46 protein-coding genes, 2 tRNA genes and 2 pseudogenes (1 of these 50 running past the window's edge) are annotated in these 57,671 nt (G+C 60.3%); 32 read left to right on the plus strand and 18 right to left on the minus strand.

The genetic code is table 11. The features are described 5' to 3' along the window. Window positions 1-190 precede the first annotated feature (190 nt). Complete coding sequence (locus CGA21_RS18965; RefSeq protein WP_110754018.1) at window positions 191-1,711, minus strand: AhpA/YtjB family protein; 1,521 nt, start codon at window positions 1,709-1,711, stop codon at window positions 191-193. Window positions 1,712-1,846: 135 nt separating this feature from the next. Between CGA21_RS18965 and serB the strand changes: the two genes are divergently transcribed. Continuing rightward, entirely contained in the window at window positions 1,847-3,061 is a 1,215-nt protein-coding gene (gene serB / locus CGA21_RS18970; RefSeq protein ID WP_034148725.1) for a phosphoserine phosphatase SerB, read from the plus strand. 140 nt (window positions 3,062-3,201) lie between these two features. On the opposite strand, the gene asd is transcribed toward serB, so the two are convergent. The 3 genes from asd to CGA21_RS18985 are packed head-to-tail and all read right to left on the minus strand — an operon-like array spanning window position 3,202 to window position 6,477. Then, window positions 3,202-4,062 (minus strand): archaetidylserine decarboxylase, encoded by an 861-nt coding sequence (gene asd / locus CGA21_RS18975; RefSeq protein ID WP_020798559.1) that lies wholly within the window; start codon window positions 4,060-4,062, stop codon window positions 3,202-3,204. Window positions 4,063-4,080: 18 nt separating this feature from the next. Further along, on the minus strand, window positions 4,081-4,896 hold the full coding sequence (locus CGA21_RS18980; protein WP_110754016.1) for a rhodanese-like domain-containing protein: 816 nt from the start codon (window positions 4,894-4,896) through the stop codon (window positions 4,081-4,083). A 42-nt stretch (window positions 4,897-4,938) separates the two neighbouring features. Then, window positions 4,939-6,477 (minus strand): HDOD domain-containing protein, encoded by a 1,539-nt coding sequence (locus CGA21_RS18985; protein WP_110754014.1) that lies wholly within the window; start codon window positions 6,475-6,477, stop codon window positions 4,939-4,941. A 166-nt stretch (window positions 6,478-6,643) separates the two neighbouring features. Here CGA21_RS18985 and motA point away from each other — a divergent pair, with 166 nt between their 5' ends. Next, entirely contained in the window at window positions 6,644-7,495 is an 852-nt protein-coding gene (gene motA / locus CGA21_RS18990) for a flagellar motor stator protein MotA (RefSeq protein ID WP_008063575.1), read from the plus strand. Window positions 7,496-7,498: 3 nt separating this feature from the next. Continuing rightward, window positions 7,499-8,515, plus strand: coding sequence for a flagellar motor protein MotB (motB, locus tag CGA21_RS18995; protein WP_110754011.1), 1,017 nt, complete (start codon window positions 7,499-7,501; stop codon window positions 8,513-8,515). A 129-nt stretch (window positions 8,516-8,644) separates the two neighbouring features. On the opposite strand, the pseudogene CGA21_RS30255 reads toward motB, so the two are convergent. The 4 genes and pseudogenes from CGA21_RS30255 to rsgA all read right to left on the minus strand — a co-directional run. Next, window positions 8,645-8,875, minus strand: a pseudogene (locus tag CGA21_RS30255) (molecular chaperone Tir); the annotation flags it as partial. After that, window positions 8,874-9,050, minus strand: a pseudogene (locus CGA21_RS19000) (caspase family protein); the annotation flags it as partial. The pseudogenes CGA21_RS30255 and CGA21_RS19000, both read right to left, overlap by 2 nt. A gap of 2 nt (window positions 9,051-9,052) precedes the next feature. Beyond that, the gene (locus CGA21_RS19005) at window positions 9,053-9,220 is read right to left on the minus strand and encodes a hypothetical protein (RefSeq protein ID WP_188264795.1); all 168 of its coding nucleotides are present in this window, start codon (window positions 9,218-9,220) and stop codon (window positions 9,053-9,055) included. Window positions 9,221-9,419: 199 nt separating this feature from the next. Continuing rightward, window positions 9,420-10,451 carry a small ribosomal subunit biogenesis GTPase RsgA gene (rsgA, locus tag CGA21_RS19010; protein ID WP_033043516.1) on the minus strand — a complete coding sequence of 344 codons (1,032 nt, stop codon included), beginning with the start codon at window positions 10,449-10,451 and terminating at the stop codon, window positions 9,420-9,422. Between the two features lie 107 nt (window positions 10,452-10,558). Here rsgA and orn point away from each other — a divergent pair, with 107 nt between their 5' ends. Both orn and CGA21_RS19020 read left to right on the plus strand, forming a co-directional pair. Further along, window positions 10,559-11,101 carry an oligoribonuclease gene (gene orn / locus CGA21_RS19015; RefSeq protein WP_110754007.1) on the plus strand — a complete coding sequence of 181 codons (543 nt, stop codon included), beginning with the start codon at window positions 10,559-10,561 and terminating at the stop codon, window positions 11,099-11,101. A 104-nt stretch (window positions 11,102-11,205) separates the two neighbouring features. Beyond that, window positions 11,206-11,817: a trimeric intracellular cation channel family protein gene (locus CGA21_RS19020; RefSeq protein WP_008064122.1), complete on the plus strand. Its 612-nt coding sequence runs from the start codon at window positions 11,206-11,208 to the stop codon at window positions 11,815-11,817. Between the two features lie 88 nt (window positions 11,818-11,905). Here the strand turns inward: CGA21_RS19020 and queG are convergent, their stop codons facing one another. Beyond that, window positions 11,906-12,970, minus strand: a complete 1,065-nt coding sequence (queG, locus tag CGA21_RS19025; RefSeq protein WP_188264796.1) for a tRNA epoxyqueuosine(34) reductase QueG — start codon at window positions 12,968-12,970, stop codon at window positions 11,906-11,908. A 63-nt stretch (window positions 12,971-13,033) separates the two neighbouring features. On the opposite strand from queG, the gene CGA21_RS19030 reads away from it, so the two are divergent. The 12 genes from CGA21_RS19030 to CGA21_RS19085 all read left to right on the plus strand — a co-directional run bounded on the left by CGA21_RS19030 (window position 13,034) and on the right by CGA21_RS19085 (window position 28,041). Beyond that, a complete protein-coding gene (locus CGA21_RS19030) occupies window positions 13,034-14,533 on the plus strand; it encodes an NAD(P)H-hydrate dehydratase (RefSeq protein WP_188264797.1) in 1,500 nt (499 codons plus the stop codon). Continuing rightward, window positions 14,521-14,991: a tRNA (adenosine(37)-N6)-threonylcarbamoyltransferase complex ATPase subunit type 1 TsaE gene (tsaE, locus tag CGA21_RS19035; RefSeq protein ID WP_033040627.1), complete on the plus strand. Its 471-nt coding sequence runs from the start codon at window positions 14,521-14,523 to the stop codon at window positions 14,989-14,991. Before CGA21_RS19030 ends, tsaE begins: the two co-directional genes overlap by 13 nt. 51 nt (window positions 14,992-15,042) lie before the next feature. Next, complete coding sequence (locus CGA21_RS19040) at window positions 15,043-16,428, plus strand: N-acetylmuramoyl-L-alanine amidase (protein WP_411157079.1); 1,386 nt, start codon at window positions 15,043-15,045, stop codon at window positions 16,426-16,428. Continuing rightward, window positions 16,425-18,335: a DNA mismatch repair endonuclease MutL gene (mutL, locus tag CGA21_RS19045; RefSeq protein ID WP_223194187.1), complete on the plus strand. Its 1,911-nt coding sequence runs from the start codon at window positions 16,425-16,427 to the stop codon at window positions 18,333-18,335. Before CGA21_RS19040 ends, mutL begins: the two co-directional genes overlap by 4 nt. Continuing rightward, window positions 18,335-19,306 carry a tRNA (adenosine(37)-N6)-dimethylallyltransferase MiaA gene (gene miaA, locus CGA21_RS19050; RefSeq protein ID WP_188264799.1) on the plus strand — a complete coding sequence of 324 codons (972 nt, stop codon included), beginning with the start codon at window positions 18,335-18,337 and terminating at the stop codon, window positions 19,304-19,306. The genes mutL and miaA overlap by 1 nt, the downstream gene beginning before the upstream one ends. A gap of 93 nt (window positions 19,307-19,399) precedes the next feature. Then, on the plus strand, window positions 19,400-19,660 hold the full coding sequence (gene hfq, locus CGA21_RS19055) for an RNA chaperone Hfq (protein ID WP_007902656.1): 261 nt from the start codon (window positions 19,400-19,402) through the stop codon (window positions 19,658-19,660). 12 nt (window positions 19,661-19,672) lie between these two features. Continuing rightward, entirely contained in the window at window positions 19,673-20,974 is a 1,302-nt protein-coding gene (gene hflX / locus CGA21_RS19060; protein ID WP_110753989.1) for a ribosome rescue GTPase HflX, read from the plus strand. A 96-nt stretch (window positions 20,975-21,070) separates the two neighbouring features. Further along, window positions 21,071-22,243 (plus strand): FtsH protease activity modulator HflK, encoded by a 1,173-nt coding sequence (gene hflK / locus CGA21_RS19065; RefSeq protein WP_020797708.1) that lies wholly within the window; start codon window positions 21,071-21,073, stop codon window positions 22,241-22,243. After that, window positions 22,243-23,112: a protease modulator HflC gene (hflC, locus tag CGA21_RS19070; protein WP_090465431.1), complete on the plus strand. Its 870-nt coding sequence runs from the start codon at window positions 22,243-22,245 to the stop codon at window positions 23,110-23,112. The genes hflK and hflC overlap by 1 nt, the downstream gene beginning before the upstream one ends. A gap of 311 nt (window positions 23,113-23,423) precedes the next feature. Further along, window positions 23,424-24,611 carry an ATP phosphoribosyltransferase regulatory subunit gene (locus tag CGA21_RS19075; protein WP_110753987.1) on the plus strand — a complete coding sequence of 396 codons (1,188 nt, stop codon included), beginning with the start codon at window positions 23,424-23,426 and terminating at the stop codon, window positions 24,609-24,611. 54 nt (window positions 24,612-24,665) lie between these two features. After that, window positions 24,666-25,955, plus strand: a complete 1,290-nt coding sequence (locus CGA21_RS19080; protein WP_110753985.1) for an adenylosuccinate synthase — start codon at window positions 24,666-24,668, stop codon at window positions 25,953-25,955. Window positions 25,956-26,106: 151 nt separating this feature from the next. After that, a complete protein-coding gene (locus CGA21_RS19085) occupies window positions 26,107-28,041 on the plus strand; it encodes a methyl-accepting chemotaxis protein (protein WP_110753983.1) in 1,935 nt (644 codons plus the stop codon). Window positions 28,042-28,135: 94 nt separating this feature from the next. On the opposite strand, the gene CGA21_RS19090 is transcribed toward CGA21_RS19085, so the two are convergent. From CGA21_RS19090 to CGA21_RS19105, 4 genes are all read right to left on the minus strand, one after another. Beyond that, a complete protein-coding gene (locus CGA21_RS19090; RefSeq protein WP_188264800.1) occupies window positions 28,136-29,701 on the minus strand; it encodes an ABC transporter permease in 1,566 nt (521 codons plus the stop codon). Then, window positions 29,701-30,711, minus strand: a complete 1,011-nt coding sequence (locus CGA21_RS19095; RefSeq protein ID WP_020797702.1) for an extracellular solute-binding protein — start codon at window positions 30,709-30,711, stop codon at window positions 29,701-29,703. The genes CGA21_RS19090 and CGA21_RS19095 overlap by 1 nt, the downstream gene beginning before the upstream one ends. A 242-nt stretch (window positions 30,712-30,953) precedes the next feature. Next, window positions 30,954-31,040: transfer RNA gene (locus CGA21_RS19100), tRNA-Leu, on the minus strand. 167 nt (window positions 31,041-31,207) lie between these two features. After that, window positions 31,208-31,294: transfer RNA gene (locus CGA21_RS19105), tRNA-Leu, on the minus strand. 225 nt (window positions 31,295-31,519) lie between these two features. Here CGA21_RS19105 and rnr point away from each other — a divergent pair. The 11 genes from rnr to CGA21_RS19160 all read left to right on the plus strand — a co-directional run bounded on the left by rnr (window position 31,520) and on the right by CGA21_RS19160 (window position 48,435). Next, the gene (rnr, locus tag CGA21_RS19110; RefSeq protein ID WP_110753979.1) at window positions 31,520-34,147 is read left to right on the plus strand and encodes a ribonuclease R; all 2,628 of its coding nucleotides are present in this window, start codon (window positions 31,520-31,522) and stop codon (window positions 34,145-34,147) included. Beyond that, entirely contained in the window at window positions 34,144-34,911 is a 768-nt protein-coding gene (gene rlmB / locus CGA21_RS19115; RefSeq protein ID WP_110753977.1) for a 23S rRNA (guanosine(2251)-2'-O)-methyltransferase RlmB, read from the plus strand. The genes rnr and rlmB overlap by 4 nt, the downstream gene beginning before the upstream one ends. 303 nt (window positions 34,912-35,214) lie before the next feature. Further along, window positions 35,215-35,637 (plus strand): 30S ribosomal protein S6, encoded by a 423-nt coding sequence (gene rpsF / locus CGA21_RS19120; RefSeq protein ID WP_003217491.1) that lies wholly within the window; start codon window positions 35,215-35,217, stop codon window positions 35,635-35,637. A gap of 28 nt (window positions 35,638-35,665) precedes the next feature. After that, window positions 35,666-35,896 carry a 30S ribosomal protein S18 gene (gene rpsR, locus CGA21_RS19125; RefSeq protein ID WP_002551829.1) on the plus strand — a complete coding sequence of 77 codons (231 nt, stop codon included), beginning with the start codon at window positions 35,666-35,668 and terminating at the stop codon, window positions 35,894-35,896. A 36-nt stretch (window positions 35,897-35,932) separates the two neighbouring features. Further along, the gene (locus tag CGA21_RS19130) at window positions 35,933-36,826 is read left to right on the plus strand and encodes a hypothetical protein (protein ID WP_020797699.1); all 894 of its coding nucleotides are present in this window, start codon (window positions 35,933-35,935) and stop codon (window positions 36,824-36,826) included. A gap of 19 nt (window positions 36,827-36,845) precedes the next feature. Continuing rightward, the gene (gene rplI, locus CGA21_RS19135; RefSeq protein ID WP_008058981.1) at window positions 36,846-37,292 is read left to right on the plus strand and encodes a 50S ribosomal protein L9; all 447 of its coding nucleotides are present in this window, start codon (window positions 36,846-36,848) and stop codon (window positions 37,290-37,292) included. Between the two features lie 134 nt (window positions 37,293-37,426). Next, window positions 37,427-38,824 (plus strand): replicative DNA helicase, encoded by a 1,398-nt coding sequence (gene dnaB / locus CGA21_RS19140; protein ID WP_008058980.1) that lies wholly within the window; start codon window positions 37,427-37,429, stop codon window positions 38,822-38,824. 194 nt (window positions 38,825-39,018) lie between these two features. Beyond that, window positions 39,019-41,322, plus strand: a complete 2,304-nt coding sequence (locus CGA21_RS19145; RefSeq protein WP_020797698.1) for a YgiQ family radical SAM protein — start codon at window positions 39,019-39,021, stop codon at window positions 41,320-41,322. A gap of 372 nt (window positions 41,323-41,694) precedes the next feature. After that, window positions 41,695-44,970, plus strand: a complete 3,276-nt coding sequence (locus tag CGA21_RS19150; protein ID WP_188264801.1) for a DUF2126 domain-containing protein — start codon at window positions 41,695-41,697, stop codon at window positions 44,968-44,970. An 88-nt stretch (window positions 44,971-45,058) separates the two neighbouring features. Further along, complete coding sequence (locus tag CGA21_RS19155; protein WP_188264802.1) at window positions 45,059-47,545, plus strand: circularly permuted type 2 ATP-grasp protein; 2,487 nt, start codon at window positions 45,059-45,061, stop codon at window positions 47,543-47,545. Continuing rightward, a complete protein-coding gene (locus CGA21_RS19160) occupies window positions 47,545-48,435 on the plus strand; it encodes a transglutaminase N-terminal domain-containing protein (RefSeq protein WP_188264803.1) in 891 nt (296 codons plus the stop codon). Before CGA21_RS19155 ends, CGA21_RS19160 begins: the two co-directional genes overlap by 1 nt. Before the next feature lie 207 nt (window positions 48,436-48,642). Here the strand turns inward: CGA21_RS19160 and CGA21_RS19165 are convergent, their stop codons facing one another. Together CGA21_RS19165 and CGA21_RS19170 are read right to left on the minus strand one after the other, a co-directional pair. Further along, complete coding sequence (locus tag CGA21_RS19165; protein ID WP_020797694.1) at window positions 48,643-48,834, minus strand: hypothetical protein; 192 nt, start codon at window positions 48,832-48,834, stop codon at window positions 48,643-48,645. A gap of 69 nt (window positions 48,835-48,903) precedes the next feature. Then, entirely contained in the window at window positions 48,904-49,491 is a 588-nt protein-coding gene (locus CGA21_RS19170) for a TIGR00730 family Rossman fold protein (protein ID WP_110753964.1), read from the minus strand. 343 nt (window positions 49,492-49,834) lie between these two features. Between CGA21_RS19170 and azu the strand changes: the two genes are divergently transcribed. After that, window positions 49,835-50,281, plus strand: coding sequence for an azurin (gene azu / locus CGA21_RS19175; protein ID WP_020797692.1), 447 nt, complete (start codon window positions 49,835-49,837; stop codon window positions 50,279-50,281). A gap of 173 nt (window positions 50,282-50,454) precedes the next feature. On the opposite strand, the gene nadE is transcribed toward azu, so the two are convergent. From nadE to CGA21_RS19190, 3 genes are all read right to left on the minus strand, one after another. Continuing rightward, entirely contained in the window at window positions 50,455-51,282 is an 828-nt protein-coding gene (nadE, locus tag CGA21_RS19180; RefSeq protein WP_110753962.1) for an ammonia-dependent NAD(+) synthetase, read from the minus strand. 14 nt (window positions 51,283-51,296) lie between these two features. Further along, window positions 51,297-52,502, minus strand: coding sequence for a nicotinate phosphoribosyltransferase (pncB, locus tag CGA21_RS19185; protein WP_188264804.1), 1,206 nt, complete (start codon window positions 52,500-52,502; stop codon window positions 51,297-51,299). Window positions 52,503-52,578: 76 nt separating this feature from the next. Next, entirely contained in the window at window positions 52,579-53,466 is an 888-nt protein-coding gene (locus CGA21_RS19190) for a LysR family transcriptional regulator (protein WP_020797622.1), read from the minus strand. A 175-nt stretch (window positions 53,467-53,641) separates the two neighbouring features. Between CGA21_RS19190 and CGA21_RS19195 the strand changes: the two genes are divergently transcribed. The 3 genes from CGA21_RS19195 to CGA21_RS19205 all read left to right on the plus strand — a co-directional run. Continuing rightward, window positions 53,642-55,132 (plus strand): aldehyde dehydrogenase family protein, encoded by a 1,491-nt coding sequence (locus CGA21_RS19195; protein ID WP_020797621.1) that lies wholly within the window; start codon window positions 53,642-53,644, stop codon window positions 55,130-55,132. Window positions 55,133-55,297: 165 nt separating this feature from the next. Beyond that, window positions 55,298-56,581, plus strand: a complete 1,284-nt coding sequence (locus tag CGA21_RS19200) for an NAD(P)/FAD-dependent oxidoreductase (protein ID WP_110753958.1) — start codon at window positions 55,298-55,300, stop codon at window positions 56,579-56,581. Between the two features lie 362 nt (window positions 56,582-56,943). Next, window positions 56,944-57,671 carry the 5' portion of a branched-chain amino acid ABC transporter substrate-binding protein gene (locus tag CGA21_RS19205; RefSeq protein WP_020797619.1) on the plus strand. The gene runs 406 nt beyond the window's last position, so only the first 728 of its 1,134 coding nucleotides appear in the window; its start codon is at window positions 56,944-56,946; the stop codon falls past the right edge of the window.

Raw genomic sequence — 57,671 nt, forward strand, 5'->3', positions numbered from 1 at the left:
TCGACTTGATCGACGACCGACAATTTAAAAGTCAGTGTGTAATCTCGTTGACTGCGTTTTGTGCCCGTATCCATTGCACCTTCCTGATAAGAAGCCAGAAGGTGTAAACCTTATTCAGGACGAAGCACAGGCAACAAAAAAGCCCGCAGACGATCACTCGTCTGCGGGCTTCTTTACAGCGGGGCTAAGGCTACGCCCGGCGTTCGTGCATCCGCGCCAGCTGTCGCTCCAGCATCGACGGATAAGGCTCCATCAACCTCTCTACGCAGCAGGCGCCTTCAGGGCTGGCAATCGGGCGAATCCGTGCGCGCTGGCGGATCAGGGCGTCGTCATTGATCTTGCGTTCCACCAGCAGCAGGTTGCGGCTGTGCTGCGACAGGGCCAGGGCATCCTGCGCGGCGTCGGTCAGCAACAGGTCGATCTGGCTCAGGCCAAACAGTTCGTCGCCCAGGGTCAAGCCAAGCTGCAATTGCAAGGTGATGCCGCTGTCGGCGACTTCGATCTGCAGTTGATGGCCAAGCGCCCGCAGCAGCTCGCCGCAGCAGATGGCGTTGGTCAGGTAATCGTCGCCGCTGTCTTCGTTGTGGAACAGCATCAGCGTGCTGCCATCGTTCAGGGTATGCAGTTCACTCTGGTAGAGCGAAGCAGCCTGGTCGAGGCAGTCGCGATAGCGTTTGAGCAGCTCTTCCAAGCGTGTCCGGGGCAGGCGTCGCAGTTGTTCCTGTGAGCCCAACTGTACGGCCAGAACGGCGCTGTGCTGCGGCACGCTGGAGGCCACGGGCTTGCCCACCGGTTTGGCGGTGCTCACTGGCGCATCATCGAGCAGATCGGCGAACGCATCGTCGTCATCATCTTCAACGGTGCTGACGACACGTCGTGGCGCGGCCTTCATCGCGGCCATAGGGCGGCTTTCATCGAAGCTCGGATCGCGCAGGTTACGCACTTCGAAGCCCGGTTCGGCATCGTCGTCCTCGGTATCGTCGAATTCAGGTTCCGGCACGGGCTCCGGTTCAGTCGGCTCCGGTGCGAACTCGGCATGCAGCTGGCGCGCCAGGTCGCCGATCTCGTCATTACGCTCGGTGGCCGGGGTGTATTCGTCGATGTTGCGCAACCACACCCGCAATTGCAGCAGCGGCGTAGAGAGATATCGCCCCATGCGCAGGCTCAATGCCAGGGACAGGGCCAGCAGGATCGCGCTCAAAATCCCCATGCTTTGCAGGCTGATGGTCATCGGCTGCTGGAACTGATCCATGTCCAGGCTGATGCGCAGCTGACCGGCGGTCACGTCCTGGAAAGTGATCTTGCTCTGATAGATGCCTTCGGCCTCGCCCAGCAGGCCATGCTTGGGACGCTGGCCGGCCTCGGCAAGGATGCGGTTATCCATGCTGTAGATGGCGGCGTGGGCCACCAGCTTGTTCTTGGTCAGGTTGTTGAGCAGGACATTGAGGCTGAGGATGTCGTTGGACACCAACAGCTCGGTGGCGGAAGTGGCCGTCTGCATGGTGAGGCTTTCACCCAACGCATCCGCCTGCTCGTGCATGGCCTGCTTGAACTGCAAACCCATCACGCAGGCATAGATCACCAGGGCCAGAGCGACCAGGATCACGTTATGGCTGGCAATGCGCAATGCAATCGGTACACGGCGGTGGCGCAGTGCACGGAAGATCAGCAGAAAGAAGTTATCGGTTTTTACTGGCGTGGGCCGGTTCACTTGAGCTCGGCTCTTTTGTCCGTGAAGTTGACGCGCAGTATAGCGACAGGCCCTAGGCCGTCAAAGCGCTCACGGTGCCCGATGGTCACTGAATGTGGGTAGAATGCGGTTTTTTTCCACTTGCGGGGGTGCGCCTTGCGCGAAATCGTCCTGATAAACATCACGGGAGTCGACCGTCCGGGTCTGACTGCGGCCATTACCGGCGTTCTGGCCCAGGGTGGTGTGAACATTCTCGACATCGGTCAGGCGGTGATCCACGACACCCTGTCGTTCGGCATCCTGGTTGAAATTCCTGATACCGAACAAGGCAAGTCGGTGCTCAAGGACATCCTGTTCAAGGGCTATGAGCTGGATCAACAGGTACGTTTCACGCCGGTGTCCGAAGAGGATTATCAGCAGTGGGTCGGCAACCAGGGCAAAAAACGCCATATCGTGACCCTGCTGACGCGCAAGGTCACCGCCGGGCAATTGCAAGCCGTAAGCTCGATCACCGCCAAGTATGGCTTGAACATCGACCACATCGATCGCCTGTCCGGGCGCATGCCTTTGGATACCCCGGCGGATAAAGGCAAGGGTTGCATCGAATTCTCCGTTCGCGGTGAAGCAGCTGATCCGCAGGCACTGCGGGCCGAATTCCTCAGTGTCGCCCAGGAATTGAACGTCGACATCGCCTTCCAGGAAGACTCGCTGTTCCGTCGTAACCGCCGTCTGGCGGTATTCGACATGGACTCGACCCTGATCGAGGCCGAAGTCATCGATGAGCTGGCCAAGGCGGCCGGTGTGGGCGACAAGGTTTCGGAAATTACCGAGCGGGCGATGGCCGGTGAGCTGGACTTCCGCGCCAGCTTCAAAGAGCGCCTGGCGTTGCTCAAAGGACTGGATGTGGGCGTGCTGGACTCGATCGGCGCCTCGCTGCGCCTGACCGAAGGCGCTGAAACCCTGTTCGCCGAGCTCAAGCGCCTGGGTTACAAGACCGCCATTCTGTCGGGCGGCTTCACCTATTTCGCCAAGCAATTGCAGGCCAAGCTGGGCATCGACTACGTGTTTGCCAACGAGCTGGAAGTGGTCGACGGCAAGGTGACTGGCGTGGCGATCGAGCCGATTGTCGATGCACAACGCAAGGCCGATCTGCTCAAGGAGCTGGCACATAAGGAAGGCTTGCGCCTGGAGCAGACCATTGCGGTCGGCGACGGTGCCAATGACTTGCCGATGCTGGCGATTGCCGGGTTGGGCGTTGCGTTCCGCGCCAAACCGTTGGTCAAGCAGTCGGCCAAGCAGGCGATTTCCACCCTGGGGCTGGATGGCGTGCTGTACCTGCTGGGCTTCCGCGACCGCGACGGCCAGCTGTAACACCGCAAAACCCGGTGTGGAAGCCGGGTTACTGTGGGAGCGGGCTTGCTCGCGAAAGCGGTGTGTCAGTCAGCAAATATGCCGATTGACAGATGGCATTCGCGAGCAAGCCCGCTCCCACATTTGGAGTCTTGTACAGGTCAGGCTTTCGGTAAGCCCATGCCCTGACCCATCCGCACCGGCGAACCCGCTACCAGTTCTTCAGCCCATTTCACCTGATCCGGCCCGAACAGCACGACAGCGGTCGAACCCAGTTTGAAACGACCCAGCTCCGCACCTTTTTCCAGGTGGATCGGCGCGCGTGCGGCTTCGTCGTAGCGGAAGGTTTTCAGCTCGCGTTTCGGTGGCGTAACCAGCCCGGCCCACACGGTTTCGATCGATGCCACGATCATCGCACCCACCAGCACCACGGCCATTGGCCCACGCTCGGTGTCGAAAATGCACGCCACGCGCTCGTTGCGGGCAAACAATTCAGGAACGTTTTCAGCGGTGGTCTGGTTGACCGAGAACAGGCGGCCCGGGATGTAGACCATCTCGCGCAGGGTGCCGGCCAGTGGCATGTGCACACGGTGGTAATCCTTGGGCGACAGATAAATAGTCGCGAAATCACCGCCCATGAACGGCGCAGCATTCGCCGCATCGCCACCCAAGAGTTCCAGCACGCTGAAGCTGTGGCCCTTGGCCTGGAAGACACGGCCGTGCTCAATCGGGCCGAGCTGGCTGACGGCGCCGTCCGCCGGGCTGAGGATCGCGCCCGGTGTCTCGTCCAGTGGGCGCGCGCCGTCTTTCAAGGCACGGGTGAAGAAAGCGTTGAAGTGCTCGTAGGCGGTCAGGTCTTCGACCAGTGCCTCGGACATGTTCACCTGGTAGCGCTTGGCGAACCACGCGGTGAACGCATTCTTGAACCAGCGCACGCGGCATTCGGCGATGCAGCCGGCCAATCGCGAGAGCAGGTTGTGGGGCAGCAGGTATTGGCTGACGATAAACAGACGCTTGTTCATTAACTGTCCTTAAAAACCTTAAATCTCTACGGGCGTGTCGGGATGGTTACCCCATTCGCCCCAGGAGCCGGCGTAGCCCTTGACCCGCGGATAACCGAGAGCCTTGGCCACCAGATAGGTGAAGCCAGACCGATGGTGAGTCTGGCAGTGGGTAATCACTTCTTTATCAGGGGTAATGCCGAGCTGTTCGAGGATCTGTGGCATGTCGGTACGGATGCGCAGGTTACGCGCCTTGTCCATGCCCGCGGTCCATTCGAAATTCACGGCGCCTGGGATGTGTCCGCCCTTGGCCGCCAGGACTTTCTCGCCGGAATATTCCAGCGGCCCGCGCGCATCCCAGATCGCCAGGTCGGCAGCGCCGAGACGGCTTTGCAGGTATTCGCGGGTTGCCGTGGGCTCATCGCGCAGGGTTAGCGCAACCGGGCCGCCAGCGGGTGGCGGGATCTGGATTGACATGGGCATGCCTTCTGCCAGCCAGGCCGTCAGGCCGCCGTCGACATAGTGATACTTGCTGTGGCCAATGACGTCCAGGAGCCAGATAAAGCGACCGGCCCAGCCGCCGCCTTCGTCGTCATAAACGACATAGACGGCATCGGGGTTGTGCCCCAGCTCTCCAAACAACGTTTCGAGTGCTGCCTGCGGTGGCATCAGTCCCGGGGCGGGCGCCTGCCCCAGTTGCGTGCGCTTAGGATCGACAAAGCGCGCGCCGGGAATGTGCCCTTCGGCGTAGCGGGCAGGACTGGTCAAGTCCACCAGGATCAGTTCGCGGGCGTCGAGGCGAGGGAGCAAGTCGCTCGGCTCGATCACCAGCGGCAAGCCAGAGAAGTCAGACATGTGAGGTCTCCAGAGCACAAAAGGGGGGATTGTAGCGCAGCCTTATTTGCCGCGCTGGCTAAAGCTGTGCAGCGCTTTTTCAATGCATTGTGCGGTTTTGCCGAAGGCTTGCAGGGTGATGTCCGAGAATGGCCCGCCACCCTGGTCTGCCACGACGATCATGATTACCCGGCCATTGTTGAGCAGCGATCGCAGCAACAGGTGTTCGCCGCTGAACTGGCTGCGCAGGCTGTTGGGCAGTAACGCGCAAAACTGCGCGTTGTTGAGCGGCGTGAGGCGAACCTGAGCCTGTTGCGCGAGCAAGCGTTGCAGCACGGCGCTTTGATTGACGACAAAGTTCAGGCCAGCGGCTTCGTCAGGCAGCCCGGCCGTCTGGTGCACACGCAGCTGGGTATGGGTACGGTCGGCCATCAGGATCATCACCCTGCGCATGCCGCAGGCAACCAGTGCGTCGCGGGCAGAGGTGGTCAGGTGGATGGCGTTGGTGAAGCGACTTGGCTCGACCAGCAACTCAGCGCATTGTTTGCGCCACTTCGCCAGGTCTTCGGCGGTGGGTGCCGGGGCTGGCTGCAAACTGGCATGCACAGGGCTCGTGCCCCATGGCCAGATCAGCGCGACAGCGGGATGCCAGAGGTCGGGCATGGCGTGATAACGCGCGCTGTTGGCGGCTTGCTGGTGCAGTTGTTGTTGCACCTCGCTCATCGGTATTTGCAAGTAGAGGCTGGTCAGGTACTGCCAGCGCTCACTGTGCGGACTGTCCCAGGCATGGTGCGCCGAGAGCGCCAGCCCGTTGGCTAAAAGTACCGTGTTGGCCGGTTGATTGAGCCATCGGCGCAGGGTCGGGTCGTCATCCAGACGGTTCTGCTGGCGTAGCGGGTGCTCGCTGTCACGGGCAATGCGCAGAACTTTGACCAGCTCCCGTTGCTCAGTCAGCAACAGTCGATACCCCTGTTGAACCCAGATCGGCAGGTGCCACAGGTTCACCAGGGCCAGGCCGATCTCCAGCAGGCGAGCGCCAAACAGTTGCTTTTCGACGGTGCGCGCCGATTCGCCTTTATGAATGACCCGCAGCTCCCAGTCTTCGAGCAAGTGCGGATGCGTCAGCGCCATTGGCCACAGTGGTGACAGAAACAGCAGGCTGCCCCAATGGATGTCCTGCCACAGGCGCGCCAGGCGGCTGGCAAAAAAACCGTTGGCCTGTTGGCAGGCGTGCTGGCTGATCAATTGCAACTGGCGCAGGGCTTTGGGAATCTCGCCCTGGGGCATGGCGGGCAGTCGCGCAAGCAGCTCCTCGGTGCGTTTCAAGCCGAGGCGATTGATGGCAACCTCAAGGTTTTCCGCAGGCTCGGTCATGCCGCCATGGCTGTGTCGGTTGGCCTCGCGAATCACGCTCAGGGCCAGGGCCGGACTGTCCTGCATCAAGTCGGCGATCTTGCGCACAGAGCTGCGACTGTCGCGCAAGGCCCGGCAGACACGGTCGTGACTGTCCTGCGGAACTGGCAGGCGCACACCGTCGAGAAGTTTGACCCAGCCTTCGAGCGTGGTCGGGGTTGGCGTTGGGGCGTTCGTATTTTTAGCCATGTCTGGAGGCGATCATCGTCAACAATACCTGTGCCCGGAGGGGGTCAAATTAGCTTTTCGCCTGAACTGGCTATAGTCTGGCGCAGTTTTGCCGATAAGTAGAAGAAGAGATTTTTTAACTTCCGAATATGACCTTGAACCCGACTCAGTAAGTGCTCTCCTACCTATGGCTAAAATTATCGGCATCATCGTCGTATTCGCGAGCGTGCTCGGCGGATACGTGCTCTCCCATGGCAAGATTGCCGCCCTGATCCAGCCTTTCGAGGTCATGATCATCGGTGGTGCGGCCCTCGGTGCATTCCTGCAGGCCAACCCCGGTTACATGACCATGCACGTGCTCAAGAAATCCCTGAGCATGTTCGGTTCGCGTTTCAGCCATGCCTTCTATCTTGAAGTGCTGGGCCTGATCTACGAGATTCTCAACAAGAGCCGTCGCGAAGGCATGATGGCCATCGAAGCGGACATCGAAGATGCCGCGGCGAGCCCGATCTTCGCCAAGTACCCGACGGTCCTCAAGGATGAGCGCATGACCGCCTTCATCTGTGATTACCTGCGCATCATGTCTTCCGGCAACATGGCGCCCCACGAGCTGGAGGGCCTGTTCGACATGGAGCTCTACAGCCTCAAGGAGGACCTGGAGCACCCTTCCCATGCGGTGAACGGTATTGCCGACGCCATGCCCGGTTTCGGTATCGTCGCGGCGGTCCTGGGTATTGTGGTGACCATGGCCTCGCTGGGTGAGGGCGACCAGAAATCCATCGGCCTGCACGTTGGTGCGGCACTGGTCGGTACCTTCTTCGGTATTCTCGCGGCCTACGGTTTCTTCGGCCCGCTGGCGCATTCCCTGGCCCACGATGCCAAGGAAGAACTGAACGTCTACGAAGCTATCAAGGCCTCGCTGGTGGCTTCCGCTTCCGGCATGCCGCCGTCGCTGGCCGTGGAGTTCGGGCGCAAGGTTCTGTATCCGGCGCACCGTCCAAGCTTCGCCGAGCTGGAACAAGCGGTTCGCGGTCGTTAAGCCATGGAGAACAATCAGCCAATAATCATCAAGCGCGTCAAGCGCATCGCCGGCGGGCATCACGGGGGCGCCTGGAAAATCGCCTTCGCCGACTTTGCCACAGCGATGATGGCGTTCTTCCTGGTGTTGTGGCTGTTGTCCACCGCCACCCCGGAACAGAAGATCGCCATTGCCGGTTACTTCAAGGACCCGATTGGCTTTTCCGAAAGTGGCACGCCCTACATCATCGATCTGGGCGGCACGCCGACCATGGCGCCGGAGAATACCCTCAACCCCGAGGTGAAGACCCAGCCGCAGCCGGACAAGGTGACGGTCGACGTTGAACAGGTCGAAGGCATGGCCGAGATGGTGGAGAAGGAGCGTCTGGAACTGCTGCTGCAAGAGCTGCAGAACAAGGTCGAAGAGAACCCGCAACTGCAGAAATTCAAAGACCAGATCCTGTTCGAGATCACCCCGGACGGTTTGCGTATCCAGATCGTGGACGCCGAGAACCGGCCGATGTTCGACTCAGGCTCAGCCCGCCTGAAACCCTATTTCGAAGACATCCTGCTGGCCATGGCCGATACCATCAAGGCCGTGCCGAACAAGATCAGCATCAGCGGCCATACCGACGCCAAGCCGTACAGCGGCACCGGTGAATTCGGTAACTGGGAGCTTTCGGCCAACCGTGCCAACGCGGCGCGCCGGGCCCTGGTGGCGGGCAGTTATCCCGAGTCGCAGATAGCGCGCGTGGTCGGTTACGCCTCGTCAGCCCTGTTCGATCGCGAGCATCCGTTCAATCCGGTGAACCGTCGAATCGACATTGTTGTGCTGACCAAGAAGGCACAGCGTGCCATCGAAGGTTCGCAAGGTGCCGAGCCTGCTCAGGACGCGCCGCAAGGTTCTGCCGCTCCGGCTGTACCGGTCGATCCGAACGCATTGCCGGCAGACAAGGAGCCGCTGCCGGCCCACGAACTGCGTGAGCGCTTGAACCTGTTCGATGACCCGGCGCCGAAGCCGGGTGAGCCGGCCAAGCAGTGACCTGACACTGGCCGTAGGAGCCGGCTTGCTGGCGATGGTCGTTAACGATAACGCGTGCTGCCTGGATGCACTCGGCGCATTTGAGTCTATCGCCAGCAAGCCGGCTCCTACAGGGGTTGGGTGAGAAAATCAGAAACCGCGAATGATTCTGGACTTCAAGTCAGTGTGGAATCGATCGGCGTTAGTCCTGTTGGCGCTACGCACCGACTCGCTGCCCGTCACCGATTCCAATGACATCGAGCGCTTGACCGTCAACTCGTTGCGGTAAGCATCAATAAAGAACTCGATATCCCTTTCGCTGCTCAGCTTCGGCCATTTGTCCAGGTACAGCGGCAGCTCTGTCGGGCCGGTCTTGAACGAGTTTTTCCCGACTCAAGTAGTCCTCGGCGGAGGTCAGCACGATGTTCTTGAAGTTCGGGTCGCCATTGGCGTCGGTCTTCAGCACCGAGGCCATGGCCATGGCGTCATTGCTGCAGCCCCTCAGGCTCGACACATGGGTGTAGTCGTTGATGCCGATAAACAGTCCTTTGCGCATGGTTACACCGCCGTGTGCTGGCGAATAGCGGTGACGATGCTATCGGTGTTCCACACACATTCGGCCTGTGCCGCGTCACGTACCCGCGTGTCAATGTGCTCGATAGCCAATGGCTTGAGCGAAATGATCATCTTGCCCGAATGACGGATGAACAAATGGTAGGTCTGCATGGGTATCCCTCAGTGTCGCAGGAGTGCGAAGAGGGTTTGAACCTAGGCGATTGTCGGGCGGCCACAAGGGACCGGCGCAAAAAGAGAAATGTCCTACAAGCAAGCGTGCGTAGGCCTTACAGAAAAGTCTGATGTTTAAATGGAGGGGGAAACGCAGACTCCAACCACCCCGCTGAAACAGGGTGGTCGGCACGTCTGTTTAGTAGCCGTTTTCCGGCAGGCTGGCGATGATCGAGCGGTAGCTGTTCATCCGTTGCTGTTGCACGCGGCCGTCTTCCAGTGCCTTGAGCAGGGCGCAACCGGGTTCGCGGTCGTGCTTGCAGTCACGGAAGCGGCAGGTGCCGAGCAGGTCGTTGAACTCGATGAAGCCGGCTTCGACGTCGGCACGGCTGACGTGGCCCAGGCCGAATTCACGGATGCCGGGGGAGTCGATCAACTCGCCGCCACCGGGGAAGTGGAACAGGCGCGCGGTCGTTGTAGTGTGGGTGCCCTGGCCGGACAACTCGGACAACGGGCCGACGCGGGTTTCGACTTCCGGCAGCAGGCTGTTGACCAGCGACGACTTACCGACGCCGGACTGGCCGACGAACACGCTGATGCGCCCGTCCAATTGCTTCTGCAGCTGTTCCATGCCGTCGCCGTGGTGAGCCGACACTTCCAGCACCGGGTAACCCAGGGTGCGGTAGACCGCGAGCAGGGCATTCAGCGCCGGGGCGTTGTGCTCGTCGATCAGGTCGAACTTGTTCAGCAGCAGCAGCGGCTTGATGCCTGCGTGTTCGGCGGCTACGAGGTAGCGGTCGATCAGGTTGGCATGGGGCTCAGGCAGCGGCGCGAACACGATGACGATCATGTCGACGTTCGCTGCAACAGGTTTGAGCTGACCACGGCTGTCCGGGCGGCAGAGTTCGGTATTGCGTGGCAATTGCGCGACGATGACGCCGATGCCCTGGTTGCCGGCACGCCAGACCACCTGGTCGCCGGTCACCAGTGCGGGCAGGTTCGCGCGCAAGTGGCAACGGAACACCTGGCCGGCCAGCGCGCCATCGCGGGCTTCAACTTCGACCTGCACCCCGAAGTGAGCGATCACCAGGCCGTGCTGTTCCGGGCCTAGATCGCCGCCCTCAAGTGCCTCGACAGCCGAGGACTCGCGTTTGGCGGCGCGGGCAGCGCGTTCGCCCTGAATCTTTTCGATGCGCCAGTTTTGACGACGATTGAGTTGGCGTTTGGCCATGGGTGTTCCGTAGTAATAATGCAGCGATTAGGTAAAACGGCCGCGAGTTTAGCACGCCCGGCCACCGGCCTAGGCTAAACTGCGCAGCATTGCCTAGGAGCCGACACATGCAAAACCCGCAGAACCTGATCTGGATCGACCTGGAGATGACCGGTCTGAACCCGGATACCGATGTCATCATCGAAATGGCCACCATCGTCACTGACAGCGACCTGAACACTTTGGCCGAGGGTCCGGTGATCGCGATCCACCACAGTGACGAAGTTCTCGCCGGCATGGACGAGTGGAACACCCGTCAACATGGCGGCTCGGGCCTGACCCAGCGCGTTCGCGACAGCCGCATCAGCATGGCTGAAGCTGAGGCGCAAACCATCGCCTTCCTGGAGAAGTGGGTGCCCAAGGGCAAGTCGCCAATCTGTGGCAACAGCATCTGCCAGGATCGGCGCTTCCTCTATACGCACATGAAATCCCTGGAAAGCTATTTCCACTACCGCAACCTCGACGTTTCGACCCTCAAGGAGCTTGCCGCTCGCTGGGCGCCGGACGTGCGTGATAGCTTCAAAAAGGGTAGCACCCACCTGGCGCTGGACGATATCCGCGAGTCAATCGCTGAGCTGCAGCATTACCGCCAGCATTTCATCAAGGTTTGATCAGGTTGAGGGGTAACGCCACAGGTTTGTGATGTGTGTACCGCCCTCTTTTGGTGCTCGGGCGAAGTGCGTAGACTGCGCGCCTTTTCGCAAGGACTGCCACCATGTTGCTGATGCTTTACCTGATCGCCATCACCGCCGAAGCCATGACCGGTGCGCTGTCTGCCGGTCGCCGCGGCATGGACTGGTTCGGCGTGGTGCTGATCGCGTGCGTCACGGCGCTGGGCGGTGGTTCGGTGCGCGATGTGCTGCTAGGCCACTATCCGCTGACCTGGGTCAAACACCCGGAATACCTGGTGCTGACCACCATTGCAGCGATGATCACGGTGTTCACCGCACGCTGGATGCGCCATCTGCGCTCGTTGTTCCTGGTGCTGGACGCCGTCGGCCTGGTGGCTTTCACGCTGATTGGCTGCATGACCGCCCTGGAAATGGGGCATGGCATGTTGGTTGCCTCGGTCAGCGGTGTGATCACCGGGGTTTTCGGTGGCATCCTGCGGGACATCTTTTGCAACGACATTCCGCTGATCTTTCGGCGAGAGTTGTACGCCAGTGTTTCCTTCGCAGCGGCGTGGTGCTACATGCTCTGCCTGTACCTGAATTTGCCTGGAGAGCAGGCGATCCTGATCACGCTGTTCGGCGGCTTCCTGCTACGCCTGCTGGCGATCCGCTTCCATTGGGAAATGCCCAAGTTCGTCTACAACGACGAAGCGTAACGCTGCGATCCCCTGTAGGAGCTGCCGCAGGCTGCGATCTTTTGACCTTAAAAAATCAAGGTCAAAAGATCGCAGCCTGCGGCAGCTCCTACACAAGACCGTGTTGTTTCAGGGCCCACTCGACGTGTTCGCGGACCAGTTCGGATGGATGTTCGCGTCGCGCCTTCAACGCCTCCAGTACCGGAATCGTTGAAGGCGCATTGCCCAAGCCCACCGCCAGGTTACGCAGCCAGTTTTCGTAACCGGTCCGGCGCAAGGGCGAACCTTCGGTGCTGCTGAGGAATTTATCCTCATCCCACATGAACAGCTCGGCCAGTTCGGCGTTGTCCAGGTTGTGCCGTGGCTTGAAGTCGCTTTCGCCGGACGGACGGGCAAAGCGGTTCCACGGGCAGACGATCTGGCAGTCATCGCAACCGAACACCCGATTACCGATCAGCGGTCGCAGCTCTTCGGGGATGGCGCCCTTGAGTTCGATGGTCAAATAAGAAATACAGCGCCGGGCGTCCAGCACATAGGGGCCGACGAAGGCGTTGGTCGGGCAGATGTCGAGACAGGCGCTGCAGCGGCCGCAGTGTTCGCTGGCATGGGGTGGGTCCACGGGCAACGGCAGGTCGACGAACAGTTCGGCGAGGAAAAAATAACTGCCAGCCTTGCGATTCAAGACCAGGGTGTTTTTGCCGATCCAGCCCAGACCCGCTTTCTCTGCGATGGCTTTTTCCAGGACGGGAGCGCTGTCGACAAACGCGCGATAACCAAACGGGCCAATTTCGGCCTGGATTTTTTCCGCCAGTTGTTGCACGCGTTTGCGGATCAACTTGTGGTAATCGCGGCCCAAGGCGTAACGCGAGACGTAGGCTTTTTCCGGTTGGGCGAGCAATTGCGCCATTCTGGTATCGCCCGACAGGTAGTCCATGCGCAGCGATACCACGCGCAATGTGCCTGGTACCAGTTCTTCGGGGTGCGAGCGTTTGCTGCCGTGGGCGCCCATGTATTCCATTTCGCCGTGGTAGCCGGCTGCAAGCCAGCGTTCCAGGTGCTGCTCATGCTCGGCGAGGTCCAGGCCGCTGATGCCGACTTGTTGAAAGCCCAGCTCACGGCCCCAGTCCTTGATGGATTGGGCGAGGGCAGGCAGATCTGTGGTAATAGCGGGCATGAGGCGAGAGAAACCGGAGCTGAGGTGCGTATAATTCTGCCAGACATCGGAGCCCGTAGACGCATGCCGCACACTAAAGATGATTTACCCGACGCGCTGTACAGCGCCGCGCAGGTCCGGGGGCTCGATGCGAGCCTGATCGCGGCTGGCACACCGGGCTTCGAATTGATGCATCGCGCCGCACGAGCCACCTGGCGATCACTGGTCCGGCAGTGGCCGGCGGCGAATGAATTGACGGTGGTCGCCGGCCACGGCAATAACGCTGGCGACGGTTACCTGGTTGCCGTGCTGGCCAAGCGCGGCGGGTGGACGGTTCGGGTTCTGGCGGCGGGAGATCCCCGGCAGCTACGCGGTGATGCGGCTTCGGCGCATGCCGAAGCGGTGGTCGAAAACGTTGCGATTGAAGCGTGGAGCGCGCAATCGGTCTGTCGAGGCATCGTCCTGGACGCCTTGCTCGGTACCGGTCTGACCGGAGAGGTGCGCGAGCCGTACGCCAGTGTCATCGCCGCGATCAACGCCAGCCGCCTTCCGGTGGTGGCGGTGGATATCCCCTCCGGGCTATGCGCTGATACCGGGCGCATCCTCGGTTGTGCCGTGCGAGCCGATCTGACGGTGACCTTTATCGGCTTGAAGCTGGGGTTATTCACCGGCGACGCGGCAAATGTGGTGGGCGAGCGAGTGTTCAATGACCTGCACGCCGATCCGCGGCTGCTCGAGGGGGCGCCGATTACCGCCCGACGCCTGACAGCCGGCAACCTGCCGCGACTGGCGGCCCGCAGGGGCACTTCCCATAAGGGCCAGTTCGGCCACGTATTGCTGATCGGTGGCGATCGCGGGCTGGGCGGGGCAATCCTGTTGAGCGCGCAAAGTGCATTGCGCAGCGGCGCGGGCATGGTGTCGCTGGCGACCCGTCCCGAGCATGTGCCGGCTGCCCTGGCCCGGATCCCCGAGGCGTTGGCGCTGGGCGCTGCGTCGGCCAATCAGCTGATGGATTTGCTTCAAAAGGTGTCCGTACTGGTGGTCGGCCCTGGACTGGGGCAGGGTGCATGGGGGAGAAGCCTGTTATCGGCCGCCGCCAACGCACCCCTGCCGCAAGTCTGGGACGCCGATGCGCTGAACCTCCTGGCGGAAGGCCGGATGAGCTTGCCCAAGGGCTGCGTGATCACGCCGCATCCGGGAGAAGCCGCTCGGTTGCTGGGACTCAGCACTGCCCAGGTTCAGGCCGATCGCCCCGCGGCGGCCCATGCACTGAGCAAAAAATACTCAGCAGTGGTGGTGCTCAAGGGGGCCGGCAGTCTGATCGCCTGTCCTGACGGGCGCCTTGCCGTGTGTCATCAAGGCCATCCGGCAATGGCTGCCGCCGGTCTGGGCGACGTGCTGGCGGGTCTGGTCGGTGCGCTGCTGGCCCAGGGCATGGACGCGTTCGATGCGACTTGCCTGGCCGTCTGGCTACACGCCAATGCCGGTGAACGCCAAGGTAAATTCGGCCGTGGACTGGCGGCCAGTGATCTGATACCAGCCATTCGTCAGTTGTTGGAGGAGCAAGCACCGTGTCTGAAGTAACCCTGTACCTGGCCGATGAGCAGGCCATGAGCGACTTTGGCGCACGTATCGCCCGTATCACCGAGGGGCATGGCCTGATCTTCCTCGAAGGTAATCTGGGGATGGGGAAAACCACATTGTCCCGGGGTATCATTCGTGGTTTGGGGCATGTCGGGGCGGTCAAAAGCCCGACCTTCACCCTGGTCGAACCCTATGAGATCGGTGACATTCGTGCGTTCCATTTCGACTTGTATCGCCTGGTCGATCCGGAGGAGCTGGAATTTCTCGGCATCCGCGACTATTTCGAGGACGATGCGCTGTGCCTGATCGAATGGCCCGATAAAGGTGCAGGCTTTTTGCCAAAGCCCGACCTGACCATTACCATTAGCCCGCAAGACAGCGGGCGTTCGCTGAAAATTTTACCCAGGGGTTCGCGTGGCGAGGCCTGGTGTGCCGCTTTGGCATTGGAATCCAAATAGATGATGGGGTTAGGTATGCGCTTTCGCGCGTTGGTTGCTGCCGTAGGGGTGATGTTTCTGGCGGTGACCGTCGACGCTGTGGCCGAGACGAAGGTCAACAGTGTTCGCCTGTGGCGGGCTCCGGACAACACGCGGCTGGTGTTCGACCTGTCCGGTCCGGTGCAGCACAGCGTCTTTACGCTGACGGCCCCGGATCGCCTGGTCATCGACATCAATGGCGCGAGCCTCGGTGCGCCGTTGAACGTCAACTCGTCCAACACCCCGATCACCGCGATGCGCTCGGCACAACGTACGCCGACCGACTTGCGGGTGGTCATCGACCTGAAAAAGGCGGTGACGCCAAAAAGCTTCTCCCTGGCGCCCAACGCCCAGTATGGCAATCGCCTGGTGGTCGATCTGTTCGATAACCCGGCCGATGCCGCGCCAGCGCCAGCGCCAGTGCCGACGCCATCGGTGGCCACGGTGCCGGCCGTTCCGGTCACGCCATCCGAACCTTCGATCAAGCTGCCTCCCGCACCGGCCGGCAAGCGCGACATCGTTGTGGTAATCGATGCCGGTCACGGTGGTGAAGACCCGGGCGCCTCCGGCTCACGTGGTCAGCGCGAGAAAGACGTGGTGCTGCAGATCGCCCGTGAAACGCAGCGCCAGGTCAATGGCATGAAAGGCTTTCGCGCGGAGCTGACGCGCACCGGCGACTACTTCATTCCATTGCGTGGCCGTACGGAAATTGCCCGCAAGAAAGGCGCCGACCTGTTCGTCTCGATTCACGCCGACGCCGCGCCTTCTGCCGCGGCGTTCGGTGCCTCGGTGTTCGCCCTGTCCGATCGCGGTGCCACTTCGGAAACCGCGCGCTGGCTGGCCGACAGCGAAAACCGTTCCGACCTGATCGGGGGGGCCGGCAACGTCAGCCTCGACGACAAGGACCGCATGCTGGCTGGCGTATTGCTCGATCTGTCGATGACCGCGTCCCTGACCTCCAGCCTGAACGTTGGCCAGAAAGTGCTGAGCAACATCGGCCGGGTCACGCCCCTGCACAAGCAACGCGTCGAGCAGGCCGGGTTCATGGTGCTGAAGTCACCGGACATCCCGTCGATCCTGGTCGAAACCGGGTTTATCTCCAATGCCAACGAAGCCTCGAAGCTGGCTGCATCGAGCCACCAGCAGGCGCTGGCGCGCTCCATCAGCAGCGGCGTGCGCCAGTTCTTCCAGCAGAATCCGCCACCGGGCACTTACATTGCCTGGCTGCGTGATTCCGGAAAAATCGCCCAAGGCCCTCGTGACCATCGGGTAAACCCGGGCGAGACGCTGGCGATGATCGCGGTGCGCTATCAAGTGTCCCCGGCGACCCTGCGCAGCGCCAACAACCTGTCGAGCGATGAGCTCAAGATCGGCCAGCACCTGACCATCCCAGGCACTGAACTGGCGGCCAAGGAATGAACGAAGTCGTGAACAACAGCGCTCGCATCGAGCTGCTCAGCCCGCGGTTGGCGAACCAGATCGCCGCCGGCGAAGTGGTTGAGCGGCCGGCTTCGGTGATCAAGGAGCTGCTGGAAAACAGCCTCGACTCCGGCGCCAAGCGCATCGATGTCGACGTGGAGCAGGGTGGCGTCAAGTTACTGCGGGTGCGCGACGATGGCAGCGGCATTTCCGCCGATGACCTGCCGCTGGCCCTGGCGCGACACGCCACCAGCAAGATCCGCAACCTGGAAGATCTTGAACAGGTCATGAGCCTGGGCTTTCGCGGTGAGGCATTGGCATCGATCAGTTCGGTGGCGCGCCTGACCCTGACGTCGCGCACCCGCGATGCCGAGCAGGCCTGGCAAGTCGAGACCGAGGGCCGGGACATGGCGCCGCGGGTGCAGCCTGCGGCCCATCCGGTGGGTACCTCGGTCGAGGTGCGCGACCTGTTCTTCAATACTCCGGCACGCCGCAAGTTTCTCAAGACCGAAAAAACCGAATTCGATCACCTGCAGGAAGTCATCAGGCGCCTGGCCCTGGCGCGGTTCGACGTGGCCTTTCATCTGCGCCATAACGGCAAGACCATCCTCAGCCTGCACGAAGCCCGCGACGATGCGGCTCGCGCCCGGCGCGTGGCGGCCATCTGCGGACCCGGTTTCCTGGAGCAGGCGCTGCCGATCGAAATCGAACGCAATGGCCTGCATTTGTGGGGCTGGGTTGGGTTGCCAACTTTCAACCGCAGTCAGGCGGATCTGCAGTACTTCTTCGTCAATGGCCGTGCCGTGCGCGACAAGCTGGTGGCACACGCCGTGCGCCAGGCTTATCGCGACGTATTGTTCAACGGTCGGCATCCGACGTTCGTGCTGTTCTTCGAGGTCGACCCGACGGGCGTCGATGTCAACGTGCACCCCACCAAGCACGAAGTGCGCTTCCGTGAAGGGCGCATGGTTCACGATTTTCTCTATGGCACCCTGCACCGTGCCTTGGGCGATGTGCGGCCGGACGATCATCTGGCAGCACCGGTTGTGACAGCCACGGTGCGGCCTACGGGCCTCGAGGCCGGTGAGTTCGGCCCGCAGGGTGAGATGCGCCTGGCCGCCAATGCGCTGCTGGAACAACCTCAGGCACAGCCTTCGTTCAATGCACCAGCCGGTTCGGGTGCTGGGGCTGGATATCAGTATCAATACACCCCGCGTCCCCAGTCAGCTGTTCCGGTTGCAGAAGCACAGGCCGCCTATCGCGAGTTCTTCGCGCCGTTGCCCGAGGCCAATGCGGTAGCGCTGCCAGCTGGTCAGGACGACATCCCGCCGCTGGGCTACGCGCTGGCGCAGCTCAAAGGCATCTACATCCTTTCGGAAAACGCCCAGGGTCTGGTGCTGGTAGACATGCATGCCGCTCATGAGCGGATCATGTACGAACGCCTGAAAGTCGCCATGGCCAGCGAAGGCTTGAGCGGGCAACCGCTGCTGGTGCCGGAAACCCTGGCGCTCAGTCAGCGTGAAGCCGATTGCGCCGAAGAGCACGTCGCCTGGTTCCAGCGCCTGGGCTTCGAACTGCAACGCCTCGGCCCGGAAACCTTGGCTATCCGGCAGATCCCGGCCCTGCTCAAGCAGGCTGAGGCCAATCGACTGGTGGGTGACGTGTTGGCTGACTTGATGGAATATGGCACCAGCGACCGGATTCAGGCGCACCTCAACGAATTGCTCGGCACCATGGCCTGCCATGGCGCGGTCCGGGCCAATCGGCGCCTGGCCCTGCCGGAAATGAACGGTCTGCTGCGCGACATGGAAAACACCGAGCGCAGTGGTCAATGCAACCATGGCCGACCGACCTGGACCCAACTGGGCCTGGACGATCTGGACAAACTGTTCTTGCGCGGTCGTTGATGAGCCAGTTCCCTCCTGCGATTTTCCTGATGGGCCCGACCGCCGCCGGCAAGACCGACCTGGCCATCGAGCTCACCAAGGTGCTGCCGTGCGAGCTGATCAGTGTCGATTCGGCGCTGGTCTACCGCGGCATGGACATTGGCACCGCCAAGCCATCAAAAGAGCTTTTGGCTGAGTTTCCGCACCGTTTGATCGATATTCTCGACCCGGCGCAAGCGTATTCGGCGGCAGATTTCCGTCGCGATGCCCTGCAAGCCATGGACGAAATCACCGCGCGGGGTAACATTCCGCTGCTGGTCGGCGGCACAATGCTCTATTACAAGGCGTTGGTTGAAGGGCTTGCGGATATGCCGGCCGCCGACCCGGAGGTCCGCGCGCAGATCGAGGAAGAGGCTGCACGCCTTGGCTGGCAGGCGTTGCACGAGCAATTGGCGGTCATTGACCCGGTTTCCGCGGCACGTATTCATCCGAACGATCCGCAGCGTTTGAGTCGAGCGTTGGAAGTTTACCGTGTCAGCGGTCAGAGCATGACTGCGCTTCGCTTGCAACAATCTGCGCAAAGTACTGAAGCAGCCGCTTCGGGACGGCAACAATTGCCCTATACTGTCGCGAACTTGGCCATTGCTCCGGCGAATCGCCAGGTACTGCACGAGCGAATTAAACAAAGATTCACCTTAATGTTGGAACAGGGATTCATCGACGAGGTCCTAGCCCTGCGTAATAGAAGTGATCTGCATACAGGGTTGCCGTCTATACGTGCGGTGGGCTACCGCCAAGTCTGGGATTACCTGGATGGCAAGCTGACGTCAGCCGAGATGCAGGAGCGTGGCATCATTGCCACGCGCCAATTGGCGAAGCGCCAGTTCACCTGGCTTCGCAGTTGGGCTGATTTACACTGGCTGGACAGTCTCGATTGCGACAATCTGCCGCGCGCCTTGAAATACCTGGGGACCATCTCCATATTGAGCTGAGTCCTTGCAATTGCCGTCTATCCTTGGGGGTGGGGCGGCCAAAGCCATCTGATTACCTATTTTTTATATTGAATCCTTAAAGGAGTGCGGCACATGTCAAAAGGGCATTCGCTACAAGACCCTTACTTGAATACTTTACGTAAAGAGAAAGTTGGGGTGTCCATCTACCTGGTCAACGGGATTAAACTGCAAGGTACGATCGAGTCTTTCGACCAATTCGTTATCCTGCTGAAAAACACCGTCAGCCAAATGGTCTACAAACACGCTATCTCTACAGTAGTGCCGGTTCGTCCAATTCGTCTGCCTAGCGCAACCGAATCCGAAGCAGGTGATGCTGAGCCAGGTAACGCCTGATAGGAGTCTCCTTTGTTCTTTGAGCGCCACGGTGGTGGTGAACGGGCCATTCTCGTTCACTTGGATGGACAGGACCCTGAGGCGCGCGAAGATCCGCAGGAGTTTCAGGAGTTGGCAATTTCGGCTGGCGCCGAGACCGTCGCGTTTTTCAACGTGCCGCGTCATCGGCCATCCGCCAAATACCTGATTGGCAGTGGCAAGGTCGAAGAATTACGCGACCTGGTCAAAGCCGAGCAGGTAGATCTGGTGATTTTCAATCACACCCTCACGCCCAGTCAGGAACGTAACCTCGAACGCGCTTTCGAGTGTCGCGTGATCGACCGTACGGGTCTGATTCTCGATATCTTCGCCCAACGCGCCCGCACCCATGAAGGCAAGCTCCAGGTTGAACTGGCCCAGCTTGAATACATGAGTACGCGGCTGGTTCGCGGCTGGACTCACCTTGAGCGGCAGAAAGGTGGTATCGGCTTGCGCGGTCCGGGTGAAACCCAGCTGGAAACCGACCGGCGTCTGTTGCGGGTTCGCCTGCGGCAGATCAAGGGGCGCCTGGAAAAGGTCCGCAGCCAGCGCGAGCAGTCGCGTCGTGGCCGCAAACGGGCTGACATACCGACGGTTTCACTGGTGGGCTACACCAACGCCGGCAAGTCGACGTTGTTCAACTCGGTGACCGAATCCGAAGTTTTCGCCGCCGACCAACTCTTCGCCACCCTCGACCCGACCTTGCGCCGACTCGAACTCGATGACCTCGGGCCGATCGTGCTGGCCGACACCGTGGGTTTCATTCGTCACCTGCCGCACAAACTGGTCGAGGCATTTCGGGCTACGCTCGAAGAGTCGAGCAATTCCGACCTGCTGCTGCATGTGATCGACTCCCATGAGCCCGAGCGCATGGCCCAGATTGAACAGGTCATGGTGGTGCTTGGGGAGATCGGGGCTCAAGACTTGCCGATCCTGGAGGTCTATAACAAACTCGATTTGCTCGAGGGCGTGGAGCCGCAGATCCAGCGCGATGCCGATGGCAAGCCGCAGCGGGTCTGGTTGTCGGCCAAGGACGGTACAGGTCTGGACCTGCTCAGGCAGGCCGTGGCCGAACTGCTTGGGGATGATTTGTTTGTTGGCACCTTGCGCTTGCCCAACCGATTTGCTCGACTGCGTGCGCAGTTCTTCGAACTCGGGGCGGTACAGAAGGAAGAACATGACGACGAAGGCATCAGTTTGCTGGCCGTTCGTTTGCCACGCGCCGAGTTGAATCGGCTGGTGAGCCGCGAAGGTTTGCAACCGGTGGAATTCATCGAGCAACACACTTTGCAATAAAAGCCTGAGAAAGCGGTTGTGCCGTGGTGACAGGCATTCTGTAGCATTGGTCGGCGCGCCGTGGGTGCGTCTTTGCTTTATCAGATGGAGAGCGCTATGGCTTGGAATGAGCCGGGTGGCAACTCGAATAATCAGGATCCTTGGGGTGGCAAGCGTCGTAATAACGGCGACCGCAAGGGGCCGCCGGATCTCGACGAGGCCTTCCGAAAGCTGCAGGAAAGCCTGAATGGGTTGTTCGGTGGTGGCAAGAAACGCGGGGATGATGGTGGTGGTTCGGGCAAGAGCGGCGGCTTCGGCGGCCTGCTGGGCATCGGCCTGGTCGTATTGGCAGCCGTTTGGCTGTACAGCGCGGTCTATGTCGTCGACGAGCAGGAGCAAGCCGTGGTGCTGCGCTTCGGCAAGTACTACGAAACCGTCGGCCCCGGCCTGAATATCTACTTCCCGCCGATCGACAAGAAGTACATGGAAAACGTCACGCGTGAGCGGGCGTACACCAAGCAAGGTCAAATGCTGACTGAAGACGAAAACATCGTCGAAGTGCCGCTGACCGTGCAGTACAAGATCAGCAACCTGCAGGACTTCGTGCTGAGCGTCGATCAGCCGGAAATCAGCCTGCAGCACGCGACCGACAGCGCCCTGCGCCATGTGGTGGGTTCCACTGCGATGGACCAGGTGTTGACCGAAGGTCGTGAATTGATGGCCAGCGAGATCAAGGAGCGCCTGCAACGCTTCATGGATACCTATCGCACCGGTATCACCGTTACCCAGGTGAACGTACAGAGCGCAGCGGCACCGCGTGAAGTACAGGAAGCCTTCGATGACGTGATCCGCGCCCGTGAAGACGAGCAGCGTTCGCGCAACCAGGCTGAAACCTATGCCAACGGCGTCGTGCCGGAAGCTCGTGGTCAGGCCCAGCGCATCCTTGAAGATGCCAATGGCTACCGTGACGAAACCGTCTCGCGTGCCAAGGGTGAGGCCGATCGCTTCACCAAGCTGGTCGCCGAGTACCGCAAGGCACCTGAAGTCACCCGCCAGCGTCTGTACCTGGACACCATGCAGGAAGTCTTCAGTAATACCAGCAAGGTTCTCGTGACCGGCAACAAGAATGGCCAGAGCAACCTGCTGTACCTGCCGCTGGACAAAATGGTCGAAAGTGGTCGCAGCACCAGCACCCAGGTGACCGGCGCGGCAGCCACCAGCAATGAAGCGAATGCGCGTGCGGCAGCTGATCTGCAGCAACAGCAAGCACGTACCAGGGAGAGTCGCTGATGAGCAATAAATCGCTGATCGCCCTTATTGTCGGCGTCGTCGTGGCGATCGCTGCCTGGAACTGCTTCTACATCGTGGCTCAGACCGAGCGTGCGGTGTTGCTGCAGTTCGGTCGCGTGGTCCAGGCCGATGTTCAGCCAGGCCTGCATGTGAAAGTGCCTTACGTTAACCAGGTGCGTAAATTTGATGCTCGCCTGATGACGCTGGATGCACCGACGCAGCGCTTCCTGACGCTGGAAAAGAAGGCCGTGATGGTCGATGCCTACGCCAAGTGGCGAGTGAAGGACGCCGAGCGTTTCTACACCGCGACTTCCGGCCTGAAGCAGATTGCCGACGAGCGTCTGTCCCGTCGTCTCGAATCGGGCCTGCGTGACCAGTTCGGTAAGCGCACCCTGCACGAAGTGGTATCGGGTGAACGTGATGCGCTGATGGCGGATATCACCGCTTCGCTGAACAAGATGGCTGAAAAGGAACTGGGCATTGAAGTGGTCGACGTTCGCGTCAAGACCATCGACCTGCCCAAGGAAGTGAACCGCAGCGTGTTCGAGCGTATGAGCACCGAGCGTGAGCGTGAAGCTCGCGAGCATCGCGCCAAGGGTAACGAACTGGCTGAAGGCATCCGTGCCGACGCCGATCGTCAACGTCGCGTGCTGTTGGCTGAAGCCTATCGTGAATCCGAAGAGATTCGCGGTGACGGTGACGCCCAGGCCGCTTCGATCTACTCCAAGGCCTACGGTCAGGATCAGGAGTTCTACGCGTTCTACCGTAGCCTGCGTGCCTACCGTGAAAGCTTCGCGAACAAATCCGATGTCATGGTCCTGGACCCAAGCAGTGACTTCTTCCATTACCTGGAAAAAGCCAAGCCTTGATACAACGTTGACCTGATTCATCCCGCCGGGCGGCTAATACCTCTGGCGGGGTGATCCTTTGGGAAAACGTGTGTATGATGCGGCAGCCGGGAAATTCCCGGCTTTTTTGCGTCTGCATGTTTGAATGCTGTTTTGTGCAGGTGCCCGAGCTGAATGCTCGACAGGTTTTTCGAGGAAAGTGATTGGCGAAGCCGGTAACAGGCGTTTCGCTTCGTTGCTCCTGCGCCTGATTTATGAACATGGGCTGATCATTTTCTGCTTCACTCAAGGCTCGGCCGCAGGCTGGCCGCCCGGATACAGGGGAAGGCGTAATGGCAACGGTAGACCGCTGGCTATTGCCAGATGGCATCGAAGAAGTACTGCCACCGGAAGCGGCGCGTATTGAAGTAGCGCGTCGTCAGGTGTTGGATCTGTTCCAGAGCTGGGGTTACGAGTTTGTCGTGACTCCCCATATCGAGTACCTGGAGTCCCTGCTGACCGGCGCCGGCCAGGACCTGGATCTGCGTACCTTCAAGGTCATCGACCCGCAATCGGGCCGGCAGATGGGGTTCCGTGCCGACATCACGCCGCAAGTGGCGCGCATCGATGCGCATACCTTGCGCCGCGAAGGGCCAAGTCGCCTGTGCTACGCCGGTAGCGTGCTGCATGCCCAGCCACGTGCCTTGTCGTCCTCGCGCAGCCCGATCCAGTTGGGCGCCGAGTTGTATGGCGATGCCAGCCCGAGCAGCGACGTGGAAGTCATCAGCCTGATGCTCGCCATGCTGCAACTGGCCGATGTACCGGATGTCCACATGGACCTGGGGCATGTCGGTATCTACCGCGGCCTGGCTCGCGCCGCCGGTTTGTCCGGTGAAGTTGAACAGCAGTTGTTCGATGCGTTGCAACGTAAAGCCATCGATGAGGTCATTACCTTGACCGAAGGCTTGCCGGCTGACCTGTCGGGCATGCTGCGCGCTCTGGTCGACCTGTGTGGTGGCCGTGAAGTGCTGGCGGCTGCGCGTGAGCGTCTGGCCAAGGCCCCGGCTGCAGTGTTGGCGGCATTGGATGACTTGTTGGCAATCGCCGAGCGTTTGTCCGTGCGTTTCCCGCAGCTGCCACTGTACTTCGACCTGGGCGAGCTGCGCGGTTACCACTACCACACCGGTGTGGTGTTCGCCGTGTTCGTGCCGGGTGTGGGCCAGTCCATTGCCCAGGGCGGTCGTTACGACGACATCGGCGCTGACTTCGGTCGCGCTCGTCCGGCAACCGGCTTCTCTACCGATTTGAAAACCCTGGTGACCCTGGGGCGTGCTGAGATCCAGCTACCGTCTGGCGGTATCTGGATGCCTGACAGTACGGATGCGGCACTCTGGCAGCAGGTTTGCCAGTTGCGCAGTGAGGGTCAGCGTGTCGTCCAGGCGTTGCCTGGGCAACCTTTGGCCGCCGCCCGTGACGCGGACTGCGACCGGCAATTGATTCAGCAGAACGGGCTTTGGCAAGTATCGCCACTGGCTTCTTGAGTTTTCCTGCCGGCTGCCGCCGGCACCAAGTTTGCGCGAATGAGGACAAGTGTTATGGGTAAGAATGTCGTAGTCCTGGGCACCCAGTGGGGTGATGAGGGCAAAGGCAAGATCGTTGATCTGCTGACCGAACATGCTGCCGCCGTAGTGCGCTACCAGGGTGGCCACAACGCTGGTCACACCTTGGTGATCGACGGTGAAAAAACTGTATTGCACCTGATCCCTTCGGGCGTATTGCGCGAAGGCGTGCAGTGCCTGATCGGCAACGGCGTGGTGGTTGCACCTGACGCCCTGCTGCGCGAGATCACCAAGCTGGAAGAAAAAGGCGTACCGGTGCGCGAGCGCCTGCGTATCAGCCCGTCCTGCCCACTGATCCTGTCCTTCCACGTTGCGTTGGACCAGGCCCGTGAAAAGGCCCGTGGCGAGCTGAAGATCGGCACCACCGGTCGCGGCATCGGCCCGGCTTACGAAGACAAGGTTGCACGCCGTGGCCTGCGTGTGGGCGACCTGCTCAACATGCCGCGCTTTGAAGACAAATTGCGTGAACTGGTGGAATACCACAACTTCATGCTGGTGGGTTACTACAAAGAGCCGGCCATCGAGTTCGACAAGACCCTGGCCGAATGCAAAGAATACGCGGAGCTGCTCAAGCCGCTGATGCTGGACGTGACTGCCGAGTTGCACGACCTGCGTCGCGCTGGCAAAGACATCATGTTCGAAGGCGCCCAAGGCTCCCTGCTGGACATCGACCACGGTACCTACCCGTACGTGACCAGCTCTAATACCACCGCTGGCGGCGTAGCTACCGGTTCGGGTGTTGGCCCCATGTTCCTGGACTACATCCTGGGCATTACTAAGGCTTACACCACGCGCGTAGGTTCGGGTCCATTCCCGACTGAGCTGTTCGACGAAGTCGGTGCACATCTGGCCAAACAAGGTCACGAGTTCGGCGCGACTACCGGCCGTGCTCGTCGTTGTGGTTGGTTCGACGCTGTTATCCTGCGTCGCGCTATCGATGTGAACAGCATCTCGGGCATCTGCCTGACCAAGCTGGACGTGCTCGACGGCCTGGAAACCATCAACATCTGCGTCGGCTACAAAGATGCGCAAGGCAACGCCGTTGCCCCGACTGATGCTGACAGCTACGTGGGCCTGCAGCCTGTGTACGAAGAAGTGCCGGGCTGGACCGAGTCGACCGTGGGTGCCAAAACCCTGGAAGAGCTGCCAGCTAACGCCCGTGCTTACATCAAACGCGTCGAAGAGCTGATCGGCGCGCCGATCGACATTATTTCGACGGGTCCGGACCGCAACGAAACCATCGTTCTGCGCCATCCGTTCGCTTGATAAGCTGTTGATGTAAAACACAAAGGCCCCTCAATAGGGGCCTTTGTCGTATATGTCTGTAGGACGGCATGACCTTTGCTATTACCTTTGCCTAAAGCGTCACTTTCGGGCGTGCCATCAATTTAATGGCGCAAATGCAGAGGGATTTCAAGTGTCAGCTGTTCTCTCGTTGTTACAAAGCCGTTTGTTGCGGCCTGTATTCGTTACCCTTGGTATCGCCCTTTTGGTGCAGGTGCTGGTGGCGGTCGCGCTGACCCGGAGCACTGTGACGGCGCTGGAAGCCGATCTCGCCCAGCGCCTGGGGGCGGACAGTCAAAAACTGTCCGGTGAGCTCGAGCAGGCGGGGCGTGAAGTCACGTCGAGCCTGGACAGCCTGTCTGCCAGTACGCGTCAACGCCTCACGGCTGGCTTGTCCTCGCGATTGAAGGACGAGCAGGCCCAGTTGCGTTCGACCCTGGAAAAAGACCTGAAGGATTCCGCCAGCGACATGGCACAGCTTCTGGCCTCGGTGGCGCCTCGCGCCATGTGGGATAACGACGTTCCGACCTTGTCCGAGTTTGCCCGTCGGGCCCAGCGCAACCCCAATGTCCTGTTCGTGGTGTACGACGACGCCACGGGCCAGCATCTGACGCGTTACCTCAACCGGGAAAACCCGATCAACAAGGCACTGCTGGAAAAAGGCCAGGGCGAGCGCGCACTGGACAAAGTGCTGGATGCGGCGAAGAACGATCCGTCGGTCTTCTACATCGAGGCCTCGATCAACCCGAATGGCGTGGAGATCGGCAAGGTCTTGATGGGTGTCTCGACGGCATCGGTAGAGGCCGACCTGGCGGCATTGGACAAGCGCTTCTCGGCGTTGATTGCCAGTGGCGACCAGTTGGTGGGCGACAGCCTAAAAGGCGCGGCGGCCGACAGCGCAGCTGCCATGGGTGCACGTCTGCAATCGGCGCAGTCCACGGCCGCTGCAATGAAAGCCAATACCACCGCCACCGTGCAGGAGGCCGCGACCACCCTGCGCTGGCGTATTGGCGTGAGCCTGGCTTTGGTGGGTTTTGGTGTCCTGTTGTTGCTGGCGGTCGTGCTCGGGCGTCGAGTCGTCAATCGCCTGAGGATGTTGATTGTCGCCATGGATGACCTGGCGGCGGGTGAGGGCGATCTGACCAAGCGTGTGCAGATCAGCAGCAGGGACGAAATCGGCGATATGGCCTCGGCGGTCAATCGCTTCGTCGACAAATTGCAGCCGATAGTGCGCGAGGCAGGTGATGTCGCCCAGCGTACCGGTGTGGAAATTGGCGCCATGACATTGCGCAACGCGGGGGCGGATGCGGCGGCAGGCATGCAGCGCGATGAGGTGGCTGAAAGCCTGCGGGCCTTGTCGCGAATGGCGGATGAGGCTCAGTCTGAAAGCCAGGCCATGCAAGCGGCATTGAAGCAGGTAGTGGATATTCGCCAGGCCACCGACGAAAACACCCGGACTTCGGCGAAAGTCGGCACGCTGATTGAAGCGTTGGCGGGCCAGGTCGAGACTGGCGCGCAAGTGATTGAGCGCCTGGCACAGCAGAGTGAGCAGATTGAGGTAGTGCTGACGGTTATTCATGGGATTGCCGAACAGACCAATCTGCTGGCGCTGAACGCGGCCATTGAAGCGGCGCGCGCCGGCGAAACCGGTCGCGGCTTTGCGGTGGTGGCAGATGAAGTGCGCGCGTTGGCGAGCAAGACGCAAAGCTCCACCGGCGATATCCAGGCGCACATCGTAGCGTTGCAGCAAGGCGCCCGCGAGGCGGTGGCGGCAATCGGCCAGGCCGGGCGTCAGGCCAGTGAAGGCCTGTTGGTTCTACGTGACAGCGCGCGGTTGCAGCAATCGGTGCAGGCTTCGGTCGAGCAGGTGCACACGGCAATTGGCCTGGCGACCCAGGCTGCGGAGCATCAGGCTCGGGGGGCACAGGCGGTGCGCGGTCGGGTCGAGACCATTCATGTGCAAGCCGAAAAGGCGGCCCAGGCGGTGGTGGAGACCACGGCCAGCGGCAAGGTGCTCGATGGCCTGGCGGCGCAGCTCAAAGCCAGCTTGGGGCAGTTCAGGGCTTGATGCTTTGCCAGGCCAGGCCTCTTCGCGAGCAGGCTCGCTCCCCACAGGTGATCTACCGAACCCTGTGGGAGCGAGCCTGCTCGCGAAAGCGATCTCAGCGGCTCAGATACATCCGGGTCGTTAGCAGGTAAACGGGCAACCCCGACACCAATATCAACAACGCCGCATAAGGCGCCGCCGCCGCAAACTCCACATTCGCGGTATGTGCCCACACCTCGGTGGCCAGCGTGTTGAGCCCGGTCGGGCTCAACAGCAAGGTCGCCGTCAATTCCTTCATCGCATCCAGAAACACCAGTGCAAACGCTGCTCCCAGCGCCGGGAAAATGATTGGCAGCGTTATCCGGCAAAACGCACTGAACGAAGATGCCCCCAGCGTGCGCGCCGCCTCTTCCAGTTGCGGCGCAGCCTTGTTCAGCGCTGTGCGAATCGGTGCCTGGGCCAGCGGTAGAAACAGCAGCGCATAGGCAATCAGCAACAGTGTCGAGGTCTGGTACAGCACTGGCACATAGTGCAGCGCGAAATACACCAACGTCAGTGCAATCACCAGGCCTGGTAGCGCGTGCAGCAAATACGGCAAGCGCTCGGCCCAGATTGCCAGTGGCCCTTTATAGCGCACCACTAGCAACCCCACCGGCAACGCCAGCAGCAGGCAAAACGCCGCTCCGCCTAAGGACAGGGCCAGGGAGGAGAACAGCGCTTCGCTGATCGCGGCGATCGGGAATGCCGCCGACGTGCCCACGGCCAGCCAGTACGCCAGCATTCCCAGCGGAATGCCGCTGCCGATGATCGCCAGCAACAGGCAGTAAAACTGCCCAGCCATCATCCAGGGGCCCAATCGAACCTGTTCTGCCTGTCGCGCCGCGCCCTGGCCTGTACGTACGTGCCGGCCTTTGCCGCGAACACGCAGTTCCAGCCACAGCAACATCAAGCACAGCGCCAGCAACACCGCCGAGAGCATCGCGGCGTTGGCGTTGCTGAACTCCAACTCGAACTGTTGGTAAATGGCGGTGGTGAAGGTTTGCAGGCCAATGATCGACAGTGCACCGAATTCCACCAGCATGTGCAGGGCAATCAGGAGCGATCCCGCCAACAGCGAAGGCCAGAGCAGCGGCAGGGTGACGCGGAAAAACACTCCCCGGCGATTCTGCCCCAGGGTGCGGGCAGACTCTTCCAGTGAGGGGTCGAGATTGCGCAGGGTGGCGGCCACCGGCAGGAAGATCAGCGGGTATTTGGACAGGCTCATCACCAGGATCGCCCCGCCGAGCCCTTCGAAATGTGCGCTCAGTGACACCCAGGTAAAACTGCTGACAAACGCCGGTACGGCGAACGGCAAACACAGAATCACGCCCCACAGGCGTCGCCCAGGCAGATTGCTGCGCTCCAGCAGCCATGCCAGCGACAGGCCGATCACGCCGCAAGTCAGTGTTACGCCAATCATCAGCGCCAGGGTATTGCGCAGCAGGCCAAATACATAAGGCCGCCACAGCAAATGCAGCGCCTGGGCCCAACCCGCTTGCCAGGCCTTCAGGCCGACGTAGGCCAGGGGAAGCAAGCTGAGCACGACCAGCAGTAACACCGGCAGAATCAACCAGATGGAAGGCCGCCTGCGCCCTGGTACGTATCGACCGTGCGAGGCGGAGGCGGATAGCGATGCACTCATCAGTTCAGGCCGACCTCGCGTTCCAGGTCCAAGGCTTCTTCGGCATTGCCGAGGTCGGCGGGCGTGACGTTCGGCGCTTGCAGTTCGCTGAAAGGCTTGAGGCCGCGATCCGATTGCATGCCTTTGTGCAGCGGGTATTCGGCGGTGGTCTGGGTGATCACGCGCTGGCCCTCTTCACTGGCCATGTAGGCGAGCAGTTGCTGGGCTTCTTTTGGATGTTTGCTGGATTTCAGCACGGCTGCACTCGATACGGTAATCAGGCCGCCGACGTCGCCGCCGGTGAAGTAATGCAGTTTCGAATCGAGCTGGCCCTTTTCGCGCTGCAAGGCGAACCAGTAGTAGTTGTTTACCAGCACCGTCGCCACTTCGCCGTTTTCCACGGCCTTTAGGGCAACCATGTTGTTGCTGTAGGTCTTGCCGAAAGCGCGCAAGCCGGTCAGCCATTCTTCCGCAGCCTCCATGCCATGCACCTTGATGATCGCCACGGCTTGTTCCTGGAATGCGCCGCTGGTAGGGACGAAGCCGACCTTGCCTTGCCATTTTGGATCGGAGAATTCCATCACCGATTTCGGCAGGTCTTTTTCGTCGATCAATTTCGGGTTGAACGCGACGACGCGCACCCGAGCGGTGACGCCAATCCAGGTGCCGTCAGCGGCGACGTAGTCCTTGGGCAGAACGGCCAGCGTGGTGTCGTCGGCCTTGGCCAGAACACCTTGCTCGCCGAGTTTGTTCAGTGGCGGCGACTCTTCGGTGTAGATCACGTCGGCGGGAGAGCGATCGCCTTCTTCGACGACTTGGCTGGCAAGCTGGTTGCTGCTGCCCTTGCGCACATTGACGTGAATGCCTGTCTTGGCTTCGAAGGCTTTGGCGACGGCATCGCCGACTTCCTTGTGCTGGCCGTTATAGAGCGTAAGGGAGACTGGATCGGCAGCCTGGGTGAGGGGGGTGGCGAGCGCCAGGCCAAGCAGGGTGGTGGTCAGGCCGCGGCGCAGGGTATTTCGAAACATCATTCGCAGGGTTCCTCACTGTCGCATTGCAAAATCTTGCAACAATGATAAACGATATTGCTTCTCATATGCGCTCTGGGCGGAGCAATTGATCTGTAGGAGCTGCCGAAGGCTGCGATCTTTTGATCTTAAAAACCAAAATCAAAAGATCGCAGCCTTCGGCAGCTCCTACAGGGGCCAGAAACGCAAAAACCCGCTTTCGCGGGTTTCTGTGAAATTCAAGGCCGAAACCTTGAATTTGAATTTGGTGCCCAGAAGAAGACTCGAACTTCCACGACCTTGCGGTCACCAGCACCTGAAGCTGGCGTGTCTACCAATTTCACCATCTGGGCATTCATCGCGAGCGTTGCCGCTGTTGATGTGGCGCACTATACGGAGAGCAATTTGATCTGTAAACCCCTGATTTTAAATTTAATTAATCAGAGTCCCAGAATGCAAAAAACCCGCTTTCGCGGGTTTTGTGTGAGCTTTGAAATTGAACTAATCTCAAGCTCGAAATTGGTGCCCAGAAGAAGACTCGAACTTCCACGACCTTGCGGTCACCAGCACCTGAAGCTGGCGTGTCTACCAATTTCACCATCTGGGCAGTATCGGCAACGTTGTCCGTCGTCGATGGCGCGCACTATACGGAGCGTCTTTTTAACTGTAAACCCCCGGCACCAAAAAAACCTGAAAAATTTCACCAGCGGTATTTAAATCAACATCCTGGTGTCGATATAGGGCTTTAGATGAGGCGTCTTAGCCTGAAATTTCCCGTTTCATTACGCCTATGCCAAACTAACCCGCATATAGACAAGGTGAAAACTCTCTAATGGCCGATTGGCAGTCCCTCGATCCCGAGGCCGCTCGTGAAGCGGAAAAATATGAAAACCCCATTCCTAGCCGCGAACTGATCCTTCAGCACCTTGCTGATCGAGGTTCGCCTGCTAACCGCGAGCAGTTGGTCGAAGAGTTTGGTCTGACCACGGAAGACCAGATCGAAGCCCTGCGCCGCCGTCTGCGCGCCATGGAGCGCGATGCTCAACTCATCTATACCCGTCGCGGCACTTATGCGCCGGTGGACAAGCTCGACCTGATCCTGGGCCGCATCAGCGGTCACCGCGACGGTTTCGGCTTCCTGGTGCCGGACGACGGCAGTGACGACCTGTTCATGAGTCCGGCGCAAATGCGCCTGGTGTTTGACGGCGACCGTGCGCTGGCGCGTGTTTCCGGGCTGGATCGTCGCGGTCGCCGCGAAGGCATGATCGTCGAAGTGGTGTCCCGTGCTCACGAGACCATCGTCGGCCGTTACTTCGAAGAGGGCGGTATCGGTTTCGTCGTCGCAGACAATCCGAAGATCCAGCAGGAAGTGCTGGTGACGCCGGGTCGTAACGCGAACGCGCAGATCGGTCAGTTCGTCGAAGTGAAGATCACTCACTGGCCGACACCACGTTTCCAGCCGCAAGGCGATGTGGTCGAAGTCGTGGGCAACTACATGGCGCCGGGCATGGAGATCGACGTTGCCCTGCGTACCTACGACATTCCTCACGTCTGGCCTGATGCCGTGCTCAAGGAAGCCGCCAAGCTCAAGCCGGAAGTCGAAGAAAAAGACAAAGAGAAACGCATCGACCTGCGTCATCTGCCGTTCGTCACCATCGACGGCGAAGATGCCCGCGACTTCGATGATGCGGTCTACTGCGAAGCCAAGCCGGGCAAGCTTCGCCTGTTCTCCGGCGGCTGGAAGTTGTACGTGGCGATTGCCGACGTTTCCAGTTACGTGAAGCTCGGTTCGGCACTGGATGCCGAAGCTCAGGTTCGTGGCAACTCGGTGTACTTCCCCGAGCGCGTGATCCCGATGCTGCCTGAGCAACTGTCCAACGGATTGTGCTCGTTGAACCCGCAGGTCGACCGCCTGGCCATGGTTTGCGAGATGACCATCTCCAAATCCGGCGAAATGACCGACTACTGCTTTTACGAAGCGGTAATCCACTCCCATGCCCGCCTGACCTACAACAAGGTCAGTGCGATGCTGGAAACGCCCAAAGCCAGCGAAGCCCGCAAGTTGCGTGGCGAATACACTGACGTAGTGCCGCACCTCAAGCAGCTGTATTCGCTGTACAAGGTGTTGCTGGCGGCCCGTCACGTGCGCGGCGCGATCGATTTTGAAACCCAGGAAACCCGGATCATCTTCGGTTCCGAGCGCAAGATCGCGGAAATCCGTCCGACCATTCGCAACGACGCCCACAAGCTGATCGAGGAATGCATGTTGGCGGCCAACGTGGCCACCGCTGAATTCCTCAAGAAGCACGAAATTCCTGCGTTGTACCGCGTTCACGACGGCCCGCCGCCGGAGCGCCTGGAAAAACTGCGCGCATTCCTCGGCGAACTCGGCCTGTCCCTGCACAAAGGCAAGGATGGCCCGTCGCCTAAGGATTACCAGGCACTGCTGGCCGGGATCAAGGATCGTCCGGATTTCCACCTGATCCAGACCGTGATGCTGCGTTCGTTGAGCCAGGCGGTGTACAGCGCCGATAACCATGGCCACTTCGGCCTGAATTACGAGGCGTACACCCACTTCACTTCGCCAATCCGTCGCTACCCGGATTTGCTCACGCATCGGGCGATCCGCAGCGTGATCCATTCGAAGCAGGACACCCCGCACGTCCGCCGTGCCGGTGCGATGACCATTCCGAAGGCGCGTATCTATCCGTACGATGAGGCGGCCCTGGAGCAGCTCGGCGAGCAGTGCTCGATGAGCGAGCGCCGTGCCGACGAAGCGACCCGCGATGTCGTGAACTGGCTCAAGTGCGAGTACATGAAGGATCGCGTGGGCGAGTCGTTCCCGGGTGTGATCACCGCCGTCACCGGCTTTGGTCTGTTCGTCGAGTTGACCGACATCTATGTCGAAGGCCTGGTGCATGTCACCGCGCTGCCGGGCGATTACTACCACTTCGATCCTGTGCACCACCGCCTGGCCGGTGAGCGTACCGGCCGCAGTTTCCGCCTGGGCGATACCGTTGAAGTGCGGGTCATGCGCGTCGATCTCGACGAGCGCAAGATCGACTTCGAGATGGCCGAAAAAACCATCAGCGCGCCGATTGGCCGCAAGAAGCGTGGCGCCGAGACCGCAGCACCTGCCGCTAAAACCGAAGCGGAGCCGGCACCGGCGAAAACCGGCCGTCGTCCCGCCAAGGAAAAGGCGGTCGAGGCTTATCGTCCGAGTGATGCCGCGGCGAAAAACGCTGAAGTGCGCAAGAGTCGTGAAATGAAGCAGGCGTTGCTCGCCGGCGCGAAAAGCGGCGGTAAAGCGGCGTCTGCGGGAAAGACCGGACGGTCGGCGCCTGAAAAGGCTGCCGGCGGCAAGCCAGCCAAACCGAGCAAACATCGTAAAGGTCCGCCAAAAGCGGGCTCGGCCCCAGCCAAAAGCGGCGGGGCGCGTAAACCTAAGGCCAAGTCATGAGTCAGTTGGAAAAGATCTATGGCGTGCACGCTGTTGAAGCGTTGCTGCGTCACCACCCCAAGCGCGTCAAACAGATCTGGCTGGCCGAAGGCCGCGGTGATCCGCGGGTGCAGACGCTGATCGAGCTGGCCAACGAAAATCGTGTGCAGGTCGGTCAGGCCGAGCGTCGTGAAATGGACGCCTGGGTTGAAGGCGTGCACCAGGGCGTGGTTGCGGAGGTCAGTCCGAGCCAGGTGTGGGGCGAGGCGATGCTCGACGAGCTGCTCGATCGCACCGAAGGTGCACCGTTGCTGCTGGTGCTCGACGGCGTGACCGATCCGCACAACCTAGGCGCTTGCCTGCGTTCTGCCGATGCGGCGGGTGCGCTGGCGGTGATCGTGCCGAAGGACAAGTCCGCGACCCTGACGCCGGTCGTGCGAAAGGTTGCGTGCGGGGCGGCGGAAGTGATTCCGTTGGTGGCCGTGACCAACCTGGCGCGCACCCTGGAAAAACTCCAGCAGCGTGGCCTGTGGGTCGTGGGTACTGCGGGGGAGGCCGAGGTCAGTCTGTATGACCAGGACCTGACCGGTCCGACCATCCTGATCATGGGTGCCGAAGGCAAAGGCATGCGCCGCCTGACCCGCGAGCATTGCGATTATCTGGTGAACTTGCCGATGGCCGGTAGCGTCAGCAGTCTCAACGTATCCGTGGCGACGGGCGTATGCCTGTTCGAAGCGCAGCGTCAGCGTAGCGTCAAAGCCAAGGCTGCCGCCAAGAAGCCCTGATTGAAACACCAGCTGTAGGAGCCGGCTTGCTGGCGATATCGGAGTAACATTCAGCATCAATGTTGAATGTAGTGCCCCCATCGCGAGCAAGCTCGCTCCTACAGTGTTTTGTGGTGTGGCATGAATTGAAGGTTGTTCAAATAATCACCAATTCCCTTGCGCCTCCCACGCCCCTTCTCTACAATTGCGCCCCTTGCTGTGATGGCAGGCACCAACGTGTCTAGCGTCCGCAAGTCCATAAGTGTCATTCACTCCTTGTCTGACCGCTTTTGAGCGGCAGGCTACAACCCGTAAGGAGCATTCATGCGTCATTACGAAATCATCTTTTTGGTCCACCCGGATCAAAGCGAGCAAGTCGGCGGCATGGTTGAGCGTTACACCAAGCTGATCGAAGAAGACGGCGGCAAAATCCACCGTCTGGAAGATTGGGGCCGTCGTCAACTGGCCTACGCAATCAACAATGTTCACAAGGCTCACTACGTGATGCTGAACGTTGAGTGCACTGGCAAGGCCCTGGCCGAGCTGGAAGACAACTTCCGCTACAACGATGCAGTGATCCGTAACCTGGTCATCCGTCGCGAAGAAGCCGTTACCGGCCAATCCGAGATGCTCAAGGCTGAAGAAAACCGCAGTGAGCGCCGTGAGCGTCGCGACCGTCCTGAGCACGAAGGCGCTGAAAGCGCTGATAGTGATGACAGCGACAACAGCGATAACGCTGACGAGTAATCCACGGACCTTTTAAGGAGCCTATCAAATGGCACGTTTCTTCCGTCGTCGTAAATTCTGCCGCTTCACCGCTGAAGACGTGAAAGAGATCGATTACAAAGATCTCAACACTCTGAAAGCTTATGTATCCGAGACCGGCAAAATCGTTCCAAGCCGCATCACCGGTACCAAAGCACGTTATCAGCGTCAGCTGGCCACCGCTATCAAGCGCGCCCGCTTCCTGGCCCTGCTGGCCTACACCGACAGCCACGGCCGCTGAGACCGGGCAGTCGACACGTAGCAAAGGATTGAATGTATGCGTGCCTTAGCTGAGTTCATCATGCGGGGCCGTATGCAGGCCACTCTCGTAGTGGCTGGATGCGCGGCATTGCCGTTGTTGTATTGGTTGGGTGCTGCCGCCGGATGCCTTGTGCTCCTGCGGCGCGGATTGAAGGACGCCCTGGGCGTTCTTGCTCTGGGACTGCTGCCAGCGTTGATCTGGTGGCTTTACTCCGACGACCCACGGGCACTTCTGGTGCTGCTGGGGTCTGCGAGCCTTGCGTTGGTTTTGCGCGCAAGCGAGTCCTGGAACCGCGTGCTGCTGGTCAGCATAGCGATGGGAGTGGTGTTTTCAGTGGTGCTGGGGGCGGTTTTTGGTCCCCAGATCGAGATGCTGGCGCAGGCTTTGATAAAGGTCATGCCGTCGCTACTCGGTGAGGTCTACCAGCAAATGTCGGTAGACGAGCAAGCGCGTTTCGCGTCCCTGATTACACCGATCCTGACCGGCCTGATTGCGGCGTTGTTGCAAATCGTCAGTGTGCTGAGCCTGATTGTCGGGCGCTACTGGCAGGCGTTGTTGTACAACCCCGGTGGTTTTGGTCGCGAGTTTCGCGCCGTCCGAATCCCGCTGGGTCCCGCGATGTTGCTGCTGGCGGGCATGGTTGTGACACCGAACCTTGGTGTCCAGATGTCCATGCTGGTACCGCTGTGCAGCGTACCGCTGGTTTTCGCCGGGCTGGCCCTGATTCACGGGTTGGTGGCGCAAAAGCGACTGGCCAAATTCTGGCTGGTGGGGTTGTACGTCACGCTGTTGCTGTTCATGCAGCTGATCTATCCATTGCTGGTGGTCTTGGCCATCGTCGACAGCCTGATTGATTTTCGCGGTCGTCTCGCGCCGAAAGACGCCGATGACGCGAACGGTGAAGGTTAAAAGTTAAGAGGATTTTCACATGCAACTGATCCTTCTGGAAAAAGTCACCAACCTGGGCAACCTGGGTGACAAAGTGAACGTTAAGGCTGGTTACGGTCGTAACTACCTGCTGCCTTACGGCAAAGCTACCGCTGCGACCCCAGCCAACCTGGCTGCGTTCGAAGAGCGTCGTGCTGAGCTGGAAAAAGCCGCAGCAGATCGTAAATCGTCGGCTGAAAGCCGCGCTGCCCAACTGGCCGAGCTGGAAGTGACCATCACTGCCACCGCTGGCGACGAAGGCAAGCTGTTCGGTTCGATCGGTACTCACGACATCGCTGACGCACTGACCGCCTCTGGCGTTGAAGTAGCGAAAAGCGAAGTTCGTCTGCCGAACGGCACTATCCGTAACGTAGGTGAATTCGACGTAGCCGTGCACCTGCACGCCGAAGTTGAAGCCACCGTACGCGTTGTCGTGGTAGCAGCTTAAGCAGCACTTGTCGGCTGGCACCCTCGGGTGCTTGCCGGTAACATCGGGCACGATCCTGTTCACAGGTCGTGCCCTTTGTCTTTCTGGTAACGCCCGTTTTCAATCCCTGCTTTTCCTCAAACAACCAAGTGGCCATGAACGAAATCTCTGCTCCCGAGCAATACGATCTGCAAACCGCCGCGCTGAAGGTGCCGCCCCATTCCATCGAAGCCGAACAGGCTGTACTCGGTGGTCTGATGCTGGACAACAACGCCTGGGAGCGCGTGCTTGATCAAGTCTCCGACGGCGATTTCTATCGACATGACCACCGTCTGATTTTCCGTGCGATCGCCAAGCTGGCCGATCAGAACATGCCGATCGATGTCGTGACCCTGTCCGAGCAACTGGACAAGGAAGGTCAGACCTCGCAGGTCGGCGGCCTTGGTTACCTGGGCGAACTGGCGAAAAACACGCCTTCGGTCGCCAACATCAAGGCCTACGCGCAAATCGTTCGTGAGCGGGCCACCCTGCGTCAGTTGATCGGCATCAGCACCGAAATCGCCGACAGCGCCTTCAACCCGGAAGGTCGTACCGCCGCCGAGATTCTCGATGAAGCCGAACGGCAGATCTTCCAGATCGCCGAGGCCCGGCCGAAAACCGGTGGCCCGGTGGGTGTGAATGACCTGCTGACCAAGGCTATCGATCGCATCGACACCTTGTTCAACACCGATAACGCCATCACCGGCCTGTCCACCGGTTATACCGACCTCGACGAAAAGACCAGCGGCCTGCAGCCGGCGGACTTGATCATCGTCGCTGGCCGTCCGTCCATGGGTAAGACCACCTTTGCCATGAACCTGGTCGAAAACGCCGTATTGCGCAGCGAGAAGGCGGTTCTGGTTTACTCGCTGGAGATGCCAGGCGAATCGCTGATCATGCGTATGTTGTCGTCGCTGGGGCGCATCGACCAGACCAAGGTGCGTTCCGGCCAGCTGGAAGATGACGATTGGCCACGCCTGACCTCGGCGGTCAACCTGCTCAATGATCGCAAGCTGTTCATCGACGATACCGCCGGCATCAGCCCCTCGGAAATGCGTGCACGAACCCGCCGCCTGGTGCGTGAGCATGGCGAAGTCGGCCTGATCATGATCGACTACCTGCAACTCATGCAGATCCCGGGCTCCAGCGGTGATAACCGGACCAACGAGATTTCCGAGATCTCCCGGTCCCTGAAAGCCCTGGCCAAGGAATTCAACTGCCCGGTCGTTGCGCTGTCCCAGCTGAACCGTTCCCTGGAACAACGCCCGAACAAGCGCCCGGTGAACTCCGACTTGCGTGAATCCGGAGCGATCGAGCAGGACGCCGACGTGATCATGTTCGTGTATCGCGACGAGGTGTATCACCCTGAAACCGAGCACAAGGGCATCGCCGAAATCATCATCGGCAAACAGCGGAACGGTCCGATCGGCTTTATCCGCCTGGCCTTTATCGGTAAATACACGCGATTCGAGAACCTGGCGCCGGGTAGCTACAACTTCGACGACGACGAATAACCTGTGGGAGCGGGCTTGCTCGCGAAAGCGGTGTGTCAGGCAGCATCAATGTCGACTGAAACACCGCCTTCGCGAGCAAGCCCGCTCCCACATAAGTTGCGCGCAATTTCCGACCACAGCCGTCGGAATTGGTCAAAATTTGTGCTATATTCCGCGCCCGCGAAATTCAATGAAAGCCAACACCGGTTATCGACATGCAAGCAGCCAAACCGTTATTTGACTATCCGAAGTACTGGGCCGAATGTTTCGGACCAGCACCATTCCTGCCGATGAGCAGGGAGGAGATGGATCAGCTCGGCTGGGATTCCTGCGACATCATCATCGTCACCGGTGATGCCTACGTCGATCACCCGTCGTTCGGCATGGCGATCATCGGCCGGCTACTGGAGTCCCAGGGCTTCCGCGTCGGGATCATTGCCCAGCCGAACTGGCAGTCCAAAGACGACTTCATGAAGCTCGGCGAGCCGAACCTGTTCTTCGGTGTCGCGGCCGGCAACATGGACTCGATGATCAATCGCTACACCGCCGACAAGAAAATCCGTTCCGACGACGCCTACACCCCGGGTGGCCTGGCGGGCAAGCGTCCGGATCGCGCGAGCCTGGTCTACAGCCAGCGCTGCAAAGAAGCGTACAAGCACGTGCCGATCGTGCTGGGTGGCATTGAAGCGTCCCTGCGCCGCATCGCCCACTACGATTACTGGCAGGACCGGGTACGTAACTCGATCCTGATCGACGCCTGCGCCGACATCCTGCTCTACGGCAACGCCGAGCGTGCGATCGTCGAAGTCGCGCAGCGCCTGTCCTACGGTCACAAGATCGAAGACATCACCGATGTGCGCGGCACCGCGTTCATCCGTCGCGACACACCGAAAGACTGGTACGAAGTCGACTCCACGCGCATCGACCGTCCGGGCAAGATCGACAAGATCATCAACCCGTACGTGAACACCCAGGACACCCAGGCTTGCGCCATCGAGCAGGAAAAGGGGCCGGTTGAGGACCCACAGGAAGCCAAGGTCGTGCAGATCCTGGCCAGCCCGAAGATGACCCGCGACAAGACTGTGATTCGTCTGCCGTCGGTGGAAAAGGTCCGCAATGACGCAGTGCTCTACGCCCACGCCAACCGCGTGTTGCACCTGGAAACCAACCCGGGCAACGCCCGTGCCCTGGTGCAGAAGCACGGCGAAGTCGACGTCTGGTTCAACCCGCCACCGATTCCGATGACCACCGAAGAGATGGACTACGTCTTCGGCATGCCTTACGCACGTGTTCCGCACCCAGCGTATGGAAAGGAGAAGATCCCGGCCTACGACATGATCCGTTTCTCGGTGAATATCATGCGTGGCTGCTTCGGCGGCTGCACTTTCTGCTCGATTACCGAACACGAAGGCCGGATCATCCAGAACCGCTCCCACGAATCGATCATTCGTGAGATCGAGGAAATTCGTGACAAGGTTCCCGGTTTTACCGGCGTGATCTCCGACCTGGGTGGTCCGACGGCGAACATGTACCGCATCGCCTGCAAGACCCCGGAAATCGAATCCGCGTGCCGCAAGCCGTCTTGCGTGTTCCCGGGTATCTGCCCGAACCTGAACACCGACCATTCGGCGCTGATCCAGTTGTATCGCAGCGCCCGTGAATTGCCGGGTGTGAAGAAGATCCTGATCGCCTCCGGCCTGCGCTACGACCTCGCGGTCGAATCCCCGGAATACGTTAAAGAGCTGGTGACCCACCACGTTGGTGGCTACCTGAAGATCGCCCCGGAACATACCGAGGAAGGTCCGCTCAACCAGATGATGAAACCGGGCATCGGCAGCTATGACAAGTTCAAGCGCATGTTCGAGAAGTACTCCAAGGAAGCCGGGAAAGAGCAGTACCTGATTCCGTACTTCATCGCCGCCCACCCGGGCACCACCGACGAAGACATGATGAACCTGGCCCTGTGGCTCAAGGGCAACGGTTTCCGTGCCGACCAGGTGCAGGCGTTCTACCCGTCGCCGATGGCCACCGCCACCGCGATGTACCACTCGGGCAAGAACCCGTTGCGCAAGGTCACCTACAAGAGTGACGCGGTCACCATCGTCAAGAGCGAAGAGCAGCGTCGCCTGCACAAGGCGTTCCTGCGTTATCACGATCCCAAAGGCTGGCCGATGCTGCGTGAGGCGTTGACCCGCATGGGCCGCGCGGACCTGATCGGGCCGGGCAAGAACCAGTTGATCCCGCTGCACCAGCCGTCCACCGACAGCTACCAGAGTGCCCGTCGCAAGAACTCCACGCCGGCGGGCAGCCACAAGGTTGCAGGGGAAAAGACCACCAAGATCCTGACCCAGCACACCGGCCTGCCTCCACGCGCCAGCGATGGCGGCAATCCGTGGGACAAGCGTGAGCAGGCCAAGGCGGCGGCATTCGCGCGCAACCAGCAGGCGGCCAAGGAGCGCAAGGAAGCAGCCAAGGGCAAAGGGCCCAAGCCTGCGCGCAAGCCGGTCGTGCCGCGCTAAACCTCGCTTGAGCTGAACAGAACGCCAACCTTCGGGTTGGCGTTTTGCATTTCTGTACCGATGACACCTGTGGCGAGGGGATTTATCCCCGACGGGCTGCGAAGCAGTCCCAACAACCGGCAACCACAAATGATCAGGTGAACGACTCTGCGACTGCTTCGCAGTCGAACGGGGATAAATCCCCTCGCCACAGGTTTGGTGCTCGCCACCATCCCCTCGCCACAAATCCGTGCAATCGTCTCCAACCAATTTCCCGCATCGCCCGATTTTGGTGCTGTACTGCCTCCTGCAACGGGAGAAAGCGCCAGCACTGCTGGATGGCATAAGTCTTGCGCGCTTTCCAATACGCTTAGGGCTCGCAGGAGGCACGCCGTGTCGATTCATGTCGCATTGCACCACGTCACACATTACCGCTATGACCGCGCTGTCGAGTTGGGTCCGCAGATCGTTCGCCTGCGTCCCGCCGCCCATAGCCGCACGCGGATACTGTCCTATGCGCTGAAAATTTCGCCCGAGCAGCATTTCATCAATTGGCAGCAGGACCCCCAGGGTAATTACCTGGCACGGCTGGTGTTCCCGGAAAAAACCAACGAGTTGCGGATCGAGGTCGATCTGTTGGCGGAAATGGCGGTGTTCAATCCGTTCGACTTTTTCCTCGAGCCCTACGCCGAAAAGATTCCCTTCACTTACGCGACCGACGAGCGCAAGGAGCTGGCGCCGTACCTGGAAACCTTGCCCCTGACGCCGAAGTTCAAGGCTTATCTGGACGGCATCGACCGCTCGCCATTGCCGGCTGTGGATTTCCTCGTCGCGCTCAACCAGCGTCTTAGCGAAGACATCAACTACCTGATCCGCATGGAGCCGGGCGTGCAAACGCCCGAGCATACCCTCGAGCAGGCCTCCGGTTCCTGTCGCGATTCGGCGTGGTTGCTGGTGCAACTGCTGCGTCACCTGGGGCTGGCCGCGCGTTTCGTGTCGGGTTACCTGATCCAATTGACCGCCGACCTGAAAAGCCTCGACGGTCCTTCCGGGACTGAAGTGGACTTCACCGACCTGCACGCCTGGTGCGAGGTGTACCTGCCCGGTGCTGGCTGGATCGGCCTGGATGCAACCTCAGGGCTGTTTGCCGGTGAAGGGCATATTCCGTTGGCCTGTAGTCCCGATCCCTCTTCTGCGGCACCGATCAGTGGCTTGGTGGAACCGTGCGAGTGCGAGTTCAGCCATGAAATGTCCGTGGAGCGGATCTGGGAAGCCCCGCGGGTTACAAAACCCTACACCGAAGAGCAGTGGCTGGCGATCCAGGCCCTGGGCCGGCAGATCGATGCCGACCTGCTCGAAGGCGACGTGCGCCTGACCATGGGCGGTGAGCCGACCTTTGTGTCCATCGACGACCCGGACGGTGCCGAGTGGAACACCGCAGCGCTGGGACCGAACAAGCGTCGACTGTCCGCCGAACTGTTCCAGCGCATGCGAAAGCGTTATGCCCCGCAAGGCCTGGTGCATTATGGCCAGGGCAAATGGTATCCCGGTGAACAACTGCCGCGCTGGTCGCTCAATTGCTATTGGCGCCGCGACGGCGTGCCGATCTGGCACGACAGCGCGCTGATTGCCGACGAGCAACAAGATTATGGCGCCGATGGCGAGTTGGCCGGGCGTTTTCTGGCAAGTGTCGCCGAGCGCTTGAACATTCCTACGCGCTTTGTGTTTCCAGCCTACGAAGACAATTTCTATTACCTCTGGCGCGAAGGGGCTTTGCCGCAAAATGTCAGCGCCGAAGACTCTCGACTCGAAGAGCCGCTGGAGCGTGCGCGTTTGCGCAAAGTCTTCAGTCAGGGCCTCGACAAGGTGATTGGCCAAGTCCTGCCGTTAGCGCGCAATGCCAAGGGTGATCAGTGGCAAAGCGGCCGCTGGTATCTGCGTGACGAACATTGCCGCCTGGTGCCGGGAGACTCGCCATTGGGCTATCGTCTGCCGCTGGGTTCGCAGCCCTGGGTGAAGGCGGCGGAGTATCCGTTCATTCACCCCAATGATCCCAACCAGGATTTCCCGGCGCTGCCTGGCACTGAGCAAATGCAGCGCCAAGGTGCGGCGGCGCTGATTGAAGATCGGGCCCCCAAGGTCGATGAATCCGCCGATTGGCTGACCCGCACCGCCTTCTGCGCCGAAGCGCGGGAAGGCCGGTTGTACCTGTTCATGCCGCCGCTGGAGCGGGTCGAAGACTATCTGGAGTTAGTGACAGCCATCGAAGCCACGGCCCGGGAGCTCGATTGCCCGGTATTGCTGGAGGGATACGAACCGCCGGGCGATCCGCGCCTGGGCAACTTTCGCATCACCCCCGATCCTGGCGTGATCGAAGTCAACGTGCAGCCATCCGCGACGTGGGACGAGTTGGTCGAACGCACCGAGTTTCTTTACGAAGAAGCGCGCCAGACCCGACTCACCACCGAAAAATTCCTGGTCGACGGCCGACACACCGGCACCGGTGGGGGCAACCACTTCGTACTGGGAGGCGCGACACCGGCGGATTCACCGTTTCTGCGGCGTCCGGATCTGCTGCGCAGCCTGATCAGCTACTGGCATAATCATCCGTCCTTGTCCTACCTGTTTTCCGGCCTGTTTATCGGCCCGACATCCCAGGCTCCGCGGGTCGACGAAGCGCGCAACGACGCCTTGTATGAACTGGAAATCGCCTTCGCCCAGATGCCCGGGCCGGGCGAGGAGTGCGCGCCCTGGCTGGTGGATCGCCTGCTGCGCAACCTGTTGATCGATGTGACCGGCAACACCCATCGCGCCGAGTTCTGCATCGACAAGCTCTATTCACCGGATGGCGCGACCGGTCGCCTGGGCTTGCTGGAACTGCGTGCCTTTGAAATGCCACCTCATGCACGCATGAGCCTGGCCCAGCAGCTCTTGCTGAGGGCGTTGGTTGCACGGTTCTGGCGTGAGCCTTATGCACCGCCGAAGCTGGCGCGCTGGGGCACCGAGCTGCACGACCGGTTCCTGTTGCCGCATTTTATCGAGCAGGATTTTGCTGACGTTATTGCCGATCTCAATGTCGCCGGTTATCCAGTGCGGGCAGAGTGGTTCGCGGCGCACCTGCAGTTCCGTTTTCCCAAGGTCGGAGACTACGCCGTCAATGGCATCGCCCTGGAACTGCGCCAGGCACTTGAGCCGTGGCATGTGCTGGGCGAGGAGGGCGCGGTCGGCGGTACGGTGCGTTACGTCGACTCGTCCCTGGAGCGCCTGCAGGTCAAGCTCAGTGGATTGCCGCCGCAACGCTACCTGCTGACCTGCAACGGCATACCCGTGCCGTTGCAGCCCACTGGGCGCGTCGGCGAATTCGTCGCCGGTGTGCGCTTCCGTGCCTGGCAACCGGCCAACTGCCTGCAACCGACCATCCCGGTCCATGCGCCGCTGGTGTTTGACCTGCTCGACACCTGGATGGGGCGTTCGCTGGGCGGTTGCCAGTATCACGTTGCCCATCCTGGCGGGCGCAACTACGAGGCATTGCCCGTGAACGCCAATGAAGCCGAGAGCCGGCGAATGGCGCGGTTCTTCCGTATCGGACACACGCCGGGGAAACTTCCGATGCCGAAGATGGAAATTAACGACGAGCTGCCGATGACGCTCGATTTACGACGTTTCTAATTCGTACACGACGCCCGGATTTTTCGTCTATCCGGGTGTCATGAGCGTGCGTTAGTCTGACCGATCACTGCTGTCTGCCGAGCTTTCCATGCCTGACTTGCTAGACCGCTACCCGCTGACGGCGGGCACCTATCACGAACTGCTCGACGAAAGCGGTGCCATTCGGCCGCACTGGCGTCGACTGTTCGACCAGTTGCAGCGCAGCACACCCGCGCAGTTGGTGCAGCGTCAGGCGTTGCTGACGCGGCAAATCCAGGAAAACGGCGTCACCTATAACGTCTATGCCGATCCCAAGGGCGCCGATCGGCCATGGGAGCTGGACTTGCTGCCCCATGTGATTGCCGCCGATGAGTGGGAGCAATTATCGGCCGGTATCGCCCAGCGTGCGCGCTTGCTCAATGCCGTACTGGCCGATCTCTATGGCCCTCAACGCTTGATCGCCGAAGGTCTGCTGCCGGCTGAACTGGTATTTGGCCACAACAATTTCCTCTGGCCCTGCCAGGGCATCAAGCCGCCTGACGGTGCTTTTTTGCATCTGTTCGCCGTTGATCTTGCGCGCACGCCCGATGGCCGCTGGTGGGTAACGGCCGATCGCACTCAAGCGCCGTCCGGGGCTGGCTACGCCCTGGAAAACCGCACCATCGTGTCCCGGGCCTTCCCCGAGTTGTACCGTGATTTGAAGGTGCAGCACCTGGCGGGGTTCTTTCGCACCCTCCAGGAAACACTGGCGCGTCAGGCGCCAAGCGACGATGAGGCACCGCTGGTGGTCCTGCTGACGCCGGGGCGGTTCAACGAAAGCTATTTCGAACACCTGTACCTGGCTCGCCAGCTCGGCTATCCGTTGGTGGAAGGTGGCGACCTCACGGTGCGCGATGCCACGGTCTACCTGAAGACCCTGAGTGGCTTGCGCCGGGTCCACGCGATCATGCGTCGGCTCGACGACGACTTCTGCGACCCGCTGGAATTGCGCACCGACTCGGCCTTGGGCGTTCCGGGCCTGCTCGAAGCCGTGCGCCAGGGGCGGGTGCTGGTGGCCAACGCACTCGGCAGTGGCGTGCTGGAGTCGCCAGGCTTGCTGGGTTTCCTGCCGAAGATCAACCAGTACCTGTTTGGCGAAGAATTGATCCTGCCGTCCATTGCCACCTGGTGGTGCGGTGAGGCGCCGGTGCTGGCCCAGGCCTTGGAAAAACTACCGGAATTGCTGATTAAACCGGCGTTTCCGTCCCAGAGCTTTGCTCCGGTATTTGGCCGCGACTTGAGTGAAAAACAGCGTCAGGTCCTGGCCGAGCGCATGCAGTCGCGGCCCTATGCTTATGTTGCGCAAGAGCTCGCGCAATTGTCCCAAGCGCCGATATGGCAAGCCGAGGACGGTCAACTGCAACCCCGGGCCATCGGCATGCGTGTGTATGCGGTGGCCAGTCGCGACGGCTATCGGGTGTTGCCGGGTGGCTTGACCCGAGTGGCCGCGCAGGCGGATGCCGAGGTGGTATCGATGCAGCGCGGCGGGGCGAGCAAGGACACCTGGGTGCTGGGCGAACGTCCACCGAACGGCGAACAGTGGAAAGCCCAGCGCAATATCGGCGTGCATGACCTGGTGCGCCGCGATCCTTACCTGCCATCGCGGGTGGTGGAAAACCTGTTCTGGTTCGGCCGTTACTGCGAACGCTGCGATGACAGCGCCCGATTGCTGCGAATCATGCTGGCTCGTTATGTCGACGGCGATGACCCGCAGGCCCTGGAGGCTGCGGTCGATCTTGGCGAACGATTGATGTTGTTGCCTGACGAAGGTGAGCTGCCGGAGCGATTGCTGGCGGCGATACTCGGCGATGACTGGCCGTTCAGCCTGCGTTCCAACTTGCAACGTTTGCAATGGGCGGCCTCGCAAGTGCGTGGCAAGCTCTCGCGGGAGAATTGGCAGGCGTTGGTGGAGCTGCAACGTGAAGCGATGGAGCTTGAGACCGAAGAACCGGACTTCGGCGAGTTACTCGACTTCCTCAACCGGCTAGTGATGTCCCTCGCGGCGCTGTCCGGTTTTGCCCTGGACGACATGACCCGGGACGAAGGCTGGCGATTCCTGATGATCGGTCGGCGGATCGAGCGCCTGCAATTTCTAAGCGCTAGCCTGGCAGCGTTCCTGCGTGGCGCCGGGACTTTCGATCAGGCCGGGCTGGAGTGGTTGCTGGAGCTGGGCAACAGCAGCATTACCTATCGTTCGCGGTACCTGGCGGTGGCGCAATTGATCCCGGTACTCGACCTGTTGTTGCTTGATGAGCAGAACCCGCACGCGGTGCTGTTCCAGTTGAAGCTGGTGACCCGCACGCTCAAGCGCCTGTGCGACGACTTTGGCGTACCTCGCGAAGCGGGCCTGCCACAGTTGGTGGAGCGTCTGGCGCGTTTCGATCTTGGCTGCCTGGAAAACCCGTTGTTTGGCGCTGCCAGCGTGCGCGCCGCCGTCGAAGGGCTGGCCGATCTGCTGCAAGAGATTGCCGATGCCAGCGGGCAGGTATCGGATCGCCTGGCCTTGCGTCACTTCGCCCACGTCGATGATGTCAGCCAGCGCACGGTGTCCGTCTGATGAGCGCTCACTACCAGATTTTCCACGATACCCATTATCACTACGACAGTCCGGTGTCCCTGGCCCAGCAACTGGCGCATTTGTGGCCCAGGCCTTGTGCATGGCAGCGTTGCTGCGACCAGCAGTTGCAGATCAGTCCGGAGCCGACTTCACGCCGCGATGAGCTGGATGTGTTCGGAAACCCTTTGACCCGGTTGGCGTTCGAGCGCCCCCATGATGAACTGCTGGTCAATGCCAGCCTGACGATTGAGGTACTGCCCCGGCCCCGGGTCGATTTCAATCGATCCCCAGCATGGGAAGACACCCGCAACGTACTGACCTACAGCAGCCAGCCGCTTTCGCCGCAATTGCTCGAAGCCTGCCGATACCGGTTCGAATCACCTTATGTGCATCTGAAGCGCAATTTCGTTGAATTTTCCGAGAGCTGTTTTCCGGCGGAGCGGCCGCTGTTGCTCGGGGTCCAAGCCTTGATGGAGAAAATCTTCAGTGAGTTCACTTTCGATGCCGAAGCGACGCAGGTAGCGACTCCTCTGGTGGAAGTGCTGGAGCGACGGCGCGGGGTTTGCCAGGATTTCGCCCACCTGATGCTCGCATGCGTACGCTCGCGTGGGTTGGCTGCGCGCTATGTCAGCGGCTACCTGTTGACTCAGCCGCCGCCTGGTCAACCACGATTGATTGGTGCCGATGCGTCCCATGCCTGGGTGTCGGTGTTTTGTCCGGTGTCGGGCTGGGTGGACTTCGATCCGACCAACAATGTGCAACCGGCGCTGGAACACATCACCCTGGCCTGGGGCCGGGACTTTTCCGATGTGTCGCCGTTGCATGGAGTCATTCTGGGGGGCGGCAATCATGATCCCGAAGTTCGGGTCACAGTGATGCCGTTGGAGTAACGAAGATCTCAATGTGGGAGCGGGCTTGCTCGCAAAAGCGATCCTTCGGTTACATAAATACTGGATGTGCCGCCGTCTTCGCGAGCAAGCCCGCTCCCACAAAGGAATATGCAGTATTTCGGAATGGACAGTGAGGGCCGGCAGCATCGCCGCCAACCCCGGTCACAGATCCGTGGGCCCGATCAAATCATCCGGCCCGGAGGGGACTCAGGCGTCGGGCGCCTGATCTTTCGGTGCCTCTACATCACTTTCTGCCGCCACTTCACCTTCTGCATCCGGGTTCAGTGCCGCTGCGTCTTCTTCAGCCATTGCTTTCTTGCGCTGAAGCTTTTCCTCTTTCTTCTGTTCCTTGGCCAGGTCTCTCTGACGTTTGGCGAAGGAGTAATTGGGTTTGGCCATGGGCGATCCTCTGGGGTCGAAGGTGAGGTTTGAGCGGCGCGTATTCTGCCCTGTATCGGTGTCGAGTCGTTAGTCGGGTTTTTGCTCGACCCATTTTGGCGCAACGGTCGGTTGCCAACGATCCAGAGCGTCGAGCAGCGTCTGTGGCGATTCGCTCACCTGCAGCATGTCACGGTGTGCCGCGCGAACGAAGCCTTCGCCGACGATATGATCGAGAAAACCAGTGAGTTTGCTGTAGAAGCCGTTCACTTCCAGCAAGCCCAACGGTTTGCCGTGGTAACCCAGTTGGCCCCAGGTCCACACTTCGAACAACTCTTCCAGGGTGCCCAGGCCACCGGGCAACGCGATGAAAGCATCGCTGAGTTCAGCCATCCGCGCCTTGCGCGCATGCATGCCGTCGACCACTTCAAGGCGGGTCAGGCCACTGTGGCCGATTTCCTTGTCCTTTAAGCTCTGGGGAATGATGCCGATCACTTCGCCACCTGCCGCCAGTGCCGCATCGGCGACGACGCCCATCAGGCCAACCGCCCCGCCGCCGTAAACCAGGGTCAGCTTGCGTTCGGCCAAGGCCTGGCCAAGGGCCACGGCCGCTTCACGATAGGCGGGGTGGGTGCCAGTGCTGGCGCCGCAGAATACACAAACGGATTTTAATGACATGCCTTGCTCCAGGGTCGATCAGGACCACAGGTTAAAGGCAGGCGCGCTACGCTCCAAGGGCTAAACTTCGCGTTTGGGCGTTTCACAGGTTCCGCTGGCACCGCAGGCATACGCGGCGAGCAAGCTGCACAACAGGGTATTGATAGACATGACAGGCGCTCTGAAAAATGAGGACGCTCTGATGATAGGGCCGGGGCAGACACCTGGCTGGTAGATTGTCTCGATCGGTCCAATAGCCCGAAAGTTGTATACAGTTTTTGCTTCAGGTCATAGGAACTTGCGAAGTTTTCAGGCAGTCTTCTGTTCATTCGCATGTCCATTCACCCTGCCTTGGAGATTCACCATGTTTGCCAAACTCGTTGCGGTATCCCTGTTGACACTGGCCAGCAGCCAATTGATGGCTGCCGAGTGCAAAGTCACCGTTGACTCTACTGACCAAATGTCCTTCAACACCAAGGCCATTGAAATCGACAAGAGTTGCAAGACCTTCACCGTTGAATTGACCCATTCTGGCAGCCTGCCGAAAAACGTCATGGGCCATAACCTGGTGATCAGTAAAGAAGCCGACATGCAGCCGATCGCCACCGACGGCCTGAGTGCTGGCATCGACAAGAACTACCTGAAGGAGGGTGATGCCCGCGTCATCGCTCACACCAAGGTTATCGGCGCCAAGGAAACCGACTCGGTGACCTTCGACGTGTCCAAGCTCGATGCCAACGAGAAATACGGCTTCTTCTGCTCGTTCCCGGGCCACATCTCGATGATGAAAGGCACTGTGACCCTGAAATAAGCAGGTTCACCGCGTTATCGTTCTTCGCGAGCAGGCTCGCTCCCACAATTAGACCGCGATCAAATGTGGGAGCGAGCCTGCTCGCGAATGGGCCATCGGCTTCAGCAAATGTGCTGGCCAAAGAAAAGCCCGCTGAGAATCACTCCTCAGCGGGCTTTTCATTCAGTCACGCCTCAAGGCGCAAATGGCATCACGCGCTTGTGATGAGTCTTGTTGTACGTGTCGACAATGATCTTGAACGCTTCCTCGCGCACCGGCTCGCCGTGCAGGAAGGCGTCGATCTCAGCGTACGTCACGCCATGGGACGCTTCATCCGGTTTGCCCGGGGACAGGTCTTCAAGGTCGGCGGTTGGGATTTTCTCCACCAGCGCCTCCGGCGCGCCGAAGCTGCGGGCGATGGCACGGACCTGGTTTTTCACCAGGCCACTGAGCGGTGCCAGGTCGCAGGCGCCGTCACCGAACTTGGTGAAGAAACCCATCACCGCTTCCGCGGCATGATCGGTGCCGATCACCAGGCCATGGGCCGCGCCGGCGATGGTGTACTGGGCGACCATGCGCATGCGCGCCTTGGTGTTGCCGAGCACGAAGTCCACCGACACCGCGTGTTTGCCTTCGAATGCCGCGACTTCGTTGGCCAGGGATTTGACCGCCGGGCCGATGTTCACCGTGTGGCGCTCATCCGGCTTGATGAAATCCACGGAGGCCTGGGCGTCATGTTCATCGAACTGGGTTTCGTACGGCAACCGCACGGCGATGAATTTGTAGGCGGCATCACCGCTGCGCTGACGCAGTTCACGGATCGCACGCTGGGCCAGCAGCCCGGCAGTCAGGGAGTCGACGCCGCCACTGATGCCCAGCACCAGGGTCTTGAGCCCGGAATTGACCAGGCAATCCTGGATGAAGGTAATCCGCCGGGCGACTTCCGCTTCGAGGGCAGCTTCGTCGGCGAACGGCGGTTGAACCTTGAGCTGTTCAGCAATCTCACGCTGTACGGCTTGCATGAATTCACTCCTTGCTAGAGGGGGGCAGGAACTTGGAAAACGTGTCGCAGATAAGCGACGAAATTCGGGTCTTTGCAGTGAGTCTTGCCGGGCTCGTCGGAGATCTTCGCCACCGGCGCGCCGTTGCAGGCGGTCATTTTAAGCACGATGCTCATCGGTTCGACACCCGGAATATCACACGTCAGGTTGGTGCCGATACCGAAGCTGACGTTGATTCGACCCCGCAACGCCCGAAAAATCTCCAGGGACTTGGGCAGTGTCAGGCTGTCGGAAAAGGTCAGCGTCTTGCTCATGGGGTCGATGCCGAGTTTGTGGTAGTGCGCGATGGCTTTTTCCGCCCAAGCCACCGGATCGCCCGAGTCGTGGCGCAAACCGTCGAACAGCTTGGCGAAAAACAGGTCGAAATCGCCCAGGAATGCATCGATGGTGATGCAGTCGGTCAGCGCAATCCCTAGCAGGCCACGGTATTCGCGGACCCAGCAATCGAGGGCGGCGATCTGGCTGTCGATCAGCCGCGGGCCGAGTTGCTGGTGGGCCATGATCCATTCGTGGGCCATGGTGCCCAGCGGTTTCATGTCCAGTTCCCGGGACAGGTGCACATTGCTGGTACCAACGAAGCGCCCGGGGAAGTCATGCTTGAGCACGTTCACCACTTCTTCCTGCACGCGGTAGGAAAAACGACGACGGGTGCCGAAATCGGCTACCTGCAATTCGGACAGTTCGTCGCTGCTGGCGTTGGCGGTCAGCCAGTCGAACTTGCGATAGAGCTGCTCGCGGGCCTGTTCCAGGACAATCTCCAGATAGCGATATCGGTTACGCACCTCACTGACGATTGCCAGAATCGGTACCTCGAACAGGATCACGTGCAACCACGGGCCCCGCAAGCGGATGAACAATTCGCCGTTTTCGATGCCGGTGTGGATATAGCGCAGGTTGAAGCGAAACAGCCCGAGAAAACGCAGGAAATCCGGCTTCAGGAAGCTGATGCGCTCCAGAAAACTCAATTGATCGGCGCTCAGGCTCAATTCGGCCAGCCGTTCGATCTGGAAGCGGATCTCTGCCAGATACGGGCGCAAATCTTCGCTGTTACGGCAACGAAACTCCCATTCGACCTCTACGTTCGGGTAGTTGTGCAGCACCGCCTGCATCATCGTCAGTTTGTAGAAGTCGGTGTCGAGCAGGTTCTGCACGATGCGATCGGCAAACACACTCTCGCTCATAACGGGGGTTCTCCACATGGAATAAGGCTAGTGGCGCATATCGGTGGTGGGTATTGCCAGCGATTTTTGCACCGCCCTACACCTGCTCCAGCATCCACTTGACGAAATCGCGCACCTTGGGCACTTCCGCCGAATGTTCCGGGTACGCCAGGTAATAGGCATCGGTGCTGGGCATTGCATGCTGCCAGGGAATGACCAGTTTGCCGTCGGCCAGTTCCTCTTCCACCAGAAATCGCGGCAGCAATGCCACGCCGCAGCCGACCTGCGCCGCGCGGATGCACATGTAGAAGGTTTCGAAGCGCGGGCCGTGGTAGCTGTGTTCGGTGTGGTAGCCCTGGCTGTCGAACCAGTCGTGCCAGGCCTGGGGGCGGGAAGCGTTTTGCAGCAGGACCAGGTCGGTGAGTTGTGTCGGGTCGGTGAATGGCGTGTCGGGCAGGCTGCCTGGCGCACAGACCGGCACCAGCTCTTCGCTGAACAACTTCAGGCATTCGGTACCAGGGCGTGAACCCTGGCCGAAGTAGAACGCCAGGTCGCTGCGCCCCTGTAGCAGGTCGTCGGCTTCCTGCTCATTGCACAGGTCCAGGTGGATCGACGGATGGCGCAGGCGCCAGCCCTTGAGGCGTGGCACCAGCCAGCGAGCGCCGAAGGTCGAGGGTGTCGAGACGCGCAAGACTTCGGTTTCACCACCGTAGGAACGCAGGTAATGGGTCGACATCTCAACCTGGGTGAGGATTTTTCGTACCTCCACCAGGTACAGATCGCCCGCTGGCGTCATTTGCAGGCGTCGGCGAACCCGGCGAAACAGCAGGTGCTGCAACAGCTCTTCCAGTTGCGCCACCTGTTTACTGACGGCGCTCTGGGTCAGGTTCAGCTCTTCCGCGGCCCGGGTGAAGCTCAGGTGGCGGGTCACGGCTTCGAAACACTGCAGCGCAGCGATCGAGGGCAAATAGCGTTTGTTCAGCATGGGCGGTCCTTTGTACTTGTCTCTTTATTGCCAACAATGCACAGCATGAATAAACGGAATGATATCTCTCTTAATGGTCGTTTGTTGAGTAACCTCGGGAGCGCTAAAACTACAGGTCTGATCAGTCGTGATTCGGCGGCTGCACACGTTCCGTTTTTTGCTTGAGGAGTGACCCATGGTTGCCGCATTGCTTGATCGTCTTGGTGTGAACCCGGCCCTGTACCAGAACGGCAAAGTGCCGGTGCATTCGCCAATCGATGGCAGCACGATTGCCGCCGTCAACTGGGAAGGTGCCGCCGAAGTCGAGCAGCACATCAGTCGTGCAGATCATGCATTTGAATTGTGGCGCAAAGTGCCGGCGCCGCGTCGCGGTGAGCTGGTGCGGCAACTGGGTGACATCCTGCGCGAATACAAGGCCGACCTCGGCGAATTGGTGTCCTGGGAAGCGGGCAAGATCACCCAGGAAGGCCTGGGTGAAGTTCAGGAAATGATCGACATCTGCGATTTCGCCGTCGGCCTGTCCCGCCAACTGTACGGCTTGACCATCGCCTCCGAGCGTCCTGGGCACCACATGCGCGAAACCTGGCACCCGCTGGGCATCGTCGGCGTGATCAGTGCCTTTAACTTCCCGGTGGCGGTCTGGGCCTGGAACGCCACGCTGGCGCTGGTTTGCGGCAACCCGGTGATCTGGAAACCGTCGGAGAAAACCCCACTGACCGCACTGGCCTGCCAGGCACTGTTCGACCGCGTGCTGAAGAATTTCAGCGATGCGCCACCGCACTTGAGCCAAGTGGTCATTGGCGGTCGCGATGCCGGTGAAGCCCTGGTCGATGACCCGCGTGTCGCGCTGGTCAGCGCTACCGGCAGCACCCGCATGGGCCGTGAAGTGGCGCCAAAAATCGCCGCGCGTTTTGCCCGCAGCATTCTCGAGCTGGGCGGCAACAATGCGATGATCCTTGGCCCAAGCGCCGATCTGGACATGGCCGTTCGCGCGATCCTGTTCAGTGCCGTCGGCACCGCCGGTCAGCGCTGCACCACGCTGCGCCGCCTGATCGCCCATGAATCGGTGAAGGAAGAAATCGTCACCCGCCTCAAGGCCGCCTACTCCAAAGTGCGCATCGGCCACCCGCTGGAAGGTAACCTGATCGGCCCGCTGATCGACAAGCAAAGCTTCGACAACATGCAGGACGCACTGGAGCAGGCGCTGAGCGAAGGCGGTCGGGTGTTTGGCGGCAAGCGTCAGCTTGAAGACAAATTCCCGAATGCCTACTACGTTTCGCCGGCCATCGTCGAAATGCCGGAGCAGAGCGATGTGGTCTGCCATGAAACGTTCGCACCGATTCTCTACGTGGTCGGCTACAACGATTTCAACGAAGCCCTGCGTTTGAACAACGCTGTACCGCAAGGCCTGTCCTCGTGCATCTTCACCACCGACGTGCGTGAAGCCGAGCAGTTCATGTCGGCGGTGGGCAGTGACTGTGGCATCGCCAACGTCAACATCGGCCCGAGCGGCGCGGAAATCGGCGGTGCGTTCGGTGGTGAGAAAGAAACGGGCGGTGGTCGTGAGTCCGGTTCCGATGCATGGCGCGGGTACATGCGTCGTCAGACCAACACCGTGAACTATTCGCTGGAGTTGCCGTTGGCGCAGGGTATTACGTTCGACTGACTGTAGGAGCGAGCTTTTGTGGCGAGGGGATTTATCCTCGTTGGACTGCGCAGCAGTCCCATTTTTTGGGGCCGCTTCGCAGCCCAACGGGGATAAATCCCCTCGCCACATAGATCATCCACATTGAATGAAATGTGTTGGTTAGGTTTCTGTTGGAGTCTGGCAATGCCGTTACGCGAAGAGTGTCTGTGGGAAAAACTGACGCCGCAAAGGCCCGACAACTCGGCGCTCAAGGGTGAGGTGAAAGTCGATGTCTGCGTCATTGGCGCAGGGTTTACCGGCCTGTCGGCGGCGGTGCACTTGTTGGAGCAGGGCAAAACGGTGTGCGTGCTCGAAGCACACCGCGCTGGCCACGGCGGTTCGGGGCGCAACGTCGGGCTGGTCAATGCCGGCATGTGGATTCCCCCGGACGAGATCGAAGCCGGGTTTGGCGAGGCGGTCGGCAGTCAGCTCAACCGAATGCTCGGCGCAGCACCTTCATTGGTGTTCAGCCTTGTGGACAAGTACAACATCGATTGCCAGTTGCGCCGCGAAGGCACGCTGCACATGGCGCACAACGCCCGTGGCGAAGCTGACCTGCGCAGTCGTGAAGAACAATGGAAGCGCCGTGGCGCCCCCGTCGAATTGCTGACCGGTAAAGCGTGTGAGCATGCGACAGGCACCCAAAAAATCGCCGCGGCATTGCTCGACCGTCGTGCTGGCACGCTCAACCCGATGGCCTACACCACCGGCTTGGCCAAGGCGGCGATGGGCTTGGGCGGTCAGTTGTTCGATCATTCCCCGGTGACCCATCTCGAACGGCAGGGGCAGCGTTGGTCGGTGCAAACTGCGCAGGGGTCGGTCCTGGCCGAGCAAGTGGTGATCGCTTCCAACGCCTACACCGAAGGTGACTGGACCGAGTTGCGGCGCAATTTCTTCCCCGGTTATTACTATCAGGTGGCCTCGGTCCCGCTGACCGAAGACGCGGCCCGGCAAATCCTGCCCGGTGGCCAGGGCTCCTGGGACACCCGCCAGGTGCTCAGCAGCATTCGCCGGGACAAGGACGGGCGCCTGCTGCTTGGCAGTCTCGGCAATGGCAATCAGAAACCGGCCTGGTTTCTCAAGGCCTGGGCCGATCGCGTGCAGCAACATTACTTTCCTTACCTCAAGCCGGTGGAGTGGGAGTGCACCTGGACGGGTCGCATCGCCTTCACCCCTGATCACTTGATGCGCCTGTTCGAACCGGCACCCGGAATAGTGGCAGTGACCGGCTACAACGGCCGGGGCGTGACCACCGGGACGGTGGTCGGCAAAGCCTTTGCCGATTACTTGTGTAACGGAAATCCTCAAGCGCTACCGATTCCCTTCGCGCCCATGCAGCCATTAGCCGGGGCAGGATTGCGCAGTTGTCTATACGAGGCCGGGTTCTCGCTGTATCACGCGGGCCAGTGCTTGCGGATCGTGATCTGAATGTGGATTTTCGTTGTTGAAAGCGGCGCTTTTTTGATCAGCAGCTAGCCTGTAGTGGTGCGGGTTGTAGCAGTCCCGCACCAGCAGTGTGCACTTCGGTGACGCACGTTGTTACAGGCTGGTTGCACGTCGTTTAGTGCCGCGGTTGCAATGATGGCGCAGTTGGGTTGCGCCTCAAAAAAATAATGGTTTCACCTTCCGCGGTTTAGACGGTTGCACGCCCAATGAAAATGGGTCCGAGACAGTCGAAATAATAATAAAGCAGCGACTTTTTTCAGAATAAAAAACCGATGGCACGGCCCTTGCTCTGAGCAGTCAGTGAAGTCGCAGTGCCAATTAAAAAAACCATGGAGCACCACCTCATGTCCCAGACGTTTTACAAGAAAGGCTTTCTGGCCCTCGCAGTGGCAGCTGCGTTGGGTGTTTCTGCGTTTGCTCAGGCTGACATCAAGATCGGCGTAGCGGGTCCAATGACGGGCGCCAATGCGGCATTTGGCGAGCAGTACATGAAGGGTGCACAGGCAGCAGCCGATGCGGTCAACGCAGCAGGTGGCGTGAACGGGGAAAAAATCGTACTGGTCAAGGGCGATGACGCCTGCGAACCGAAACAGGCTGTGACGGTCGCCAAGGACCTGACCAACCAGAAAGTCGCCGGCGTGGTCGGTCACTTCTGCTCCTCGTCGACCATCCCGGCCTCCGAGATCTACGACGAAGCGGGCATCATCGCCATCACTCCAGGCTCTACCAACCCACAGGTAACCGAACGCGGCCTGAGCGCCATGTTCCGCATGTGCGGTCGTGACGACCAGCAAGGCATCGTGGCCGGCGACTACATCGTCGACGTGCTCAAGGGCAAGAAGGTCGTGGTTCTGCACGACAAGGACACCTACGGCCAAGGCCTGGCAGACGCCACCAAGGCCCAACTGGTCAAGCGCGGCGTAACGCCAGTGCTGTATGAAGGCCTGACCCGTGGCGAGAAAGACTTCAGCACCATCGTGACCAAGATCCGTGGTGCCGGCGCTGACGTCGTCTACTTCGGTGGCCTGCACCCGGAAGCCGGTCCTCTGGTTCGCCAGCTGCGTGAACAAGG

This window comes from Pseudomonas sp. PSB11, assembly GCF_014596605.1.
Classification (GTDB): domain Bacteria; phylum Pseudomonadota; class Gammaproteobacteria; order Pseudomonadales; family Pseudomonadaceae; genus Aquipseudomonas; species Aquipseudomonas umsongensis.

Bases quoted from the DNA above. Each gene is read 5' to 3' on its own strand.
- CGA21_RS19195 (WP_020797621.1), top strand. From the start codon at position 53,642: ATGGTTGCCGCATTGCTTGATCGTCTTGGTGTGAACCCGGCCCTGTAC.
- hflC (WP_090465431.1), top strand. From the start codon at position 22,243: ATGAGCAATAAATCGCTGATCGCCCTTATTGTCGGCGTCGTCGTGGCG.
- CGA21_RS18985 (WP_110754014.1), bottom strand. From the start codon at position 6,477: ATGGCTAAAAATACGAACGCCCCAACGCCAACCCCGACCACGCTCGAA.
- CGA21_RS19080 (WP_110753985.1), top strand. From the start codon at position 24,666: ATGGGTAAGAATGTCGTAGTCCTGGGCACCCAGTGGGGTGATGAGGGC.
- CGA21_RS19020 (WP_008064122.1), top strand. From the start codon at position 11,206: ATGTTGCTGATGCTTTACCTGATCGCCATCACCGCCGAAGCCATGACC.
- CGA21_RS19170 (WP_110753964.1), bottom strand. From the start codon at position 49,491: ATGTCATTAAAATCCGTTTGTGTATTCTGCGGCGCCAGCACTGGCACC.
- dnaB (WP_008058980.1), top strand. From the start codon at position 37,427: ATGAACGAAATCTCTGCTCCCGAGCAATACGATCTGCAAACCGCCGCG.
- CGA21_RS19165 (WP_020797694.1), bottom strand. From the start codon at position 48,834: ATGGCCAAACCCAATTACTCCTTCGCCAAACGTCAGAGAGACCTGGCC.
- queG (WP_188264796.1), bottom strand. From the start codon at position 12,970: ATGCCCGCTATTACCACAGATCTGCCTGCCCTCGCCCAATCCATCAAG.
- hflK (WP_020797708.1), top strand. From the start codon at position 21,071: ATGGCTTGGAATGAGCCGGGTGGCAACTCGAATAATCAGGATCCTTGG.
- rpsR (WP_002551829.1), top strand. From the start codon at position 35,666: ATGGCACGTTTCTTCCGTCGTCGTAAATTCTGCCGCTTCACCGCTGAA.
- rsgA (WP_033043516.1), bottom strand. From the start codon at position 10,451: ATGGCCAAACGCCAACTCAATCGTCGTCAAAACTGGCGCATCGAAAAG.
- orn (WP_110754007.1), top strand. From the start codon at position 10,559: ATGCAAAACCCGCAGAACCTGATCTGGATCGACCTGGAGATGACCGGT.
- mutL (WP_223194187.1), top strand. From the start codon at position 16,425: ATGAACGAAGTCGTGAACAACAGCGCTCGCATCGAGCTGCTCAGCCCG.
- CGA21_RS19040 (WP_411157079.1), top strand. From the start codon at position 15,043: ATGTTTCTGGCGGTGACCGTCGACGCTGTGGCCGAGACGAAGGTCAAC.
- CGA21_RS19155 (WP_188264802.1), top strand. From the start codon at position 45,059: ATGCCTGACTTGCTAGACCGCTACCCGCTGACGGCGGGCACCTATCAC.
- CGA21_RS19005 (WP_188264795.1), bottom strand. From the start codon at position 9,220: ATGCAGACCTACCATTTGTTCATCCGTCATTCGGGCAAGATGATCATT.
- nadE (WP_110753962.1), bottom strand. From the start codon at position 51,282: ATGCAAGCCGTACAGCGTGAGATTGCTGAACAGCTCAAGGTTCAACCG.
- hfq (WP_007902656.1), top strand. From the start codon at position 19,400: ATGTCAAAAGGGCATTCGCTACAAGACCCTTACTTGAATACTTTACGT.
- CGA21_RS19130 (WP_020797699.1), top strand. From the start codon at position 35,933: ATGCGTGCCTTAGCTGAGTTCATCATGCGGGGCCGTATGCAGGCCACT.
- CGA21_RS19160 (WP_188264803.1), top strand. From the start codon at position 47,545: ATGAGCGCTCACTACCAGATTTTCCACGATACCCATTATCACTACGAC.
- CGA21_RS19145 (WP_020797698.1), top strand. From the start codon at position 39,019: ATGCAAGCAGCCAAACCGTTATTTGACTATCCGAAGTACTGGGCCGAA.
- rlmB (WP_110753977.1), top strand. From the start codon at position 34,144: ATGAGTCAGTTGGAAAAGATCTATGGCGTGCACGCTGTTGAAGCGTTG.
- CGA21_RS19090 (WP_188264800.1), bottom strand. From the start codon at position 29,701: ATGAGTGCATCGCTATCCGCCTCCGCCTCGCACGGTCGATACGTACCA.
- asd (WP_020798559.1), bottom strand. From the start codon at position 4,062: ATGAACAAGCGTCTGTTTATCGTCAGCCAATACCTGCTGCCCCACAAC.
- CGA21_RS19190 (WP_020797622.1), bottom strand. From the start codon at position 53,466: ATGCTGAACAAACGCTATTTGCCCTCGATCGCTGCGCTGCAGTGTTTC.
- miaA (WP_188264799.1), top strand. From the start codon at position 18,335: ATGAGCCAGTTCCCTCCTGCGATTTTCCTGATGGGCCCGACCGCCGCC.
- CGA21_RS18980 (WP_110754016.1), bottom strand. From the start codon at position 4,896: ATGTCTGACTTCTCTGGCTTGCCGCTGGTGATCGAGCCGAGCGACTTG.
- pncB (WP_188264804.1), bottom strand. From the start codon at position 52,502: ATGAGCGAGAGTGTGTTTGCCGATCGCATCGTGCAGAACCTGCTCGAC.
- rplI (WP_008058981.1), top strand. From the start codon at position 36,846: ATGCAACTGATCCTTCTGGAAAAAGTCACCAACCTGGGCAACCTGGGT.
- CGA21_RS19200 (WP_110753958.1), top strand. From the start codon at position 55,298: ATGCCGTTACGCGAAGAGTGTCTGTGGGAAAAACTGACGCCGCAAAGG.
- motB (WP_110754011.1), top strand. From the start codon at position 7,499: ATGGAGAACAATCAGCCAATAATCATCAAGCGCGTCAAGCGCATCGCC.
- rpsF (WP_003217491.1), top strand. From the start codon at position 35,215: ATGCGTCATTACGAAATCATCTTTTTGGTCCACCCGGATCAAAGCGAG.
- CGA21_RS19095 (WP_020797702.1), bottom strand. From the start codon at position 30,711: ATGATGTTTCGAAATACCCTGCGCCGCGGCCTGACCACCACCCTGCTT.
- motA (WP_008063575.1), top strand. From the start codon at position 6,644: ATGGCTAAAATTATCGGCATCATCGTCGTATTCGCGAGCGTGCTCGGC.
- azu (WP_020797692.1), top strand. From the start codon at position 49,835: ATGTTTGCCAAACTCGTTGCGGTATCCCTGTTGACACTGGCCAGCAGC.
- CGA21_RS19030 (WP_188264797.1), top strand. From the start codon at position 13,034: ATGCCGCACACTAAAGATGATTTACCCGACGCGCTGTACAGCGCCGCG.
- CGA21_RS19075 (WP_110753987.1), top strand. From the start codon at position 23,424: ATGGCAACGGTAGACCGCTGGCTATTGCCAGATGGCATCGAAGAAGTA.
- rnr (WP_110753979.1), top strand. From the start codon at position 31,520: ATGGCCGATTGGCAGTCCCTCGATCCCGAGGCCGCTCGTGAAGCGGAA.